Here is a 57,671-nt window from a genome sequence, read left to right as displayed (position 1 = left end):
CACGATTCCGCCTGCCGGGCGCCTTAACGGGGGACGCGCTGAGGTGGGTGCTGCGAGGCCAACTGAGATGCATGACTTGCCGCATCCCCTTCTCTCTCCTCAATCGTAGATCTCGAGCATCTCCACCACGAAGTGCAGCGTCGCATTCGGCGGGATGCTGCCTTCCCTGCCCTGCAGGCCGTAGCCGAGATAGCCGGGGATTTCGAGTTCGATCATGCCGCCTTTGTTCACGTACTGCAGGCCTTCTGTCCAGCCTTTGACGACCTGAAACATGCCAAAAGTGACCGGCTTGCCCGTCACGTAGGAGCTGTCGAAGACCCTGCCATTGAAAAGCCAGCCGTGGTAGTTCACCTCCACGCGGTTCTGGGTGGTGGGCTTGGGGCCGGAGCCTTTGCGCAGGATGCGATATTTGAGTCCGGACTCAGTGGTGGTGAAGGTCTTCGCAGCACTTTTGTCGATCTCTCCCGCTCCGGGAGGGAGCTTCGGAAAAGGCACGTCCTCCGCCCGTGTCACGCCGGAGAGAAAGAGCATCCCGAGCAATACGAAGCCAAGCGGTTGGAGTTTGGACGACGAAGATCGGAAGAGGCTGCAGATGGAGTTCATCCAACAGAAGAGACTTCATGACTTCCGTTCGTCAAGCGTTTAGGGGCGGCCCCGGGGAAAGCACCGTGACAATCGCACACTCGACATTGAGAACGAAGAGCGAATAATAGGGCCTCAATCCGCATGAGCCACTCCATCGAGATCACTCGTTCCAAGGCCACCCCTACCGCAGTGATCCGCAGCCGCGTGCCGCCGCAGGAGCTGTCCCGGTTTGTGCCCGCAGCCTGTGGCGAGGTCTGGTCCTTCATTCAGGCAGCCGGCCTGCCCAAACCCGGACGCCATGTGGCCGTCTATCTCGATGGGCAAGGAAACATCGAGGTAGGTGCCGAGGTGTCCGCGCCCTTTGCAGGCAATGAGCGGGTGCAATGCTCCCAACTTCCCGCGGGGTTGGTGGCCACAGCGGTCCACCTGGGTCCCTATGGCAGCCTGGGAAAAGCCCATGCCGCAATACGCCAGTTTTGCGCTCAGCGAGGGCACATCCCCACGGGTGTTTCGTGGGAGATCTACGGCCATTGGGAGGAAAGCTGGAATGCAGATGCCTCCAAGATCCGCACCGATGTGTTTTATCTGCTGGAAAACAGCACCCCTCAAGCAACGCCACCCGCATGAATACGCCAGCCTGCCAGGCCAAAACCCTGAGTCCGGTCATTCCCGTCGCCGACATGGACCGAAGCATTCGTTTTTACCACGAGGTGCTCGGCTTTCATACGTCCATGCAATCCGCGGACTATTCCATCCTGACCCGGGAGGGAGCGTCCCTGCATCTGACCATGGCGGCGGATGCCTCGGTCCTGGAATTCACCCGCAAGCATCTGTCGTGCTATCTGGAAATCCGTGGCATCGAGGCACTGTGGGCTCACGTGTCCACCTTCAAAGACCGTCATAAGGTCCGAGATCTTTTCGACCGTGAGTACGGCATGCGCGAGTTTCACATCATCGATCCGGACGGCTGCCTCATTTTTGTTGGCGAGCCGATTCAGTAAGATGTAGTTCAAGCGTCCAGATTGTCTCAAGAGAGGATCGCGAACCAATCCCGCTCCCGGGCGCTCCTTACGGGCAATTTGCCTCGTTGCCGCAACTCCTCAAACAGGCAAGGGCAGGCGCAAGGCGCCGCGCCTAGCGAGGCTAAAGGCAAGGGACTCGACCACGCAACTCTGCCAAAGAACATTTTTTCTTAACTCTAAGGAGGCATTCACACAGGCCGTTACCAGCAGTGGTAGCCGTCCCACCACGCGCCATGTCTCTTCGGGTCCAGCCTCCTAGTCCTGAGATTCAAAAAGAACTGCAACTTCACAGAAACCTCATCGTTTAACCCCGCATCGGCCCGGACCACCGGACGATCCCACCATGAAAACGCGCTTCTTCTTTCCCCTTGCCTGCGTTCTGCTCGTCACCGCTCCGCTTCACGCCGACAACGAAGTTTATCGAACCTGGACTGACGCCCAGGGGCGCAAACTGGACGCCACCTTCCGGGGCATCGAAAACGGCAATGTCTTCCTGCAGGTGCGCAATGGCTATGTCTATCGCCTGCCGCTGGACAAGCTCTCGGCAGCGGATCAGGAAGCAGCCCGGACGCTGAAGCCGCAGGGACTCGGCATCCCAGCCGACCCCAATCTCGCTCAGGCAGCGGCGCAAATCGACATGCTGGTGGAAGCCGGGCTGAAGAAGGCCGAGCAAAAGCCCAATCCCCTTGCCTCGGACGAGCAGTTTGTGCGGCGGGTGTTTCTGGACCTCGCCGGACGCATTCCCACACGGGAGGAGGCACTGGAGTTCATCAATGACCCGAGCGTTTCCAAACGTGCCAAGGTGATCGACCGCCTGCTGAAGTCCGAGGGCTACAACAGCCACCTCTTCAACTACTTTGCCGACATGCTGCGCATGGCGGATGTGGCGCAGAAGGCCCGCTTCTACACCTACCAGGACTGGCTGAAAGGGCAGATCGCGGACAACGTGCCGTGGAACAAGATCGTCTACAGCATGATGACCGCGGACGGCAAGCTGCTGGAAAACGGTGCCACCGGCTACCTTCTGCGAGATGCGGGCATGCGTCTGGATAATCTCAGCCTGACGCTGAGCACCTTCATCGGCGCGAATGTCTCCTGCGCCCAGTGTCACGACCATCCCTTCGCGGACTGGACGCAGCACCAGTTCTACGAAATGGCGGCCTTCTTTGGCGCCACAGAAACCTACGGGGCCAAGGGCAATGCCGGCGCTGGCATGCAGGGCATGCGCAAGGTGCTGGCATCCCTGGGCGACAAAAGGCTGCAGCAGCAGGCGAAAAACCTTCTGCGCGTCAACGGCCTGATGGTGGAAGATACGAGCGAGAACGATCTGAAGCTCCCGGATGATTATAAATACCCGGATGCCAAACCCGGCGACCATGTGACGCCGAAGCTGGTGACCTGGAGCGATGACAAATCCAAGAAAGCCTACCAGGGCATCCAGACCACCAAGCACGACGAGCAGCTCCGTACCCAGTTTGCCAAATGGATGACTTCTCCTGAAAATCCGCGCTTTGCCATGACCATCGCCAACCGCATGTGGAAGCACATCTTTGGCATCGGCGTCAAGGAACCGGTCACAGACTTGGATGATCCGAAGGCGAGCGTGAATCCTGAGCTGCTGCATCATCTGGCCAATGAAATGGTGCGGGTGAAGTTTGATCTGAGACAGTTCCTGCGCGTGCTGTGCAACACCCAGACCTACCAACGCGAGGCCACGAGCCATGAACTCGCCGACAACACACCCTACCTCTTCCCCGGCCCGATCCTCCGCCGCATGACCGCGGAGCAGGCGTGGGACTCCTGCGCCACGCTGGTCGTGGGTGCCGATGTGGAGAAGTTCAAAGGCCATCGCGGCACGACGTATGCCAAGGCCATGAACATTGATTTCAGCGGCAATGCATCGCCGGATGTGATCAAGGGACAGATCGAAAACGCGGTGGCCAGCATGCGTCAGTTTGGCGGCGCTGGTGGCAATCCCAAGAACAACGCGAAGAAGAAGCGCATGATGAACCCGAACAGCGAGGAAGACCTCACCGTTTCGCCGCCCGTTCGCAACGGCATGGTGCTGGCACGCGCCTCGGAGCTGCCGCAGCCGGAAAAGGACCAGCATTTCCTCCGCATGTTTGGCCAGAGCGACCGCCAGATCGCCGACAGCGAAAGCGAGGAAGGCAGCATTCCGCAGGTGCTCATGCTCATGAATGGCGAGGCCCAGCGCGTCATCGGTCAGGATGACTCGCTCGTGGTGAAGACAGCAGACGCCATGGACACCCCGGAGAAGAAGGTGGAAAGCCTGTACCTGAGCTTTTTCAGCCGCAAACCCAAGCCCGACGAACTCTCCAATGCCGTCGCAGGACTGAGCAATGGAATGACGATGCGTGACCTGACCTGGGTGCTGTTCAACACCCGCGAATTCATCTTTGTGGAATAAAAACCTTTGCCCCCTTCCCCGTCATGAAACTTCAGAACCAACTCGATCCCATCACCCGCCGTGCCTTTTGTGAGCGCTGGGCCAGTGCCGCCCTGGGAGTGACCGTGCTGCACGGTCTGGGCGGATCCGCATTTGCCGCAGAAACGGCGAAAACCACCGCCGCCCCCTCGGGCCCCGGATTTGGCAAAGCCAAGAACGTCATCTTCCTGCAGATGGTCGGAGGCATGACCCACATCGACACGCTGGACCCGAAAGATGGACCCACCCAGGGGCCGAAGACGCCGATCAAAACAAAGGCGGATTTCCAGCTCGGTGGCACCATGGAAAATCTGGCCAAGCAGGCGGACAAGATCAGCATCATCCGCAGCATGACCTCCAAGACCGGGGTGCATGCCGCCGGCCAGTACGTGATCCGCACGGGCTATGAGCAGCGCGGCACGATCAAGCACCCGAACATCGGCGCGTGGGCCCAGCATTTCCTCGGCTCCAGCCACAAGACCCTGCCCTCCAGCGTGTGCGTGAACCGCCAGCCGCAGAATGGCAACGGCTTCTTCCCCTCCAGTTTCTCCCCGCTGCCCATCCTGGACCCGGATTCGGGCCTGCAATATGCAAAGAGCGAAGCCTCTCCGGAGGTGATGATCAAACGTCTGGTCATGCTTGACCAGCTCGATGCCGGATTCCGCGACCGCTTCAAAACCTCCGAGGTTAAGAGCTACACGCAGTTCTACGACAAGACCATCAGCATCATGTCCAGCACGGACCTGGAGGCCTTTCAGCTGGACGATGAACCTGCTGCCTTGAAGGAAAAGTACGGCAAGGGCAAATTTGGCCAGGGCTGCCTTCTGGCGCGCCGTCTGGTGGAAAAAGGCATCCGCTACATCGAAGTCGCCAAAGGCGGCTGGGACATGCACAACAACATCGACGACGGCCTCGATGAACACGGCGCTGAACTCGATCAGGCGCTCGCCGCGCTGCTGGAGGATCTCAAAGAACGCGGGCTTCTGGAAACCACACTTGTCGTGCTCTGCTCCGAATTCGGCCGTGGTCCGAAGATCAATGGCAACGGAGGCCGTGACCACCACCCGAAAGTGTTCTCCACTCTCCTCGCCGGCGGCGGCGTCAAAGGCGGATTTATCTACGGCGCCAGCGACAAGGAAGGCATGGCAGTGGCTGACAAGCAGGTCAGCCCGCAGGATTTCCTCTCCACCATCGGCTGGAGCCTCGGCCTGCCCATCGACGAAGTCGTCATGTCTCCGAGCAACCGGCCGTTTACGGTCGGAGACAAGGGCAAGGCGGTGATGGATGTGTTTGCGTAGAAAGCTCTTCCAACACCCTCGGGATCATCTCGTGAAGTGCGGTACCCTCTCCAAAATAGAGGGCTTCGTCGCTCTCGCCCTTGTAGAATCCGAGCTTGGGATAGATCTCATCTTCCTCGACTCGCCCACCGAAAGCACTGCCGCTCAAATGAGCCGCAATCGCGAATGTTAATGATGATAGAAGTGCCGTCTTTTCGTCCTGAGCCAACTGTGCCGTACGATTAACTATCAAGCCAACCGTTCTCGAGAGCTCCATGAGAAAGGCGTGTTCGCAACGCTTATAAAAGATTGGATCGAGTTGAGTGTTCATCGCTAAATGAGTCGGGCTACGCCGGACGTTCTTAATTGAGTGCCGGCGGTGGGGATAGCAACAAAGCCTTTGCCCTTTCAACCCTAAGTCCTATCGCAGATGGTTTGGCTGTCATTAGTCCAGTCCCCAAAGGCTATTTTGCACACAGGAAAATATTGGCGGGCTAAATCTAGCAAGCTTTCTCAAGACTCCTTAACCAGGCCAATTCCCCGCAAGCCGCGCAAACAACTGGCGTATTCTGCGACCGCCTGCTTTCATCGCGCCCGACCATGACCTCCCGCCGCCACTTTCTCTCCGCCACCTCAGCCGCATTTGCCTCCTCTTCATTTCACATCTTTGGAGCAGACCCGGCCAAAAAATACCGCACGGCTCTGATCGGCTCCGGGTGGTGGGGCATGAACATCCTGAAGGAGGCTGTGGCTGGCGGTCGCGTCAAAGTCTGCGCGTTGTGCGATGTCCATGAAGACGTCGCTTCCAACGCGGGCGACACCATCAACGGCCTCTCCGGAGACGACCCCAAGCTCTACAAAGACTACCGCGAACTGCTGGAGAAGGAGAAGCCGGAGATCGTCATCATCGCCACACCGGACCACTGGCACGCGTTGCAAACCATCGCCGCCTGCAAAGCTGGATCCCATGTCTACGTCGAAAAACCCACCGGCCACACCATCAACGAAAGCAAGGCCATGGTGAAAGCCGCCCGCGAAGCCGGCGTCGTCGTGCAAGTCGGCCTCCACCGCCGCATCGGCCCCCATCACGTCGAGGCCATGAACTTCCTCAAATCCGGTGCCGTCGGCAAGGTGGGCATGGTGCGTGCCTTTGCCGACAGCCGCGGCGGCCCCGAGCAGGCGAAACCAAACAGCCAAATTCCCGAAGGCATGGACTGGGACCTGTGGTGCGGCCCGGCACCCGTGCGCCCCTTCAACTCCAAGATGCATCCCGGCGGCTGGCGCAATTTCCTCGACTACGCCAACGGCACCATGGCCGACTGGGGCGTGCACTGGCTGGACCAGATCCTCCTCTGGAGCAACGAGAAGGGACCGAAGAAGATCTTCTGCACCGGCGGCCGCCCCATCGCAGGACCTGCAGTGCTGACCGACAAAGAGCAAACCACGGATGCGCCCGACCATCAGGTGGCCACGTTTGAGTTTGAACAGTTCACCGCCGTGTGGGAGCACCGCAAGTTCGCCGAGAACAACAACGAGAAGCACAAGATCGGCTGTTACTTCTATGGCGAGAAAGGCGTGCTGCACATCGGCTGGCGCGATGGCTGGACCTTCTATCCCGCCGACCCCAAAGGCACCCAGCAGCACGGCGACCACAAGCTGCAGGAGCCGGACGGCCACAACATCGCCCTACTCTGGGCCGATTTCATCGACGCCATCGAAAACAAAAAGAAGCCGGTCGCCGACATCGAAAGCGCCCACCGCTCCACCTGCCTGCCGCTTCTCGGCATGCTCAGCTACAAAGCAGGCCGCAGCATCCAGTGGGATCCTGAAAAGGAACTGATCCTTGGCGATGCGGAAGCCAGCAAACTCATGGAGCGCGAATACCGCAAGCCGTGGGTGTATCCGGTTTAATGCCCCCGATATCGCCTCCGTCTCACGCAAATTCCCGCATTCCTTTTGACGTTTGCGGCAGTATGTTCCGTGGCCGCCGCCGACCTGCCTAAAACCGACTAATTCTTCGACGCGTCAGCGCATGCCATGCTGCCGCTGCCCTGCCCAGGGTCCAGGGTTTAAAATATCTTCACTTCACCTTGCGATTTCCGCCAGCTTTCGACATGGCTCTGTGAATCAGGCATCCTTCCTGCTTTGACCAGTCCGCACCAGCCCAGCCATGTCCGAAACACCCCCGCAAAACCTCCGCACCCACGGCTTTCAACTTCTCGAAGACGACCTGCGCTACCTCATGGAAGCCTTTTCCGCAGTGCTGAAGCAACTGGGGGAACCTGAGCTGGCTTCCAGCCTTCCCTGGATTGGCACAGGTGTGCCGCAGCAGACGAACCGTTCGCTTGGCCAGGCCTATTCCATTGCCTTTCAGATGCTCAATGTGGTGGAGGAGCGCGCCGCCTCCCAAATCCGCCGCCTGCGTGAGAAGAAGAGCGGCCCCGAGGCTGAAAAAGGCCTGTGGGCAGACTATTTGAAGCAGCTGCGTGAGCTGGGACTGAAGGAAAGCGACATCCTGGCCGCCATGAAGGACGTGTGCGTGGAGCCGGTACTGACCGCGCACCCCACGGAGGCCAAGCGCGAGACCGTGCGTGAGCTCCATCGTGAGATCTACAGTCTCATGAACCGCCATGAGAACCCGGCCTACACCCCGCGTGAACAGGCCCGGCTGCAAAGCCAGCTGCGCACCCAGTTGGAAAATCTCTGGCGCACCGGTGAGATCCACGTCACGCGCCCGAGCATTGAGGCCGAACTGCAAAACGCCCTCTACTACTTGCGCGATGTGTTTCCCGAAGCTCTCGCCCGCGCGCACACCCACCTGCGCGAAGCCTGGCAGGCCAATGGCTACAACACCGCAGAAATCGATGAGCTGCCTCCCCTGCTCCGCTTTGGCTCCTGGATCGGCGGCGACCGCGATGGCCATCCTTTTGTGACTGCGGATGTGACTCGGCATGCCTTGGTGGCCCTGCGCAAAAACGCCCTGCGTGTACAGCGCCGTGCGCTGGAGTCGCTGGCCTTTCATCTGCCGCTGAGCTCGCTCTTTCAGGTCACCCCGCCGCTGCTCACGGAGCTGATCACCACGCTGACCACGCAGCTAAAAGCCGAGCCGAGCGTGGATCTGGCCTACATCCTGGAGCGCAACAAGGAGGAGCCCTGGCGTGCCGCCGTTTACCTCATGCGGGCCAAGGTGCTGCTGGCCGTGGAAAAGCCTTCCTCGCCCGCTGCGTATGTGCAGCCGCAGGAGCTGCGGGCAGACATCGACACCCTCGCCCAGACTTTGCTCGAAGTCGGAGACAAGGCGGTGGTCGAAGAACAGATCGTTCCGTTCCGCCGGAATCTCAACGCGTTCGGCTTCCACTCCGCAGCTCTCGATGTGCGGCAGAACTCTGCCTTCCACGAGAAAGCGCTCGATCAGCTTCTACGTGCCGCAGGCCTGCTGGAGGGTGGCTCGTTCATCGACTGGAGCATCGAGAAAAAGCGTGCCTTGATTGACCGCGAGCTGACTTCGCCGCGGCCCTTCCTTGCCCCGGGCATCTCCGCGGGTCACGAGGCGGATACCGTCATCGCATGCCATCGCGTGCTGGCGGATCACCGCGCCCAGTTTGGCAACGCCGGACTCGGCTCACTCATTGTTTCGATGACACGCTGCGTGGAGGACCTGCTCGTGGTCTTCCTGCTGGCGCGTGAGGCCGGCCTCATGCAGTGGAGCGAGGAAGGCCTCGTCTGTCCGCTGCCGGTGGTGCCGCTGTTTGAAACCATGGGCGACCTCGAAGCAGGCCCGGGCATTGTGGATGCTTTCCTGTCTCATCCCGTGGTGAAACGCAGCCTCACCGCCCAGACGAGCCAAGGCAGCTCTCCCGTGTTTCAGGTCATGGTCGGCTACTCCGACTCCAACAAAGACTGCGGCATCGTCGCCAGCCAGTGCGCCCTGCATCGTGCGCAGCGGGAGCTGTCCGACACCATTCACAGTCACGGGGCGCGGCCCATCTTCTTCCATGGTCGTGGCGGCACTGTGGGCCGCGGAGCAGGTCCCACGCACTGGTTCATGGAGGCGCTTCCTCACGGCTCGCTCAGCGGCGGCATGCGCATGACGGAGCAGGGAGAAACCATCGCGCAGAAATACGCGCACATTGGTTCCGCAGTGTACAATGCCGAACTCCTCATCGCCTCCACCACGGCGGCGACGGTGCGCCATCGTGGTGCGGAGTCCTGCGCGCATCCGGAACTGGAGGTGCTGTTTGACAAGCTCGCCGCAGACAGCCGCGATGCTTATCGCGCCTTCCTTCACGCCCCGGACTTCATCAAGTTTTACCGTCAGGCCACGCCGATCGATGCCTTGGAAAATTCACGCATCGGCTCGCGTCCCGCACGCCGCACGGGGCAGGCTTCCATCGATGACCTGCGCGCCATCCCATGGGTCTTCTCCTGGACGCAGTCGCGCTTCTATCTCCCCGGCTGGTTCGGGGCCGGCAGCGCTCTCAACAAGCTCAAAAAGGATGACCCGAAGGGGTTCGAGACGCTCGCCACCGCACTGCCAGAGTCCGCGTTTTTGCGCTACGTCCTCACGAACATCGAAAGCTCCCTGGTCAGTGCCAACACGGACCTCATGCGCGCCTACGCAGGTCTGGTTGAGGACACGGTCGTGCGTGACCGCTTCCTCAACATGATCCTGGCCGAATACGAAGCCACGCGCAGCATCATCGACGAGCTCTTCCATGGCACCTTTGCGGATCGCCGCCCACGCCTGGCCTACACGCTGAACATTCGCGAAGAACCGCTGAAGGTGCTGCACCACCAGCAGATCGCCCTCCTGCGCGAGTGGCGCGCGCTGGTGGCCGCGGACAAAACGGAGGCCGCGGACGCGATGGTGACGGACCTGCTGATTTCCATCAACGCGATCGCATCTGGTCTGCGCACCACGGGTTGAGAACGGAGCCACCTCTGCGGCGCGCAGCATCTCTCCTCTCACCACGCCCCATTGAAAACGGGTCTGCATTCCCGCTGCGGCAGACCGGTTCGGGAACACGAGCAGCGTTCCGTCCGTGGATGTGTTTGGCGATGAACGCTTCGGGCCCTATCTCCCTCACTTGTGGGCGGCTCAGTTGTTGTCGCCCTTGAACAGACGCTTGAAGAAGTGGCCGACTTCGAGGCCGGTGTCGCCGGTCCATTCCCAGGCGTGACGGGCGGCGCGGCGCACATCGTCGGCAGCTTTTTCGCCTTTGGAATTGGGCGGATTGCGTGGAGCATTTGGAGGCATGGCGGCCAGGTCTTTTTCCCACTGCTGATTGATCACGGCTCCCGTTTCGGCGGAGATGACGATGAAGCCCACTTCTTCGTTGTTGGTGTCATTGAGCGCCAGGCCCCACTCCGGCGCGCCGGTGGTGACATTGGCGGCGAGCTGATAGGAGACGGTGACGAAGTTGGTCTTCGCCAGCGCGGCGTTTTGCTGGGCGATTTTCAGCACGTCGGACGAGCGGAGCTTGATGCGGTTGAAAACGATGACCTGCGGTGGCACGCGGGTGAGCAGCTTGGCGCCCGCCCCGGCAGGCCGGGGCGCCCAGCCGTTGGTGCCTGCAGTGAGGAGTGCGCAAACGAGTTCGCCCGGACGGAAGGGATCGCGAGCAAATACGGACCACTGCGCGGGATCGGTGGCGATGGCGGTGGCGGGAGACTGCAGCAGCACCACGCCTTCGGCGGTGGCGGCACCATACTCTTGATCGATGATGGTGGCGATCTCCGGATTGGCGTGGCTCAACGTGGCACTGGCAAGCAGGAAGCTGAAAAAGAGGGTGGTTTTCATGACAGGTGGGCGGTGAGGGGTTGGGGTGTGGACTGGTTTTGACAGCGTCAAAATGGAAACGCCGCAGAGATTTTCAAATAATCCCGGCGGCGTTTCAGAATTTTGGAAGTGGGAGCGGCGGTTAGTCGCGGCTGCTCAGCTTGGCCAGGAGGCGCAGAATTTCGAGGTAGAGCCACACCAGCGTGACAAGCAGGCCGAAGGCAGCATACCACTCCATGTGCTTCGGCGCACCGGCGGCACAGCCGTTTTCAATGAAGTCGAAGTCGAGCACCAGATTAAGCGCGGCGAGGATGACGACGAAAGCGGAGAAGCAGATGCCAATCGTGCCGTTGTCAAAGATGCCGGGAACGTGGATGCCAAACATGTTGAGCACCATCACCGCAAGGTAGAAGAGCAACACGCCGATGGTGGCGGCAAAAATACCGAGCTTGAAGTTCTCGCTGGGCTTGATGAGGCCGGTGGAGTAGGCCGCGAGCAGGGCAAACAGGACACCGCATGTGAGCAGAACGGCGGAAAGAACGATGCCACCGTAATGCCGCTCATACAGGGCGGAGACGATGCCAACAACGACGCCTTTGGTCAGAGCATAGACGGGAGCGAGGGCCGGAGCCGTCCCTGGCTTGAAGGAGATGATCAACGCCATGAGGAACGGGACGATCCACCCGAGCGTAAGCGCCGACCCCACCCATGCAGGTGGATTGCCACTCATGGCCAGTTTCCAGCTCCAAGTGGCGGAGGCGACGAGCAACAGCGTGAGGACGCCGGTCTTGAGCACCGTGCCGCTGAGCGTCATGACGCCATCGGCAAGGTTGCCGGTGCGTGAACGATCAAAGACATCATCATTGAGTGTGGGATTCGAGGTACGCATGTGGGTGTAGGTCTGATTCGCCGGAAGACTACAAGAGATACCGGGGAAGAGTCAATGAGAGGCTTTGAGTCAATTCATATTCGATAGGCGTGATGCCCAGCTTCTGAGACTCACGGGGGTGAGAGGTGACTTTCGAGCGCATTTAAAGAGCGGACACTGGAGATTACCGTGTGAGGCGAGGCCTGATTGCCCCCTCCTCACCCCGGATTTCCTAGCGGCCTCGACTTCTTTTGGTGGAAACCAAGTATAAAATCAATATATTCCATCAATATATCCACATTTTTCTTACTCTAGTCGCGTGACAGAGGTCACGAAGCCGCACTGACTCTTTCCTTTCCGGACTTCTGCCTCCTCCTACCTGACCCCGCCCCCTCTTCGCACCGGACATGACTCTCTTTGACGCCTTGCGCATTCTTGAGCTTGAGGCCCCCATCACTCGAGATGGGGTGGACAGGGCTGGGCATGCGATAATGCAGCGGCTGGAGGATCTCGTGCGAGGATCGCCTGCGGATGCAGACCTGAACGCCCGCGCGCAGGCTTATGCGGGCGAAGTCCGCGCAGCGCATGCTTTGCTGCGGGAGCGCCCCGAGCACCTGTACCCTTACCGCATGGTGGCCCCGCCTCCGGAGCTGCAGGTGCCACCCGCTCCGGAGGCGAACACGCTGCATATGGCTGGGCAGGCTCCCGCTCCGGTGCCAGTGGCGTTTCCACCGGAGGTCGCGCAGGCAGGCGGGCTGCCGCTGCCCCACCCGGCCCCGGTTGCGCTGCCAGCCTGGGAGATTGCCTCTCAAGATCGCAGCACCCCGCCGCCTTTACCCGCACCGAGGGCTACAGTGCCCGTTGTCCGGTGTCCGGTTGCGCCCCCCCAGAGTCTTCCAGGCTGGGCGAGGATACTCGTGTGGCCCGTGGTCATCATCGCCTGTGGTGTCGGCATCTGGTACGGCGTCCAGCATTTTCACCCCTCGGGCAATCCCGCGCCCCGTCCGAAGGGTACTCTTTCCTCGAAGCCACCGGAGCCAGCAGTGCAGCCTGTCGGCCCCTCGGACGCAATAGGCCTCCGGGGCATCTCCCCAAGCGACGACCCATCAGGGACTGGTTCCGATGGCGGCACTCCGCGCCGCCTAGTCGTGGAAACGGCCCCAGACGGCAGCATCGTCGCCCACATGCCGGACGGCGCCACCATCCGCCAAACCCCGGGAGGCAACCAACACCTCACCTTTGGTCCGAAGGGCTGTCCCCCCGTTTTCCCCATCGAAGGCCTTCCCCCCTCAGGTGCCGATGCCCAGTTCCTTCGGGAGCATGCCCCAGGCGCGGGTACAGACCCCGCCGCCCGCGCTCGGTTGAAGCGCTTCGCTGACATGGGGTATGCCCAGGCGCAATACCTCCTGGCCGAGATTCTTCTGTCCCCGCCCAGCCCCCCTTCCGATGTGCCGGAGGGCCTCCGTTTGCTGGAAAAAGCCGCCGCTCAGAAGCACCGCGTGGCCCGCTACATGCTGGCATGCACCTACCTGGATGGCATTGGCCGACCCGCCGACCCGAAGAAAGGCGTGAGCATGTTGAAAAGCCTGACAGACGGCCGGACAGACGGCCGCAGCTTTCCCGAGGCAGACCTCCGGCTGGCCGATTGCCACCGAGACGGCATTGGCGTGCCGTGCGACTACGAGTACGCCCTCTCCATTTACGATGACTGGCAGTCCGAGGCCGCCGCGCAATACCGCATCAGCCTCATGTACCAGCATGGCTGCGGTCTGCCCAAGGACGATGCCGAAGCCCTGAAATGGCTGCACATAGCCGTGGTCGACAGCCATCCGCCCGCTCTGTACCAGATGGGACTGCGCTATGCGAAAGGCGAGGGCGTGCCAAAGGACGAGATCAAGGCCGCCGAAGCCTACGAGCAGGCTGCTAAGCTGGGCTACGCCCCCGCCCAGGCAGCGCTGGGCCGTTGCTACCAAAACGCCCGTGGCGTGCCGTTTACCTCAGGCCTGGCCATCCACTACTTTCAGCAGGCCGCCGTGCAGGGCTTTCCCCATGCGCAGGACTACCTGGGCACCGCCTACGCCCGGGGAGACTGCATCTGGAAAGATCCCAAGCAAGCCGCTGGCTGGTACGCCAAAGCGGCAGCCCAGGGCCACGGCCCCGCGCAGATGCATCTGGGCAAGTTCCTGCTGGAGGATCACCCCGGCCTGCCGGCAGATCCCGTGCGTGCCCTGGCATGGTTCATCCGCGCCGAATCCCAAGACGAGGAAGGTGCCGCCGAAATGGTCCGCCAAACGCGCGAGGAGCTTTCCCCGTATGAGATCGCCGAAGCCGAGCGCGCCGAATCCCAGCTGCCCCGCACGACCCCATGGAATCAGTGGCAGCCTGTTTCACGTTAGGCCGTGTGGGAAAAAAGATATTGCGAACCGCAGTGCGCACGCGAGCGCGCTGCGGCTTTTACCCTTGTATCAGGCCCATTATAATAGACCCCTTTTCAATAGTTTATGGTATAAGAAAGCAAGGCCTTGGACGACAGGGATCATAGTGATCCCCTCACGCTCCCGCCTTGCCCAGAGTACCCGAACGAGGGGACCAGGATGGCCCCCCTCCGCCAGAAACTTGATCCGCCTAGCACACCGGCTCAGCCACCCCATGGTGCGCCATCGCGGCTTTGACGAAGCCGTGGAAGAGCGGATGCGGGTTGTTCGGCTTGCTGAGGAACTCGGGATGGAACTGGCAGCCCACGAAGAAGGGATGCGCGGGGAGTTCAATGATCTCGGCCAGATCTCCCTTTGGCGAGGTGCCGGAAATGAGCATGCCCTTGCTTTCCATGAGCTCCTTGTAGTCGGAGTTGAACTCAAAGCGGTGACGATGGCGCTCGGTGATTGTGACGCTGTGGTAGAGCTCGAACGCTTTGCTGCCGGGAACGAGATCCGTGACCCAGGAGCCGAGGCGCATGGTGCCGCCTAGCTGCTTCACTTTCTTCTGCTCCTCCATGAGGCTGATCACGGGATGCGCCGTGGTCTTGTCAAACTCGGTGCTCGTCGCGCCTTTGAGATCGCAGACATTCCGGGCAAACTCAATAACGGCGATCTGCATGCCGAGGCAGATGCCGAAGTAAGGAATGCCTTTCTCGCGAGCGTAACGGGCGGCGGTGATTTTGCCTTCCGTGCCGCGATCACCAAAGCCACCGGGGATGAGGATGCCCTGCAGTCCGGCGAGATAAAGATCCGGTCCGGCTTTTTCGATGCTCTCGGCGTCCACGCGGATGATGTCCACCTTGCAGTCGTTGGCAGCCCCTGCATGAGTGAGGGACTCGTAGATGCTTTTGTAGGCATCCTGCAGTTCGATGTATTTGCCCACCACGCCGATGCGGACGTGGTGTGTGGGATGAATGACACGCTGCACAAAGTTACGCCAGCGGGTGAGATCCGGCTGCGGGGTGGTCAAATTGAGCTGGCGGCAGACGTTGTCGTCCAGGCGCTCTTCGTGGAGCTTCAAGGGCACCTCGTAGATGGTGTGCTTCACATCGCGCACTTCGACAACGGAGTCGATGGGCACGTTGCCAAAGAGGGAGATCTTCTCGCGCACGTCCGAGTCCAGCGGGTGCTCGGTGCGGCAGAGGATGATGTTCGGGGCGATACCGATCTCACGCAGCTTGGCGATGCTCTGCTGCGTGGGCTTGGTCTTGAGTTCCTGCGCGGCCTTGATGTAAGGCACAAGGGTGGCGTGGATGTAAAGCACATTCCCCGCGCCCACTTCATGGCCGAACTGGCGGATGGCCTCCAGGAAGGGCAGTCCTTCGATGTCTCCCACTGTGCCGCCGATTTCGGTGATGATGACGTCTCCGCCCATCTTCGACTCGACCTCGTGCATGCGGGCCTTGATCTCATTGGTGACGTGCGGGATCACCTGCACGGTACGGCCCTGGTATTTGCCGGCGCGTTCCTTGTCCAGCACGCTCTGGTACACCTGGCCGGAGGTGATGTTGTTGAGGCGGGAGAGATTGGTATGGGTAAAGCGCTCGTAGTGGCCGAGATCCAGGTCCGTCTCCGCACCGTCATCCAGCACATAGACTTCCCCGTGCTCGTACGGATTCATGGTACCGGGGTCAATGTTCAGGTACGGGTCAAACTTCTGCATGATGACCTTCAGGCCGCGCAGCTCGAGCAGCGTGCCCAGGGAGGATGCGGCAAGCCCTTTGCCAAGTGAACTGACGACGCCGCCGGTGACAAAAATGTATTTCATGATCCTTCTCGGTTGGAGGTTGTCGGGGTGCAGTTCAAGAAGATTGTTTTTGAAGATGCTTTTCGATAGCATCCGCCTGCTCCGGTGTGTCCACCCCAGGGGAGAGTTCGTCCGTCAGCACCACCCGGATGCGGGTGCCGTTTTCCACGGCGCGCAGCTGCTCCAGAGATTCGGTCTGTTCCAGCCGCGAGGGCGGCCAGGCCACAAACTGGAAGAGGAAGCTGCGCTGAAAGCCGTAGATGCCCAGGTGGCGGTAGCTGCGCGGCCACGCCTCCGGGTTGCGCAGGTAGGGCAGCGGTGAGCGGGAGAAATAAAGCGCGTCTCCGTGCGTGTCGAAGATGACCTTCACCACATTGGGATCGCTGATCTGCGCGGCATCCTGGATGGGCGCGGCGGCGGTGATCATGCGCACGCTGGGGTCGTCGCGCAGGGTGCGGGCCAGTTCGTCGATCAAAGCGGGGGAAATGAGCGGCTCGTCTCCCTGCACATTGATGATGACGCGGTGGTCCGGGAAGGAATTCGCCGCTTCCGCGATGCGGTCCGTGCCGCTCGGGTGATCCGGGGAGGTAAGGACGTATTTGGCCCCGAACGCCGCGGCGGCCTCGGCAATGCGGGCGTCATCGGTGGCGATGATCACATCGTCGATCTGTTTGCACTCCTGGCAGCGCTCCCAGACGTGCTGCACTAGCGGTTTTCCGGCGATGAGGTGGAGCGGCTTGCCTGGGAAGCGGGTGGAACCCCAGCGGGCAGGAATGGCGACGAGCGTACGGGAGGAGGAAGAGTCGGAGGATGCCAAAGTGTGTTGGGAGGCAGGTTCCCCTGAGATGACGCGGAAGCCACTGCGATGCAAGGGGGAATTGCTGACCTCGATTGCGGGGACAAGCGCTTCTTTAGGCGCGTCCTAATCCTCGTCCTCGCTCCTGCTGCGCTGCTTCGAGTGGAAGGCTTTGAGTTTCACGTTGCTCCCGCTTTGCGGCAGCATCGGGCCGGGCGGGCCCTTGTATAAAAACCATCCGCTGGGACTCCCCTGAAAGTCAGGGGAATCCGCGGAAGGTGGGTGCTTACTTGACGTGCTGATTCACCAGCTTGGTCATCTCAAACATGGTCACCTGGCTCTTGCCACCGAAGACGGCCTTCAGAGCCTCGTCGGCGTTGATGTTGGTCTTCTTGGCCTGGTCCTGGAGACCGTTTGCCTTGATGTAGTCCCACAGTTTCTTGGTCAGTTCACCGCGGGAGAGAGGTTCCGAACCCACGACCTTGGCGAGGGCCTCGTCCGGCTGGACGGGCTTGCTGAGGGCGGGATTGGCTTTACGTGCGGGTTTGGAGGTAGGTTGGTCAGACATGGGGGGTAGAGGCTTGCAGCATCCGGGGCCACGGTCAACCACAGTCATGCATTGAAACGATTCTATGCGAGAAATACACCAACATCTGCAATTTCTATAAATGCAAGATAGGCGCCCGACTCACAATTCGCCTTTTCTTTCGGCATCTTCACCCGCCTCCAGCATCCGTATGCTCTTTTCCACCAGCGGCAGCCACAGGCTTACGCGCGTCCCCAGGCCCTCCCGGCTTTCGATGTCGATCTCCCCGCCGTGCTCGCGGATGATGCGGCGGACGATGAGCAGGCCCAGGCCGGTGCCGGTGCTGCGGGTGGTGGAAAAAGGCTGGAAGAGCTTGCCCATCTGCTCGGCATTGATCCCCTTCCCCGTGTCCTCAAAACTCAGGCGCACTTCGAAGTCGGTGAAGGTGCCGTTGATCGTGAGCGTACCTCCTTGAGGCATGGCCTGGCAGGCGTTGCGGATGAGATTGTACACGGCCTGCTTCATCTGCCCTGCGTCCAGCAGCACGGGAGGCAGATCGGCCCGGAGGTCGAGCTTCAGCTTCACCTTGGAGGCCTCGATCTCGGGCTGGAGGAAGCGTACGCATTCGTCCAGCAGCTCGCGCAGCTGCACGCGCTGGAGCTGGGGCTTGGTGGGGCGGATGGCCGCGAGGAACTGGCCGATGATGAAGTCCAGCCGTTTGATCTCCCCGGTGGCCACGTCCAGGTGCTCCTGCAGGCTGGCCCCCTTGGCTCCCATTTTCTTCAGGCGGCGCTCCAGGAGCTGCAGGTGGATGGTGAGGGAATTGAGCGGATTTCCCAGCTCATGCGCCACACCAGCGGCGAGGAGGGTGAAGGCGTTGAGACGCTCGCTCTCCAGCTGCTCCTCGGTGCGCTTCCGCGTCTCGGTGACATCGCGGATGAGCATGACGAAGCCCTGGGAGGCGTCGTCGTCGATGCTGGTGATGTAGAAATTGAGGTAGCGGTTTTCCGGGTAGAAGACCTCGAGGTCGCGGCTGACGATGGTGCCGGGGATGAGCAGCTCGCTCCAGTCCAGCCCACGCACGCCCTGAGCCAGGCGCTGCCCCAGCACCTGATCACGCTCCAGGCCAAAGAAGGTGCAGGCGGCGCGGTTCACGTAGGTGACCTTGTTTTCGGTATCGAGGAGGATGACGCCCTCCTGAAGCGCATCGAAGACCTTTTCCTGAAATTTCTTTTCCCGCGCCAGCTCCAGCACGATGCCCTGGACCTCGCCCGGCTCCAGGCGGTCCATGCGTTTGATAAGCTTGTCGATGAACGCAGATCTCATAGGTTGGCGGGAATGAACGACCTCCTCATTGTCCTTTGCACCTTCCCCGACCTCGGGAAAGCCCGCGAGACTGGCACGGCGCTGGTGGAACTGCAACTCGCCGCCTGCGTGAATCTCATCCCCGCCGTGGAATCCATCTACCGCTGGCAGGGCAAAGTCGAGACCTCAGCCGAGGTCCTGGCCGTGTTTAAGACGACGGCTGGAGCGTGGCCGACATTTGAGGCGCGGCTGAAGCAGCTGCATCCGTATGAGGTGCCGGAGATCGTGGCGCTGAGGCCGGAGCAGGTGAGCGCCGCGTATGCGCGGTGGGTCACGCAATCAGTCCTCTGAAAATGCGGGACCTCTCCGCCACGGCCAAGGTGTGGCGGCAGGCTTTTGATCCCGGTGTTGCGATTAATGTCTGTTTGTTGAAGTCGTAATGAAAAAGGTGTCGGGCTACCCGCGCCTACCCGACATGCGGCCTTCACCTGCGCGTAAGTGTCTCGCGAGCCGCTAGGTCCGCGAGATAAGACTGGGTGGCCGGGTGATCTAGCTTGTGACAGCAAGTCCGATCCTCTGACGGAGCTAGATCACCCGGCCGCCATATCTGCTTTAACAGGCCTGATGACCTGCAAACTCTCCCATCCCAGCGAAAAAACAACATGTAATAGCCGCTGACCTTGAAGCCTTTGGATGACACAGCCCAAACACGGTAGCGGTCCGCACATCCATTGTCGTAGGTGTACAAGACAAGATCTCCGGGCACAAACAACCGGTGAGGCCGCTGAATGATGGCAAAAAAAGGAAAATCACACAGTCGTGGGGTGCGTTGCATCCGTGACTCCGCCATGGCAACCTCATGCTCCCCATACAGCTGCGCCTCCTGCCGCATGCCTTCGGTCCAATAGTAAGCAAAGGTAGCAGCATACTGGTCCAGAGGGGCCAGATAGGTTTTATGCCGCTGGGTCATAACGTGACGGATTCGTTGTTGGATGGTGGTGTCTGCATTCCTAGACTGACACGGTGCGGTGGAATCGCAACTAGCCGCCTGTGAGAATCTGTTTGCCGCTGTGGAATCGATCTACCGCCAGCAGGTCAAGGTGGAGAAGTAGGCTGAGGTGCTAGCGCTGTTAAGACGACGAGCGGAGCGTGGCCGCGATTTGAGGCGCGGCTGGAAGGAGCTGCATCCGTATGAGGTGCCGGAGATCGTGGCACTGAGGCCGGAAGAGGTCAGCGCCGCGTATGCGCGGTGGGTGGGGGGAGTGTGGGGTGAGGCGGAGGCGCTCGACTGATTTTTTACACCGCAGAGATTGGAAAAACGCAGAGATTTTAAATTCTGGACCTCTGCGTTTTCCGATCCCTGCGGTGTAAATTTTCATCCTTTTGCGTGAGCATGAATTCGGTGAATTTCGGTGACGAGCGAATCGGAGTGAAAGTTGAGACAGAGCCCCGAGTTGACGCCAGATGCCTTCAGCAGAGACCGATCTCTCGCAAGTTGGAGGGGGCCTAGCTCCTTCACGCAGTGGCAGACTACCATCAGACTATCCTCAACGATCATTGGCACTTCTTTGCGGCTGAGTATCAGCTGATCACGATAGATCAGATTTGCGGGCAGATTGATCTCCGTGCGGATGCCTTTCAAGCTTAGCGCCTTCACCAGACATGCCTCATAGGCGCTTCGAAGCAGTCCATGGCCCAGTTCATACCGCACCTCCAAACCAGCGGCGAGCACTTCGCGGGAAAGGTCGTCAAAATTCTCCGAATTCAGGATTCCGTTCTGAAAACGAGAAGCAGGTTTCAGCGAAGAAGCCCTGCGAAAAATCCCGTCCCGGAGAATCAGTGTATTGAAGTTCATCAGGAGCCCCAATGGCAGAGAGGAAAGACGCAGATAAGTAAACACCTGAGCCTCATGGACGGGATGAATTTTCTCCACAGCTTTGAGTTCCAGCACCAACTGCCCGGAAATAACCAGGTCCAGGCGATAGCCGCAGTCGAGTTCCTCTCCGTGGTACGAAAGAGGCTGGGGGACCTGGCATTGATGCTCGATCCCGAGAGCATCCAATTCCAGGTGCAATGCATGCTCATAATCCGCCTCATCAAGCCCTGGCCCGAAAGTACGATGAACTGCAATGCCTGCTCCGATGACGCGCTTGGTGAGATCACTGCCAAGATCGGGGTGTGATGAGGAAGGCATAAGAAACCAGAACCTTACACCGCAGAGATAAGAAAAACGCAGAGATTTTCCAATCAGAAATCTCTGCGTTTATCCAATCTCTGCGGTGTAAAATCCGGTCTCCTACGCCTCCATTACCTCACCCAGCGCCCGCTGAATCCGCGCCAGCGTCTTCTCTTTGCCAATCAAATGCGCAATGGTCGTCACACCCGGTCCACGGGATTGACCGCTCAGCGCAAAACGCAGCAGGGGCATCATCGCGCCGGGTTTCACGGCGAGGGCTTTGGCGGCGGCTTCCACGGCATCGTGCACGCTCTGCTCGGTCCACTCGGCGGCTAGGGCGAGCTGCTCGCTGGCGGCTTTGAGGAGGCCGGGGTTTTCGGGCTTGGCTTTGAGCTTGGTGACGACGTCGGCTTCGAAGGGGTAGTCTTCGCGGAAGAAGTAATGCACCCACTCCGGAAACTCAGTGAGCAGGCTCACCTTTTCGCGGACGCTGTGCACGGCGGCGGCGGCCATGGCGTCATCGGTCCAGAAGAGGCCTGCGTCGGTGAGGAAGCGGCGGGCGCTTGCCAGCAGGGCTTCGGGGCTCAGTTCGCGGAGATACTGCGCGTTGAACCACTGCGCTTTCTTGAGGTCAAACTTCGCGTTGCTGCTGTGGATGGCGCTGGCGTCAAAGAGTGCGGTGAGTTGTTCGCGGCTGAGTTTTTCGCTCTCGGCCTTGGGCGTCCAGCCGAGCATGCAGAGGTAGTTGAACACGGCGTCGGGCAGGAAGCCGGCATTCATGTAGCTGTGCTCGATGGCGCTGCCGGCATCGCGCTTGCTCATCTTGGTGCCGTCCGGATTCAGGATCAGCGGGATGTGGGCGTAGGTGGGCGGCGTGGCACCGAAGGCGTTGAAGAGGTCGATGTGCTTCCAGGTGTTGGAGAGGTGGTCCTCGCCACGCAGCACGTGCGTCATGCGCATTTCGATGTCGTCCACCACGTTCACAAAGTGGAAGATGTAGCTGCCGTCCGGGCGGCGGATGGTCATGTCCGGCTCTTCGGTGGGGGCAAAGGTGACATCTCCGCAGACGAGGTCGTGCACGGTGATGGCCGTGCGGCTGAATTTGAAACGCTGCGCGCCATCGGGCTCGGCATAGACGCGGCCTGCGTCTTCCAGCTTCTTGAAGTAGGCGTCGTAGATGTCCTTGCGCTGGCTCTGGAAATACGGGCCGCAGTCGCCACCAGCCTCGGGGCCTTCGTCCCAGTCGAGGCCCAGCCAGCGCAGGCCTTTGATGATGCCTGCGGCAGCTTCGGCGGTGTTGCGTGCGCCGTCGGTGTCTTCCACTCGGAGAATGAAGGTACCGCCTTCCTTGCGGGCCATGAGCCAGTTGAAGAGGGCCGTGCGGGCACCTCCGACGTGGAGGTCACCAGTGGGGGAAGGAGCAAAGCGGACGCGAATGGACATGGGTGGATGAAAAGAAGTAGCGCGGGCAATCTGCCCGCTCTGGGCGGCGGTTGAAAAACGGGTGGTGACAATAGCCGGGATTCGCCAATGCAAATTTCAAATCTCACATTTCCAAAGCGGCGCGGGGCGATTCAGAGACACGCTGGCACTCGGATTCCACACCGCAGAGACTTGAAAAACGCAGAGATTTTCCAGAGGGGATTCAGACCAATGTCTGCGGCGTTCCACTCTCTGCGGTGCAAGATCCGGCGGAGATTGTTTTCCATTCATCGTTTCAAACTTCACCCCTCGCTTCAGATTAAACGCTGCAGAGCTGGGAACGGCGCAGAGATTTCCTTTTTAAAACCTCTGCGTTTTTCAAATCTCTGCGGTGCAAGACACGGATGCTGGGCGAGGTCACAAACACCTGCCGCAGCGGCGCCGTCTGATCTGATCTGCGGTGTTTGCTTTGTGCGGTGTTCCTCTTATGATCAGGGGCATGAAGAAGATCACCCGCATCATCCTCGTTCTTTTTGCACTGGGCGTCCTGCTGGCCGTGGCGGCGCCACTGGGCGGTGTCTGGTGGCTGCGCCAGTATGTGAGCAAGGAGCGGCTGACCCTGGAGACGGAAAAGAACATCAATGCCCGCGTGGAGCTGGAGGATGTAACTCTCTCCCTCTTTTCCTGGCCGCCGAGCCTCCGCCTCTCCGGCCTCAAGATCGGCCCGCGCGATCAATACGTCGGCACCCCCGTGGCTTCGCGGCCGCCGATGCAGCACGCACCGGTGAAGGTGGACATGGCCTATCTGGAACTGGAGCCGGATGGCCTGTGGCAGCGGCAGTTCATGCCAAGGGTGCTGCGCCTCATCGGCGTGGATGTGAATGAAACCATCAGCCCGCGGGAGGGCAGCTCTTTGCAGAAGCTCTTCCAGCCTCCACCGGAGAAGCTGGCGCTGATGCAGCAGCAGGACGATGTGCCGCGTGCCATCCCGCTGCAGTCCCCGCCACCGGTGGCTGCTGTGCCGCCTCCCGGGGAGCCGCCCCCTGCCCTGACCACGCCCCCCGTCTCCGCACCTACCACGCCGCAGCCCACCGCCACGCGCCTGTCCCTGCAGGAAATCGCCATCGAACAGGGCCACTTCCACATTTCCAATCAGGGTGTGGACTCCCAGTTCAATGCGGACATCAGCGACTTCAACTTCGCTTTGACCGACATGGACATCGATCCGGAAAACCTCACGGCTCACAATCACCTGAAGGTCCGCCTGGCAGCCAAAGTCGTGGTGGATGGCGTGGCGCAGATCGGCGGGCAGCCACGCCAGGTGCGCTTTGCAGACATGACGCTGCATGGCGATGGCATGGTGAATCCCGTGGACCCCGCCACACGCCTTTGGTCCCCCGCGGCAGATCTCAATGTCGTCATCGACCGTGGATCCACCATCGGCGGCAACATGACCATCGGCGACGCCGCAGGCACGCATCTGGACTCGCTCAAGAAGAAAGGCATCGACATCAGCGGCATCCGCATCGGCGGCACGCTGGCTCAAAACGTGAACGCCCACATCCTCTACCGCGAGCAGTCCATTTCCTTTCGGGAGGACACGCAGTTCGCACTGCCGGACTACGAGTACACCATCAAGCACAATTCGTGGATGGACTTTGCCAAAGACCAGCAGGGCCTGCTCACCCGGATGTCCTGCGGGGAGGCCTTGAAGCAAAGCCTTGTGCAGGGCATCGCCAGCCATGGTGTGAACCGCACACTCTCACAGCTCATCGTCGAAGGCCTCTCCGACAGCAACGGCCGCCTGACCTTTGACCTCACCGTCACCGGCTCGCTGTCTCATCCAGAAGTGAAGCCAGACGCCATGATCAAGCTGGACAACATTCTGGGCAGCGGCATCGAGGAGAAGGCCAAGGGACTGATCGACACCTTCAAGGGGCTGAAGGGACTTTTCAAATAATCGCGCACTGACAAGGCAGCTTGCTTCTGCATGCAGCACCGCCGGCAAAGCAGCGGAGACGCATTCCCTGTCCCGGTGCAGATGGCTGGGGCAACTCCGGAACCCTCACGTCATCCGGTGCTGCCAGAGCCTGACGTGCCATGTGTCCGCGCTGCATTAATCTTCATTTATCTGCGGGCACCTGCACAACTTCGCCCTTGGCGTCGGTTTCAGAGCAGCATCACCATGAGACTCCTCTTTCTATGCGCGGTCACCAGCGCGGCCGCCACCACACCGGAGCAGAGCGCTTTCTTCGAGTCGCGGATCCGTCCCGTGCTGGTGGAAAAATGCTACTCCTGCCACTCGGCGCAGGCAGAGAAAATCAAAGGAGAACTGCTGCTGGACTCACGCGAAGCCATTCGCAAAGGCGGTGAGAACGGCCCTGCCGTGGTACCGGGAGATGTGGGCAAAAGCCTGCTCATCTCCGCCCTTCGCTCCACCGATGCGGACACTGCCATGCCGCCGAAAAACAAAGGCGGCAGACTGCCGGAGAGCGTGATCTCTGACTTCGAGCAGTGGATTCAAATGGGAGCGCCAGATCCGCGGGAAGGAGCGGTGAAAATCACCAAAGCGTATGATCCCGTGGCGGCGCGGGCGTGGTGGTCCTACCAGCCCCTCACACAGCCGGCGGTGCCGCAGCCCAAAAACGCCGCGTGGCCCAGGACCAGCATTGACCGTTTCATCCTGGCCAGGCTTGAAGAGAAGCAGCTAAGCCCCGCGCCAGATGCGGATGCCGCGACGCTGCTGCGCAGGCTCTCCTTTGACCTCACCGGTCTGCCGCCCGCAACCGCCGCCGCTTCAAATCTTTCCGGCAGCACCTACGAGCAGAAAGTGGATGAACTGCTCGCCTCCCGCGCCTTCGCCGAGCGCTGGGCACGGCATTGGCTGGACGTGGCACGTTTTGCGGAAACCACCGGGCGCGATGTGAATGTGACCATGCCCGAGGCGTGGCGCTACCGCGACTACGTCATCGATGCCATGCATGCCGGCATTCCCTTTGACCAGTTCATTCGCGAGCAGATCGCGGGAGATCTGCTGCCGGACACCGGAGACGCGGACCGTGCGCGCAAGCTCGTCGCCACCGGATTCCTCGCCGTGGGGCCAAAGCCGCTCAACGGGGCGGACCCGCGCCAGTTTGCGGTGGATCTGGCGGACGAGCAGATCGATGCCGTGTCCCAGGCCTTCATGGGAATGACGGTTTCCTGCGCCCGCTGTCATGATCACAAGTTTGACCCCATTTCCCAGCGGGACTACACGGCGCTGGCGGGCATCTTTCTCAGCACCGAGACGCGCTTTGGCACCGTGGGCGGCGTGCAGGGGCGGAATGCGACCAGCCTGATTGATGTGCCAGCCTCGGCGGGCCTGCCAAAGACCTCCCGCCGCATGGACCCGGCCGTCTGGGCTCGCAGCAAGACTGAATATGACAATCTGGTATCCCGCCGGAACGCCGCGCTGGCCGCACGTGCTCCAGGCGGTGCGCAGCAGGGCGGCGCAGCGATGGGCCAGCAGATGTCCAGCTTCGATGTCGTGCGCCTTATCACCCGCGCAAAGCAGGTGGAGACGGAGATCTCCGCTTTCAATCCGGATGGCTCGCCCAAGACGCTGATCATGGGCGTGTTTGACAAGCCGGTGACCGCCCCCGTGCAGCGCCGCCCGGGAAGAAGCGCCAGCTCTGGAGGGCCAGCCACCCGCGGACGCCGGAGCAGCGGCTTTGATGCCATTGCAGACAGCCCGCTGTTCGTGCGCGGCAGCATCGAAAAAGAAAGCGGTGCCGTGCCTCGCGGGCTGCCGGAGTTCCTCGCGCAGCAGCAGGGCGGCGGATTGAAGATCCCGCCGGGCAGCAGCGGCAGGCTGGAGCTGGCAGGGTGGATCGCCTCCGCGCAAAACCCGCTCACCGCCCGCGTGATGGTGAACCGGGTGTGGTACTGGCTGTTTGGCCGCGGACTGGTGGAAAGTGTGGACAACTTTGGCGCCAGCGGTGCCAGGCCCTCCCACCCCGAACTGCTCGATCATCTCGCACAGCAGTTCATTCAGGAAGGGTGGAGTCTGAAAAAGCTCGTCAAGCACATCGTCATGAGCCGCACCTATCAGCAGGCGTCGTCCTCACCCGCCCAGGATGAGCAGGGCCAGTCTGCGGAGCCGGACAATGCGCTGCTTCAGCATGCCAGCATGCGCCGCCTCGATGCGGAGGAGATCCGCGATGCGATGCTGGCGGCCAGCGGCACGCTGGATCGCACGCCGGTGGTGGGTTCGCTCATCGGTCTGGCAGGAGACGGCCCCATCGGCGGGGAGCGCTACCAGGTGCTGCAGGAGGAGGCCATCGTGAAGGCAAACGGGCGCTTCCGCAGCCTGTACCTGCCGGTGGCGCGCAACGTGCAGCCGGAGGTGCTGGCGGTGTTTGACCTGCCAGACCCCAGCAGCGTGACAGGCGCCCGGGAGACCACTCTCGTGCCCCCGCAGGCGCTGTATCTGATGAACAGTGATTTTGCTGCGGAGCAGGCCGGGCTTATGGCCAGGCGCGTGATGGCTGAGGGCAGCTTTGAGCGCCGCTTCTCGCTGGCCTGCCGCCTGACCTACGGCCGCGAGCCGCACGCGGATGAGGCGGAGGCCGCACGCAGGCTGGACCGCAATGACCTTGCCTCCTGGACGAGCATCTGCCGTGCGCTGTTTGCCAGCGCTGACTTTCTCTTTCTCAACTGAACTTTCCCTGAATGAACCGCCGCCACTTTCTGCAACACACCTCGCTCGGCTTTGGCTGGCTGGGGCTCTCCGCGCTGGCTGCCAGTGAAGCCGTGAAGTCGCGCAAACGCGTGATCTTTCTCTGCATGCGCGGCGCGCCATCCCACGTGGACACCTTTGACTACAAACCGAAGCTCAATGCGGACAGCGGCAGGCCAGGCACACGCGCAGGCACGCAATTGCTCGGCTCGCGCTGGGAGTTCTCACGCCACGGTCAGAGCGGCCGCTGGATGTCCTCGCTGTTTCCAGAGCTGGCCAAAAGCGCGGATGACCTCTGCTTTCTGCACGGCATGCAGACGGAGCTGCCGGCGCATCCACAGGCCTACCTGCAGATGCATACGGGCAGCTCTCAGTTTGTGCGCCCCTCCCTCGGAGCCTGGACGCTCTACGGACTGGGCTCGCTGAATGAGAACCTGCCGGGCTTCATCACCCTCACCCCCGCGAGCGGCTTTGGTGGCGCGCAGAATTACGGCAGCGCCTTTCTGCCGGCGCAGTATCAAGGCACGCGCATAGGCGCGGAGAAGCGCCCCATCTCCCAGGCGGAGGTGGCCAATCTGCGGCCCAGGCTGCCTGCCGCCGCGCAGCGTGCGGAGCTAGATCTCGTGCAGACACTGAACCGCGCCAAGCTCGCACGGGAAAAGGACGCGCCTCAGGTGGAGGGCCTCATTGCCTCATATGAACTCGCCTTCAAAATGCAGAGCGAGATGCCCGCCGTGATGGATCTGGCCAAGGAGAGCGCGGCCACGCAGAAGCTCTACGGCATCGGCAATGCGGTGACGGATGACTTTGGCCGTAAATGCCTGCTGGCCCGCCGCATGGTCGAGGCTGGAGTGCGCTTCGTGGAGATCAATCATGGCGACTGGGACCACCATGCCGGCCTGGGTGAAAAGCTGCCCGCAAACTGCGCGGCCGTGGACCTTCCGCTGCGCGGCCTGCTGGTGGATCTCAAGGCCCGTGGCTTGCTCCAGGACACGCTGGTCATCTGGGGCGGAGAGTTTGGCCGCACACCTCATGCGGAGGGCACGGACGGACGCGACCACAATGTGAAAGCCTTCACGCTGTGGATGGCCGGCGGCGGAGTCAAGGCAGGCTTCAGTCATGGTGCCAGCGATGACTACGGCTACGAGGCCGTGGCCGGCAAAGTCCCCATCCATGACTGGCATGCGACGCTTCTGCACCTCCTGGGCATGGACCATGAAAAGCTTACCTACCGGCATGCAGGACGGGACTTTAGACTCACCGATGTGCATGGCAGCGTGGTGAAAGAAATAGTGGCGTGAGCGCTTGGCAAGGCAGTGCGTGCCGCTTAGCATCCGGCCACTATGAGCAATAAAACCTATGGCTGTCTGACCCTCTTTATGCTGCTGCTGCTGATCGGGAGCATCCTGCTGAATGTGGGCCTGTTTGTGACAAAGCTGGACTTTGACGTGAGCACGGACGCCACCTTCACCGCCGCGCGGCCCAAGCGCCACCTGCATGAGGTGGTGGTGGAAAACCCCGCCAAATCCTCCGCGGACAAGATCGTCCACATCGACCTCGAAGGCGTGATCTCCTCCATGTCCGTGAGCGGCATCTTCGCCGAGGCCATGCCAGGCGTGGAGCCCATCAAGCAGGCGCTGGAGCAGGCCGTGAACGACAAGAACGTGAAGGCCATCGTGCTGCGGGTGAACTCCCCCGGCGGCGAGGTCACGGCCTCTGACATCATTTACAATGCGGTGAAAAAAGCCGCGAAAGTGAAGCCCGTGGTCGTTTACATGGACGCCATGGCGGCCTCCGGCGGCTACTACGTGGCCTGCGGCGCCACGAAGATCGTCGCCAGCGAGACAACGCTGACAGCGAGCATCGGCGTGATCATCGAGACGATGAACTACAGCGAGCTGTTCGGCAAAGTAGGCCTCTCCATGACCGCCTTCACCAGCGGCGCCTTCAAGGACTCCCTCAGCGGCGCACGCCCCATGCGCGAGGATGAAAAGGCCTACGTGCAAAATCTGGTCACGCAGATGTACGACCGCTTCCTCGGCATCGTGTCCGAGTCTCGCGGAGTGCCAAAAGAACAGCTCAAAAACGTGGCGGACGGCCGCGTGGTCACCGGCCGTGAGGCCCTCAATGCCAAGCTGGTGGACCAGATCGGCTACGTGGAGGACGCGTATGCGCTGGCCCGCACGCTGGGCAAATCCGCCGATGCAGGCGTGGTGAAGTATCGCCATGAGGTCAGCCTGTTTGACGCCCTCGGCATGGCCTCCGCCAAAGCGGGCGCCGCACCGGCCAAAATGGAGCTGGATGTGAGCAGCGCTCTGATGCCCAAGCTCCTGCCCGGCGTGCCTTACTACCTGCCACCCAGCTTTGCGCATTGATTGATCATGGTGGACGCATCCTCATTCGGCGTGCTGCATGACCTGGCAATCTTTGCCAGCATCGTCACGGCACTGTCTCTGGTGGCCTATCGCATGATGCGGGAGCTGCGCCCGGAAGTTTCGTGGAATCGGGAAGGTGCCGTCATGTCCAGCCCCTACGGCGCGCCGGACCTGGTGGCGCTGGCCGGACTGGGCCTGTTCTACATCCTCGTGTTCATGCAGCCCGCGGACACCACCGCAGCCGCCGCTGCTGGTGAAGGCAAAGTGAACGATGCCACCCTGGTGGCGGGCATGCTTTTCCATCTCATCGTCTGCGCGGGCGTGCTGCTCTACCTGTTTCGCCTGCGTGGCATGAACCCTGGAGAGCTGTTTGGCCTGCAAAACATCCACTGGCGCACCTTGGCCGTGACGGTGGCAGTGTTTACCGTCGTCATCCTGGTCTGTGTGAATCTGGTGGCCTCGCTCTCCTCCTCGTGGCTGCAGAGCTTCTGGCCCCACATGGAGCCGCAGGAGACCGTGAAGGCCTTTCAGCAGTCCGGCGGCTACGGCCTCAAGCTGCTCGTCGTGCTGCTCGCCGTGGTCATCGCGCCGCTGGCGGAGGAGACGCTGTTTCGTGGCTTCGTCTATGGCGTGCTGAAACGCTACACGGACGCACCCTTTGCCGCCCTGGCTTCATCACTGATGTTTGCCATCATCCACATGCACATCGGCAGCCTCATGCCCCTGTGGATGCTCGCCGTGCTGCTCTGCCTGGCCTACGAGATCACCGGCTGCCTGCTCGTCCCCATGATCCTCCACGCCATCTTCAATGGCGTGAGCATCGTGATGATGCTGTTTGGGGAGGGTTGAGGCTGGATGCTATGGAGCACCGCGAAATAAGACTGACGCACATGGAGTTCGAAGTAGTGGCGGAGACGCGAGGGACAGTGGGTCGCAGCGGATGATCGTTAGCTGTGTGCTCGGTTCTAGTTATAGCGGATGCCTCATTGAATGAATGCTCGGTGTGGTTCACTCGGATGCTGCATTGGCTGAATACTCGGTGTGGTTCACTCGGATGCTTGCTCTGGAAGGCCAACGGCCTTCCGTAACTAAGCCCAGGGTTGGAACAACCCTGGGTTCAACGCACCATCCGTCGTTCCCATTCCGTGCAACACCAACGGTGTTGCGTCCATGGCCCGCATGATCCAAAACTTGCGCCATGCCACAATCTCTGGCCCGAGTTCTAATTCACACCGTGTTCTCCACCAAAGGGCGTGAACCAGCCTTCCATGACCCGGCGTTTCGTTCCGAGGCACATGCGTATCCGGGCGGATGCGCAAAGACTCTGGACTGCCTGCCGGTCCATGTCGGTGGCGTCGCGGATCACGTGCATCTGCTGACCACATTGTCTCGCACCCTTTCCATCGCGGAGTGCGTGAAGGAGATCAAACGCGTTTCATCCAATTGGATTCAAAAACGCGGCGGCATCTTCGGCCAGTTTCATTGGCAGGCTGGATACGGATGTTTTTCGGTGTCTGAATCGAATCTGGAAGCCGTGTCGCGTTACATTCTGCGGCAGGAAGAGCACCACCGAAAGATCACGTTCCAAGACGAATATCGCGAACTGCTGCGCCGCCATGGCCAGGCCTGGGATGAGAGGTATGTCTGGGATTAAAAGATCCGATGCGTAGGGCGGCCAAGGACAGAACCACGTTGTGGTTCGCCCTTCATATGAGGGGACGCTATGGCGAAAACCCAGGGTTGTTCCAACCCTGGGCTTAGCTAAAAAAGGCCGTTGGCCTTCCTGGCCATCTCCTCGACATCCAGCCTACATCACCATCCCGCCATCCACCGCCAGCACCTGGCCGGTGACGTACTTCGCAGCGGGGCTGGCGAGGTAGAGGGCGGCTTCGGCGATGTCTTCGGCGGCGCCGAGGGAGTTGAGCGGGATCTTTTTGAGGATCTCAGCCTTCAGCGTGTCATTGAGCACATGCGTCATGTCCGTGGCGATGAAGCCGGGGCAGATGACGTTCGCAGTCACTCCACGGCCAGCGAACTCACGGGCGAGCGATTTGGTGAAGCCGATGAGGCCGGCCTTGCTGGCGGCGTAGTTGGCCTGTCCCGCATTGCCGATGAGTCCGATGACGGAGCTGATATTGATGATGCGTGCGCCCTTTTGCTTCAAAATGCTGCGCTGAAAGGCCTTCACCATGTTGAAGGCGCCTTTCAGATTAGTATCCAGCACCACATCCCAGTCTTCTTCGCTCATGCGCAGGAGCAGGCCGTCCTTGGTCACACCGGCGTTGTTCACCAGGATGTCCACGTGGTCAAAATCGGCGAGGATCTGCTTGCCCACCTCGGCGCAGGCGGCGCCGTCAGCCACGTCCAGCGCGTAGGCCTTGGCGGCATCCGGGTATTTGGCATTGATGGCGTCCGCGGCGCTCTGCGCATTGGCCTGTGTACGGCTGACGACGGCCACTTTCGCGCCCTCGGCGGCGAAGGTTTCAGCGATGGCTTTGCCGATGCCACGTCCGGCTCCGGTGACGACTGCGATCTGGTCTTGAAGTTTACCCATGCACCCACCCATGAACGGCATGCACCGGCGTGCAAGAAGAAGGTGCAACCCGTCCGGAGCGCGCCATGATCCCCCACCCATTGCCGATGAGTGACGACGCGCCGCCTGCCGACAACCCCACCCCCTCCGCCCCACGGAAGAAACTCGTCTCGCTCGGCGGGCTGTGCGAGGTCGTGGCCACGCTTTCCCTGGCCGGCACCTGGCTCGGCAGCCTGGGGCGCTACCACTGGGTGTGCGATCTCATGTCCCACTTCCGGCTGCAATATGTCATCGCATGCGCCCTCGCCTTCCTTTTTGCGCTGCTCCGCCGCCGCACCTGGCTGGCATTGCTCGCGCTGTTTTCCCTGCTGTGGAATGTGCACATCATCCACGCCTATCACCAGACCGCCAGTCCCCTGCCCTCCCCCGCTGCAGAGAAACCGCTGCGAGTGATGACCTTCAATGTGCTGACCGAGAACAAAAACCACGTCGCCGCCATTGATCACGTGCTCAAGGCAGATGCGGACGTCGTCTGTCTGCTGGAAGTCGATGATACCTGGCAGCACAGTCTGGAACCGCTGCGCGTGAAATACCCGCATCGGGCGGAGGAGCTGACCGACGGGCACTTTGGCATCGCCTGCTACACCCGGCTGCCGCTGAAGAGTCTCGAAGCCCGGCGCTTTTCCCAGTGGCGCCTGCCCACCCTCATCCTCAATCTCGATCACCTCGGACGCCCCCTCACCTTCATCGGCACCCATCCCATCCCGCCGATGAACAATACGCGGGCGCAGGAATGGCGGGACCATTTGTCCGCCATCGCCACCCTCGTTTCCGGCCTGCAGGGCGAAGTCATCGTCGCGGGAGATCTCAATGCCACCCCCTGGTGCGAAGGCATGCTCCTGCTGCGCGAAAAAAGCGGCCTCGATTTCCATTCCGTGGATCCCGTCTGGCCTCCCACCTGGGGCCTGAACCTGCCCATGATGATCCCCATCGACCACGTCCTCACCAAAGGCGGCCTCATCATCCAAAAGCGCACCATCGGCCCCGACGCTGGATCAGATCACCGATCGGTGCTGGTGGAGATTGTGCGGTGAAGTCAGAAAGCGATAGCCTAGACCAGTTCTCGAAAAGATTGTCATTTTGACCGGCGAGCGCAGCGGCCCCAGTGGCAAGGCGGGAGCGCCGCCTGCTATTTGAAAATAACAGGCAAGCGACCAACGCAGCCAATGGGGCCGCTCCGCCGCCCGGGCATCTAGCATGAGCCGGTTGGAGGGCCGGTAACTTCTGCAAATTCCACCGTATCAACACCTGGGGTGCCAACTCACAGCCATACCGGAAGGAGAAACTTCCTCAAAAACCTCAAATACCTCGGGGGGGGTGTACCCGCGGAGCAGCGGTGGCGAAAGGGGCGGACGGAGTGAGTTCGCCAAGTTCGACAAATTCACCGGGTATGTCTCCCGCACGTGGCGGGTCTGACATGGAGAGTTCACCCATTTCGCCAAGTTCACCAAGTTCACCCATTTCGCCAAGTGATCCAACTTCGACAAATTCACCGGGTATGGGTCTCTCTCCGTCAGCCAAACGTAGATGGAAGAACGCCATACCACAATAGACCGAACACCTGAAACCAAGGCAGGCTTTCAGCCAAGTTTCTGTTCCTGGCCTTTCCCTCCTTGATTGAGCATCTGGCAGATGATCACAGACACGAAACAACCTTTGGTGCATTCCAAGTGAAGGAAGAGGAAAGAAAGATCATCCCATGGCATACTTCATCACCTCATAGACAGTACAGCCCGGGTGCGAGCGCGCTGCCAACCTAGCCCCTGACTGGCCATGCTCGAACACACCCGTGAAGCATCCGACAGGACGGAAGAGCCCGAGATGAACTGCGGATATACCCTCCCGAGGTATTTGAGGCTTTTGAGGAAGCTACCCGCAGCAGCCAAATCGCGAGAGAGACATACCCGGTGAATTTGTCGAACTTGGCGAACTTTCCCACCTCCAACTCCGAGAGAGTGAGACCTGGTGAAATTGGCGAACTTGGCGAACTTGGCGAAATGGGTGAAGTGTCCCACCGCCGCCACCTTCCCGAGAGAGACATACCCGGTGAATTTGTCGAACTTGGCGAACTTTCTTGCCCGAGCTGCCACCGCGTTAGAGACACACCCGGTGAATTTGTCGAACTTGGCGAACTTTCCCCATTCTCGCCCCCCGCTTCGTCACCCTACTTCCGCAGTGTCAGCTTGGGATCGGTGAGGAGTTTGTTCTGGTAGGTGCCGGCCATGTTGAGACTCGTGTTGATCCACACGGGGATGCCCTCCTTGTTCGCCGCGGCCACCAGCTCCTCCACCAGCTTGTTCTCGGCATCGCGCCAGGGCTTGTGACTTTGCAGCATGAGCAGGTGCGAAGACATGCGCTTCTTCTCCTCCTCCGTCAGCGGGATGGAGTGCGTGTAGCTCACCACAAAAATCCCGTCCGAGATCCGCTCCGCCGGCTTGGTCCGGTAATGCGCGATGAGCTCGGCCGCATGATCAAACCCCGCCTCGAATTTGCCATCCTCATTCGGCACAAACCACGACGCCGATTCCAGCGAAACCGCCGTCATCGTCACCGCCTGGTATTTGCCGAGGAAGCTCATCGTCATCGTCGGCACCTCTTCGGCTCGCAGTGCGGGCAGATGAAACACGAAGCCGACCAGAAGGATGAGCAGGATGGAGTGGGGCTTCATGAGGGTGGTGGCAGGCATGGATTAACCTCTCACTCCAAAACAACAGGGGCATATCCCAAGGCAGGAACCTTGAGGCGTTTCATTTCGGTGCGAAACTTTTGAGACACGATGCACCATCGATAGGCGATTTTATCCCCATTGCCAAGACGTGCTCGCGTCATCGCGATATCAAAGGGCTGAAGGGCTTCCATCTCAGCGCGCCGGTAGCGCAGAACGGGCGGATCACATTTGCCATCATCCACATGACGGGATTCGAAACGATCCCACTTCTTGTCGAAGGCAACGACTTCACCCTGACCATTCTGAATTGGGTTCAGCATGTCCGGCAGAATCACGTGACTTTTCAAAGCCCAAAGCGGCCTCTTAACCTTGCCTCCACCCACAAAGGTGACCGGAGTCAGATTCAATCCGGCGAGGTTCGCCGCCAGCAAACTCGTTCTGAGAGGCTCCGCCACTGCAATTCCTTGAAATGGCGACATGATACCCAGTTGGACCGCAGTGTACTGTTTCTTGTCGAGTTCCGCCACATAGTGCTCGCGTGCCCATTGCTCATCGTCGGGGTTTGCATGGCTCGCTATTTGTCTGGAGCCAGAAAACAGCAAAAACTCGGCCGAATTTATTTCCGAAGGCGTCCATTCCACCTTGCGGCTCACTCCAAAGTACTTCTGACGATCAGCCACGGGTATGACCCTGTGCGGGCTCGGCTTAAGCTGATACTTCGCCTCAATAGCCGCATAGAGCATGGCAAGACGCGGGTCATTTTCATCAAGATCGACATCTATCGCACGCCCGGAAGTGCCGCTCCCCTTGACGGGCAAGCCCACGAGACTTCCCAGCTCTTCAACCATGGATCGCGATGGCAGTTCGACTCCAATCGAATTTGGCACCAACTCCCCGCCATCCTCATAATAAATACACAGTGTGAAAGAGTGTCGGATGGAAGGCATTTGAATGGAAAATGGTGAAGCAAGGCCGCAACTTTCTGACAGATAGCTACGAAAATTGGATGCTCGTTGGCTGTGTGATGGATGGCCTTGAGTCTTCAAAACACATCCCGCTCATTTCACGTAACCAGAAAAGAAACAGAATGGTCAGACCGATCAGGATCGACCATATCACGACGATGATCACTGCAGCAATGATGTGTCCCCGGGGAATCTCTTTCTTGGGTGGGTTGGCCGGTGGTTCTGACATGCGCTTCTTGTTTGCCCCGCCTCACGCCAGCAGCGCCTTCACCGGCTCGTGATGCTCCACGCCGGTGAGGCGTTGGTCGAGGCCTTGGAATTTGATACCGAACCTGAGGCAGTCAATGGCGACCTTGGCAACGGAGGCTGACAGCACTTTCCTTCAATGACCGGGCCTTTGCTCTGTGTGTCCTTCCGAGCCAATTAACACTCGACAACCCACAAACCACTCAGTTAGCCTGATGCAATGATCCCTGCATGTTTCCGGCTTGTACTCATCGGCTTGATCTTCCTAGGATGCATCCAACCGTCGGCCAAGGCTGAGCCGAAATCGAAAGCGCAAGAGGCACCTGCGCTGCTGACGCGCGAGTTCAAAGTCCCTCTCGATTTTCTAGTCTCCACCGTCGGTGAAAAGGACAAGCAAAACCCCTTTGAGCGCAAGACTGCCAAGGAAGTGCTGGAGGCCTGGGGGTTGCCCTTTCCAGCAGGAGCCTCGGCCTCGTTAAACTTGGCGAACGGCCTGCTGATCGTGCGCAATACGCAGGAAAACATGGAACTGGTCAGCGCCCTGCTGAATGAGGCAACGCAGAAAGCACCGCGCAGCATCACCTTCCAGGTCATGGTCCTTGAAGGTCCCGGAAAGGTGATCCGTGAAGCCAATGCCGCCGCGGCCAGCAAGAGCAGCGCCGTCAAAGAGCTGCAAGCCCTGCTCTCCCAGGCAGAACAGGCGAGGTCCGGCATTAAAGTCATCGGAGATACCTGGCTGGAGGCCCATTCAGGCACCCGATCAGTTACGGAAACCGCCCGTGAGCACATTTATTCCAGCCAGGTGCGGCTTGATGATAAAAGCCGCTCTTCTCTAGAACTTGAAATGCGGCAGATCGGACTGCGGCTGGAACTGGAGCCCATCCTTGGTGCTGACAGTCGTTTGATAGACCTTACCACCAGGCTGGAGTTCTTTCCTGCGCAGCCGAACCCACGTCAGCTGCATCTGTCCGACCCCATGAGCGGCAACGCAGTCGAGTTTCCTGTGTCGGATGCGGTCAATGTGAACTTCACCACCGCCTTCTTGATGATGGGCGGAGACACCAAAATCCTTGGCATCGCCAGGCCTGCTGGCAAAATGAATGCCGCAGGCGAGGATGTGCTCTGGATCGCATTCCTGACCGGGCATGTGGCCCCTGTTCCAGTCGTGAACATGTCCCCTCTGTCTCCCGAGCCTTCGCCGCAGGCCACGAGCACCAAGCCATCGAAACAATTGATACCCATTACATGTGGTGTGGGAATGTTTGATTTAACGCGCCCTCTCACCTCCATCTTCACCCTTCACACCGTTCAGGCTCCGGCACCGTTCATCCGCGCTCTCGCTGCAAAAGCAGCCTCCACCAGTGATCATGCCGCAGTGTGGAAGGAAATCGAAACCGCTGCTGCACGCGGTGAAGCTGCCTTCATCGACAGCCACCTGCTCGAAAGCCAGTCCGGCGTGAAAGCGGAGATCAGTGCTTCACGCGAATGGAGCTACCCAGCCAGCTTCAAGACGGACACCAGGGGGCGGCCCGAGATTACTTTTGAAATGCGCCCGGCAGGCTCGCGCCTCTCCTTGGAGCCGGTCATCCGCCATGACGCACTCAGCATCGGTGTGACCCTTGATTATGAACTGCACACCGCACCGCCACATTCGCACCGCGAGGTCTTTCTTGATCCCGGTTCCCGGCAGAAGTTCGAGATGCCTCTGGTGGACTTCCATACTGCCCATGTGCAGACGTGCCTCACCCTGGCTCACGGTGGCACGCGGCTGCTCACATTCTGGCAACCCGCAAGCCACGACGGCGCGGACGTCCTCTGGGCGACTTTCCTGCATGGCGAGGTGCTGCGCCAGACAGCACCAGAAAAAACCACGCCCGCCACGGAGATCAAAAGCACAGCACCGCCTGACGAGAATGAATGGATCAGCCAGGTTTTCAGTGTCCCCTCGGATATTGCTTCGGGCAGCAAAACGGCGCCCCAGCTGTTGGAGGAGGCCGGCATCCCCCTGCCCCGGGGTGCTAAAGCCTATTTTAACTCCGCCGCGAACAAGCTCATTGTGCGCACCCAGCGCAAGCACATGGACTTGGTGGAGGCTTTCGTGGACCCAAACCCTCCCCCATACCCCCAGACGGTGGTTTTCACCACTCACGTTATCCAGGCACCGGGCCCCGTCATTCGTCGGGCAATGGGTCAAATCGCCGGGCACTGCGACCACCGGCCGGAGATGAATCAACTCCTCGCCTCGGCTGAGATCAAACATCTGGCAACCTCGCGCATCGAAACAAAACGAGGCGTAAACGCCACCTCCGAAGAAGTCATCGAGCACATCGCTTTGGCGGCACTCGAATCTGACGAAAAAGGGGGGCTCACGATCAAACGGGACATGCGCAAGGTGGGTTTTCTGATGTCCTTGGAACCGATGGTACTGACGGATGGCTCCACCATCGCCGCGACGCTGGCTCCCGAATTTCACACGGCGGACCCGCAGGAAAACTTGGAACAGATAACGGACACTCAGGGACGCAAGCTGGAGTTCCCGCTCACCCACTACCATGCGGCCAAAATCTCCACGTCCATCATGATGCCCAGCGGCACCGCTCGTCTGATCGGTGTATGGAAGCCTACTGGCAAACCCGAATTCGAAGCCAGTGACATTTTGCAGGCTGCCTTCATCACGGCGGACTACCTGCGCTAGCTGATATGAGAATAACACCGGCTTCGGATCTGCAAGCGCCAGCCGGGCAGATGTTTCATCGCCCCGCCTCACGCCAGCAGCGCCTTCACCGGTTCGTGGTGCTCCACTCCCGTGAGGCGCTGATCGAGGCCTTGGAATTTGAAGCTGAACTTGCGGTGATCGATGCCCATGAGGTGCAGGATCGTGGCGTTGAGGTCGTTGATGTGGACGGGGTCTTTGGCGACGTTGTAGCTGAAGTCGTCCGTCTCGCCGTATTCGATGCCGCCTTTGATGCCGCCGCCGGCCATCCACATGGTGAAGCAGCGCGGGTGGTGGTCGCGGCCGTAGTTTTCCTTGGTCAGCGTTCCCTGGGAATACACGGTGCGGCCGAATTCACCGCCCCAGACGACGAGGGTGTCCTGCAGCAGGCCGCGTTGTTTCAGGTCCATGATGAGGGCGGCGCAGGCGCGCTCGCTGTCCTCCACCTGGCCGCGCAAGAGCTTGGGCAGGTTGTTGTGCTGGTCCCAGCCGCGATGCAGGATCTGCACCACACGCGTGCCGCGCTCGATCAGGCGGCGGGCCATGATGGCGCTGTGGGTGAAGCTGCCGCTGCGGCTCACGTCCGGGCCATACATCTCCAGCGTGGCCTTGCTTTCTTTGCTCAGGTCCGTGAGCTCCGGCACGCTGGTCTGCATGCGGAAAGCCATTTCGTATTGCGCGATGCGGGTCTGGATTTCGGGATCGCCAATGCGGCTGTGATTGATGGTGTTGAGCTTGTTGAGCGCATCCAGCATCGTTCGGCGGTCGCTGGAGTCCACCCCCGGAGGATTCTTCACATACAGAACGGGATCGCCCTGGCCGCGCAGCGCCACTCCGGAATACTTGGTGGGCAGAAAGCCGCTGCTCCACATGCGGGTGAAAAGCGCCTGTGCCTGGCTGGCGGCGGGAAAGGTGGGCGTGAAGACCACGAAGGACGGCAGGTCATTGCTCTCGCTGCCCAGACCGTAGCTGAGCCATGAGCCGATGCTCGGCTTGCCCGGCACCTCGCTGCCCGTCATGACAAAGGTGCAGGCCGGGTCGTGATTGATCGCCGTGGTGCTCACGCTTTTGATCACCGCGATCTCATCCACGATCTTCGCCGTGTGCGGCAGCAGCTCGCTCACGTAGCGACCGCACTGCCCATGCGGGGTGAATTTGAACATGCTCGGCGCCACCGGAAACCTCGCCTGCCCGCTCGTCATGGTGGTGATGCGCTGGCCATTGCGAATGCTGTCCGGCAGGTCCTTGTCGTAATGCTGATGCAGCTGCGGCTTGTGGTCCCACAGATCGAGCTGCGAAGGCGCACCGTTCATGTGCAGGTAGATCAGCCGCTTGGCCTTCGGCGCAAAATGCGGCAGCCCCGTCAGCGACGGCTGCACCAGCGAGGAGGAAGAGGAAGCACCGTTGGCAAACCGCTCCCCCAGCATGCTCGCCAGCGCCACGCCGCCCATGCGCAACCCCGTCTGCCCAAAGAACTGGCGGCGGGTCTGCTGGCGGTGATATTCAAGAAAGGGGTCCATGATGGGAAAGTAACGCTTCGAGGAGGCGCGGGCTTGCGGGGCAGTAGAAATTGCACCGCTGAGATTTGAGAAACGCAGAGGTTTTCCAGAGTTCATTCAAAAAAATCTCTGCGGCGTTCCAGCCTCTGCGGTGTAAAATTCCGGCTCATTTCCGCCCAAAGTCAGCGCACACCAAACTACCAGACTTTACACCGCAGAGATTTGAAAAACGCAGAGGTTCCCGGAACAGACTCAAAAAAATCTCTGCGGCGTTCCAGCCTCTGCGGTGTAAAATTCCGGCTCATTTCCGCCCAAAGTCAGCCCACACCAAACTACCAGACTCTACACCGCAGAGATAGGAACGCCGCAGAGGTTTTCCAGAGTTCATTCAAAACAATTCTCTGCGTTTTTCCAGCCTCTGCGGTGTTGCTTCTCGAAACCTCAGCGCGATTTCGGCGGCGGTGCAGCCGCACCATAGGGAAATGGGGCGGGATTGCGCAACTTCTCCGTCAAGCTCTTCATCTCTGCTTTGGTCAGAATCGTGGGATCCCTCACCTTCCCGGCACAGGACAGGATGTTCTTTGCAAAGTACAGCCTCATCCACAAAGCCTGACCGCCAGCCAAAGGCATGAGCGTTTGGGAACTGCCTAGCTGGTGATGCTGGATTTGAAACCATTCGCCAGCCCTCAGCAGCAGCTCATCCGTCGGAGCCCTATAATGGACAGAGTCCGCATGAAATGAATAGGAACCCGCAGGGGTGATGACGGAGACCCAGGCATTTGTGGCTCTGGCCAGCAGCACGGGGCCATCCTTCCCCTCACTGGTGTAGCGTATCTCATCGGCCTCCATCATCACAAACGGGGACCCACGCAGAACCAGCCGCCGGTATGGTGTGGAGGGCTTCTGACGCCACTCATCGGGCAAGATCCAGGTCACGGGGTCCACCCAGGCAAGAGTCGAGGCGAGGCCGTCCACCGCAGCGGAAGCGCCCTTGCCCACCATCGTGCCTGGTCGCGGTGCATTGCGGCCGCCGTTTGCGGAAGAAAGCTCTGCATCCGCGATCCACATGGCAGCAGGGATGGGCTGGTTCTCCCGCACCTTGAGTTTAGGAGGGCTCTTGGCGGCCCACTCTTTGAGCGGCTTTTCAGACAGCCGGAAGTAGCGCTCATCCCGATGCGTGACCGCATTGTGCGTGCCATCCACCGCCATCGCCGACCAGATGCCGACGCAAGGCGTGAGCCATGGAGTGGCGAGCAGGCAGGCTGCTGACACAAACAGAAAACGGCGGAGGTTTTCTCGCTGCATGAAAGCGCAGCATGCCGTTTTTGATTCGCACACGCAAGCCTGCATTCGTCGCCGCCGCGCAGGCCGTTGCATGGTGCGCCACGCATCACTCAAACGTCATCGGTCCCTCATCGCCCATCGATTGCACGGTGCGCTTCACGAAGTTCAGCCGCATCACCGGGCCGTTCTTTTCTGTCGTGCCAAAGAAGAACTGCGTGCCGCTTTTCAATGTGCAGGCGGTTTCCAAGATCACCTCCTGCGAGGGGCCGCGGTAATGGATGAAGCCCGCGCTGGCTGAGTAACTGCCCGCAGCCGTGATGATGGTGATGACGGCATCCCGCGCCTTGACGAGCCGCACGGGCCCATTCTTGCCCTCACGCACAAAGCGGATCTCGCGTGCCTGCAGGACGACGTAAGGAGACTCGCACAGCACCAGCTGCCGCCGGGATTTTCCGACTCCACGATCCGTGGCATCACCCGCGATCCAGGTCAGCGGATCGATCATCGCCAAAGTATCAGACACACCTTCCGTGACTGCCACCACGCCGCGCCCGAGCACGGCGCCGGAGCGCGGCGCACTCTGTCCGCCGCGCGCAGCGGACACCTCTTCATCGCTGATGAGCAGGCTTTTCGGAATGCTCCGCACGCGCTCCACCTTGAATTTCGGGCCCGGTTTCGCAGCCCACTCCTTGAGCTGCTGCGTGGGCACGCCTGGTGCAGCGCGCTGCGTCGCTCCAGAAGTCACGCCATCCAGAGCCGCAGACGCCATGACACCGGCGCACGGAGTCAGCCACGGAATGGAGAGCAGACACACGGCGGAGACGAACAGAAAGCGGTGCAGGTTTTCGCGTTTCATGGAATGAGGCTGCCGTTTTTGGTTTGCTTATGCAAGCCTGCATTGGCCTGATCACCCGCACGCGGCGCTCTGGGAGGCGCTCATTTTACACCGCAGAGATTGGAAAAACGCAGAGGTTTTCAGAAACGATTCAACTCAAGTCTCTGCGTTTTTCCAGCCTCTGCGGTGCAAGTTTCCTGCTTCACCGGTAGAGCTTCTTCTCCACCACCGGCCCGTTCACCAGCACCTTGCGTTTGGCGAAGTCGAGAATCATGAGGGCATCCGGCTTCGCGCCTTTGATGTGCTGCTCGCCGGACTGCACGGTGGGATCTCCTTCGAGGACGATTTCCGTGGAATTGCTGCGGAAGTGAATGCGCTGCGCGATGCCGAAAAACGTGCCGTCCTTGGTGATGACGGTGACCTTGCTGCGGTTGCTGGCGCGGGCGAGCCTGGGCCAGGGCTGCTTGTCCTGCTTCACATAGACGAGGTCCTCCCCCTGCAGCAGCACGAAGGGAAATTCATTGAGCGCGAGCTGGCGGCGCGTGTCATCGATGGAGCCGAGCGTGCCGTCCGTGCTCGATCCCGCCGCGATGGCCAGCAGATAAGTGACCATGCCCATGAGATCGCCCGCCTTCCCGGTGATGCCGGAACCGGGGCGCCTGGCCTTCGGCGAGCCTTTGGGCAGCTCTGCATCTGTAATGAAGAGGCTGCGGGAGACGAGCCTGTTCCCCTGCACTTCCAGCATGGGGCCGGGCAGCGCAGCCCACTGCTTCAAATCTGGAAACGGCAGGTGGTCCAGCGGGCCGGAGGTCAGCGGATCGGACACACTGCGCATGGCCCTGTGAGCCAGCGAGCCCTCATGCATTTTGCAGGAGGTGAGAGCGAGGAGAGAAAGGCATAAAACCGGCAGCAAAGACCGGGGGGATTTCCAAATCATGACCTCCCTAGGCTGTCGTTACCGCCCGCGTGCGCAAGTTTGATTTCACCGAGCGCCGTGGGATGCCGAATCTCAGGTCTTGAGGCGGATAAAAACAGGCGGCTTTACGCCTCGCTAAGCTGTCTGCCGATTTGGATGCGCGAGAGATGGCGCCGTTACATTCACAGCGGCTTTTTCCACTTCACCACACGCGTCCAACCGTGCTACCAAGGCGTATAGGACACGAGCCTATTCAAATCTTTGAAACACCTAATCCAACCCCACTCATCTCTTTCTTTCACCACGCTGCTGCAGCTGGCCGCCATCCTGGGCAGCAGGCTGGACGTGGAGCGCGCTCGTCTGGCCACGGAGCATGCCCTGCAGCAGCAGGAGCCGTCCGGAGATCCGCTGGAGCTGCTGTGCACGGCGGCGGCAGATGCGGGCATGCAGGTGTCTCCGGTGCGGCTGCCGCTGCGGGAGGTGGTGTGGCATGCGCGGGAGGACTCTCCGGTGGTGCTGTGGAGCCACACGGAGGGCCGCTGGCGGGTGATCACGAGCGCGGGGTGGTTCCGCCTGCGGATGGCGGAGGGCGAGCACCCGGACCATCGCGTCACGCTTTCCCGCCAGGCGCTGGCGCGACTGCTAGGACACGAAAGTGTGGAGGCAGTGGTGGAGGCCGGGATCGTGCATGCGAGCCGGCCTGCGCAGGACATGAGTGCCGCGGCGGATGCGGAGCATACCCACGGGCCTGCAGCGGCGGATTCCGCAGGGCATGGGAACGGACATGGCGACGGCCACGGGCATGGCCATGGCGGATTGAGTCCGGCGCGGCGGTTCATCGGCCTGCTGCTGGCAGAGCGGCAGGAGGTGCGCACGCTGCTGCTGTTTTCCGTTTTTTCCGCGCTGCTCTACCTCGCGGTGCCGCTGGCGGTGGATGCGATCGTGAGCAATCTGGCCTTCGGCGGGCAGTCGCAGCCGTATGTGCAGGCGCTGGTGGTGGTGTCCCTGGCGCTGTTTGGCTGCCTGGGGCTGCAGGCGGTGGTCACGGCGTTTCAGTATTATGTGTCTGACGTGATCCAGCGGCGCATTTTTGTGCGTGCGGCGGCGGACCTGGCGCATCGCCTGCCCCGCGTGAAGGCGCAGGTGCATGATGAGGTGCACGCGCCGGAGATGGTGAACCGCTTTCTGGATGTGGTGACGGCGCAGAAGTCCACCGCCATGCTGCTGCTGGACGGGGTGAACCTCGTCTTTGGCGGACTCATCGGCATGCTGCTGCTGTCCTTGTACCATCCAATGCTGCTGCTGTTTGCGGCGGTGCTGCTGGGACTTATCCTGCTGAGCCTTTGGCTGCTGGGACGCGGTGCGGTGGCCACCAGCATCGAGGAGTCGCGCTTGAAGTATGATCTGGTGAACTGGTTTGAGGAGGTGGCACACTTTCCGTTTCTCTTCAAAGGACCGGGCGGCAGCCGCATGGCGCACGAGCGTGCCAATGAGCTGAGCACAGGCTATGTGATGGCGCGCAGCCGGCACTTCCGGGTGCTGATGCGGCAGATCGCGGGCCTGCTGACGCTGCAGGTGGTGGCCTCGGCGGCGCTGCTGGTGGTGGGCGGGTATCTGGTGATCAGCCAGCAGATCACGCTGGGCCAGCTGGTGGCCAGCGAGATCATCATGAGTGGCATCGTGACCTCCCTCTCAAAGCTGGGGAAACAGCTGGAGGCCTGGTACGACGCCATGGCGGCCATGGACAAGCTGGGCCACATCTTTGACCTGGAGACGGAGCGCGAGGGCGGTGAAAAGCCCGCGCTGCATGGCGGCGGAGCGGAGGTGGTGGCCGGGGGCATGTCCTTTGCGCACCACGCGGGAGCGGTTCTCTTTGAGGATCGCAGCTTCAGCATCCCTCCCGGGGCGCGTGCGGCAGTGGTGGGCCCGCATGGCGCGGGGGCCAGCTCGCTGCTGGACATCCTCTTCGGCCTGCGCAAGCCGGGCGGCGGCTATGTGATGGTGGACGGTGTGGACCTGCGGACCTGGGATCTGGAGGCGCTGCGGGAGAGCACGCAGCTGCTGCGCCGGGACGAGATCATGGACGGCACGGTGGTGGAAAACCTGCGCCTGGGCCGGTGTGACATCGGCATGGACGAGATCCGCGCCGCGCTGAAGCAGACGGGCCTGCTGGAGGAGCTGCTGGCGCGTCCGGAGGGGCTGGGCCTGCGGCTCAAAATCGGCGGTGCGCCGCTCTCTGGAAACCAGCGCATGCGCCTGCTGCTGGCACGCGCCCTGGCGCAGCGCCCGCGCCTGCTGCTGATCGATGAACTGCTGGACCACATGGACGACGCCTCCTTTGCGCAGCTCTCCGAGGCCATCATGGGCAAGGGACAGCCCTGGACCGTGGTGGTGGCCACGCGGGATGCCCGCGTGCGCGCCCGCTGCAGCCACGTCATCGAGCTGGCCCCCTGCCACCTGAGCGAGAGCAGCATCCCCCTGCCCCATGCCATTTGATGCAGTCCATGCGGCACGATGCCATGCCAAACCAGACACTGAAGACGCACACGACTGACCTGACCGATCTGAGACCATGAACGCCCCTTCCCCTGCCACCCTTCCCTATTTCACCCCGCCTGCGGCGCGGCTGCCGGCGCTCAGCCTGGCCAGCCCGGCGCGGTTCATCCGCATCTTCAGCCGTGTGCTGGTGGCGGGCTTCTTTATTGCGGTGCTGGCGCTGCTGTTTCTGCCATGGCGTCAGTTTGTGTCTGGCACGGGGCGGGTCATCGCCTTCAATCCGCTGGAGCGCCGGGTGAATGTGGAGGCGCAGGTCTCCGGCCGTGTGCGCAACCTGCACGTGACCGAGGGGCAGCGCGTGAAGAAGGGGGAGCTGATCATCGAGATCCAGGACAACGACCCGAACCTGATCAACAACCTCAAGGCGCAGCGGGAGGCGATCGAGAGCCGGCGTGACTTTGCACAGGGGCGCGTGGAGTCGCTGACGGCGCAGATCACGCAGCAGGAGCTGTCCAAGACGCAGGCCATCGATGGCGCGGAGCAGCGTGTGGCCGGGGCCAAAATAGCGGCGGAGACGGCGCAGCTGAACTTCGCACGCACGCAGGATCTTTTTAACAAGCAGCTGGAGTCCCAGCGCAACATGGAGCTGGCCAAACTGCAGCGGGATGCCACCAGCGCGGACCTGAAGTCCGCCGAGGCGGCGCTGAAACGCACGGGCAATGACATGGACGCGCTGATCGCGAGCATCCATGCCTCCAAGGGCAGTGCGCTGGCCGAGGTGGCCACGGCGGAGCGCGACCTCTCGGTGATCGATGTGCAGATCAATCAAAACCTCCGCCAGGTGGTGGAGGTGCCGCGGGACGGCATCGTGCTGCAGGTGGCGGTGACGGACGGCACCTACCTGCGGCCCGGCTCGCTCATCTGCGTGATCATTCCTGAAAGCGACAGCCGCAATGTCGAGGTGTGGGTGGACGGCAATGACATGCCACTGGTGCATGCGCGCAAAGAGGAGAATGGCGTGGTCACGCCCGGCAGCCCCGTGCGCCTGGCCTTTGAGGGCTGGCCCGCCGTGCAGACCATCGGCTGGCCGCAGCTGGCCATCGGCACCTTTGCCGGAGAGGTGGTGTTTGTAGACGCCAGCGACGATGGCCACGGGCGCTTCCGCGTGCTCATCGGCCCTGCGGAGGATGTGGTGGACCGCGGAGACGGCAAAGGCCCCGTAAAAGTAGGCTGGCCGGACCACGAGCGCTGGCTGCGCCAGGGCACGCGCGCAAATGCGTGGATTCTCCTCAACGAGGTGCCGCTGTGGTTTGAGCTCTGGCGGCAGATCAACGGCTTCCCTCCGGTGTACTCGGACGCGGACGGCAAGCTGGACCCTACCAAGAAATAACATCCTGACATGACACTGAAGACGATGATGAAGACCCGGAAAAACACTCCGCCCATGCCCATGGCAAAACCCTCACCCCTGCGCCACTGCCGCGCCGCCATGGTGGCGCTGGCGCTGCCCTTCACCGGACTGGAGGCCGCGCCGGAGGAAAAGGTGCGCCCGCTGCTGCTGCCGGAGGTGCTCAAAAGCGTGCAGACGCAGTACCCGCCCTATCTCGCGGCGCTGATCGAGCAGGACATCGCCAACGGACGTGTGCGCCAGGCACAGGGTTCCTTTGACCTCAATCTAAACGCAGGCAGCTCCTTTGCGCCGGCGGGTTACTATGACGGGCAGACAGGCTACGCCGTGCTGGAGCAACCGCTGACCAACTGGGGCGGCAGCGTGTACGGCGGCTACCGCCTTAGCAGCGGCTTTCTGCCAAACTACAACAAGGAACGCACCAGCGTGGACGGGGAGGGTCTGCTGGGCTTCCGTATCCCGCTGCTGCGGGACGGCACCATCGACCGTCGTCGGGCCGCGCTGTGGCAGGCGCGGATCGACAAGGAGCTGGCGGACCCTTTTATCCAGCGGCAGTATCTGGACTTTGTACGGGCGGCTAGCATTTCCTACTATGGCTGGGTGGCGGCGGGTCAGCGGCTCGCACTTTCAGAGTCGCTGCTGCGCGTGGCACGGGATCGCGACTCCGCCATCGCCGAGCAGGTGAAGAAGGGCGCCTCCGCCCCCATCGTGCAGGTGGACAATCAGCGTCTGGTGGTGAGCCGCGAGATCGCCGTGGTGCAGGCGAGCCGCCGCTTTCAGGCCGCCACCATCGAGCTATCGCTTTTCTACCGGGACGTCGTCACGGCTGACCCCATCCTGGCCAAGCGCTCGCGCGTGCCCGCCGCTTTTCCGGTGCACGACCGCCCGAGCGAGTCCCAGCTCACGATCGACATCGCCCAGGCTCGGATTTTTCGGCCCGAGATCCGGCGCATCGAGCTGACGCTGGAGAAGACGGGGATCGACCTCAAGCTGGCGAAGAACAACCTGCTGCCCAGCGTGGAGGTGGGCGTGCAGGCCGCACAGGGGCTCAATGGCCGGACCCCGCGCGACATCGAGCGCACGGAGGTGGAGGCCAAGATCGAGTTCAAGCTGCCGCTGCAGCGCCGCGAGGCCAAGGGCCGCGTGGACGTGGCGCAGGCGCAGATCGACCGCCTGGAGCAGGAGATGCGCTTTGCCCGGGAGAGGATCACTGCAGATGTGCGTGACTCCCACAGCGCCCTGCATGCCGCGCACGAGGTGCTGCAGATGACCCGGCGAAACGTGGACCTTGCGCAGCAGCTCGCAAACGCCGAGGCCGAGCGTCTCAAACAGGGCGCCACCGACCTGCTCGCGCTGCAGATCCGCGAACAGGCCAGCTTTGACGCCAAGGTCCTCGAAGTGGAGGCTCAGGCCGAATACTTCCGCGCTCTGGCCAACTACCGCGCCGCCATCGTGGCGAAGAATTAGCACGTCATGGCACCGCTATTCCGCATTGCCAATATCGTCACGCATGGACTTCGTGCGCCGCCACATCATGAAAAGCCCCAGCACCGCCATCGCCGCTGAAATGAACTGGTAGCCACTGAGACCGAGCCAGATCCTGGGCGTGTCGCGCATAAATTCATGCACAAAACGGAACACGCCATAGGCGGCGAGGTAGAGGAAAAACAGCCGGTCGCGCAGCAGCCCGCGCCGCTGCAGCAGCAGAATGACCACGAGGACGAGCACCTGAAATGCGCCCTCCACAAACGGCGCAGGCCAGCGCGCCACGCCCTGCACATCCCGCGCGGCAAAGACACCCGCCACCGGCCGGCCGAGGCAGCAGCCGTTCACATAGCAGCCCACGCGCCCCAGCAGAATGCCCACGGGCACGATGACCGCAAAGGCGTCTCCGGTGGAGCTGCGGTGGCCCACGAGGTGCTTCACCCACTCCACACCGGCGTACGCGCCCAGCAGACCGCCCAGCACGGACTTGCCCGTGGCCCAGCGCAGCCAGCGGTCCGGCTGCTGCCACTCCAGCCAGCCTTCCGCCAGCAGGTAGGCCACCTTCGCCCCCGCGAAGCCGCCTATGAGCGCCCCGAGGTAGATGAGCAGCATGTCGCTGCGCCCCTGCGCACGCCGATACCAGAAGATAGCACCGACTAAGATGCCGAGCATCATGCACAGGGCGTAAACCGGACTGCCGGGTAGAAACTGATGCTGGGGAGAGGGCTCCGAGTTCACAGCGGGGTGCGAGTGTCCGCAAAGCCGGAGTAGTAACGGCAGAAGGAATCGAGCTGGCCGTCCGGCCGAATGACATGCGTGCAGCAGCGGTCGATGCGGTCCTCGTCCCAGGTCCACGCATCCATGAAGGGCTTCACCATCAGGCGAAAGGCCATGCTGCGCGTCTGCTCCATGGTTTTCAGCAGTTCGCCCAGCGGTTCGTTTTCACAGCCGCACTGCGCCAGGTCCGCGAGCGTGTAGTGGATCTTGTCCTGAAGAAACCCCTGGAGCTTGCTGAAGTCCAGGAAGTCGCTGACATGAAATACCTGATCCTCGCGCCGGATGAGGTAGCCAATGGTGGCGCAGTTCGGATCTCCACACGGCAGCGGAGTGAAGTCTTCATAGCGAAGCTGCCCCTCCGACTGCTCCACGGCGGCCATCAGAATGTCCGCCGTATTAAGCCGCTGCTTCACTGATGGCGTCTGATTGCGCCCGCTGAGAAACTCCGGCTGAAAGGTGATGCCGTGGATGTTGGCATCATCCAGGCCAAAGCGGATCGTCTGCCAGAGATGCGGCAGGTTTTCATGCGTCACCGTCATCGCCAGCGTCACAGGGATGTTCGCTGCTGCCAGATTGGCCAGCGCCTTTTGCTTCACCTCGCGCAGATCCGCACCGCGCAGCGCGTGGTGCCCTGCCTCCTGCAATCCATCGAACTGAAGATACACCTGAAGGCCGCCCTTGCGGAAGATCTCGCCCAGTTCCTGACACAGCGCCGGCTCTTTGGCAAAGCGCACGCCGTTGGAGTTGATCAGCAGGAAGTCGATTTTCTCATGCGCCTTCGCCCAGCGGCAAAGTTCCGTGAGCTGCGGGTGCAGCGTCGGCTCACCGCCGGAGAGCTGCAAAATCTCGATCTTCCCTTTGCGTGCGATCACGCCATCTACGCGCGCCTGGATGTCCGCCATGGGGATCGCATCCACCTTGGAGCCGATGCCCACGGGCGAATCTGCGTAGCAGGTAGGGCATGCGAGATTGCAGGAGTTCACGATCTCAATCAGCGCCAAACACGTGGAAAGCGTCTCGATGGGATTCGCACCACGCCCTGCCGCGTTGCGCCCCAGAGTGCCCGCTGTTTTCCCTTCCGCCGTGCAGCACGCACCGCCCGAGCAGCAGCGGTTTTCCTCTTTCCCCTGCGCCAGCCAGTAAAACCGCGCATCACTGGCGATGCACGCGCTGAACTCCCCATGCGCGATGCAGCGCCGATTCATATACACCTTACCATCCCGCTGCTCGACAGTCGCCGGGCATGGCCGGTGGCACTTCGGGCAGCGGGAGGTGGTGCGTTTGAGGAGGGTGGTGGTCATTAATGATGCCCGACGTTATTCATGACAATGACACAGCCGACAAAAAAGCAGACCAGCATCAGCGCCCAGCCGCCTAGAAGAAGCGCCGCAATCAGACAGCCCGAGTGGCTCCTGCCAAGCTTCACGGAAGAATAGATGTGCAGTATCAGAATGACCCCCAAGATCACCCACCCAAAGGCCAAGATGAAATTGTTTTGCCCCATGTTATTGCCGAGAGGGACAACCAATCCGGGCGCGATCATCGTCGCCAAAATCCACGCGACCCACCATCCACCCCTCGCAGGCGGTTTAGACGGAACAGGAGGAGGCACCGAGGGTGGGAGCTGAGGGGAATCAGACATGGCCGCATTCAATCACCCTCCCTGACTTCTGGCAAGATGAGTTGCAGCAGCTTCGTTCTCATGCGCCCAACCCCGCTTAGCCACGCTCATGATCCGCCGCCTTTTCCTCTCGCTGCTCGCCCTGCCCTGCCTCCTCAGCGCTGCTGATGCGCCGCCGAACATCGTCATGATCATTTCGGACGATCATTTGTACAGCGACTACGGTTTCATGGGGAACAAGGTCGTGCAGACGCCGAACCTGGACCGGCTGGCTGCGGAGAGCCGCACCTTCACGCGCGGTTACGTGCCGTGCAGCCTGTGCTGCCCCAGCCTCGCCACGATGATCACCGGCCTGTATCCGCACCAGCACAAGGTGACGAGCAATGACCCGCCCATCCCCGCCGGCATGAAGGGCAAGGATTTTCATAGCAGCCCGCAGTTTGATGCGGGTCGCGAAGTGGTGAGCAAGCACCTCGAAGAAGCTGGCACGCTGCCCACCATGTTGAAACAAAAAGGCTACCTCAGCCTGCAGACCGGCAAGTGGTGGCAGAAGAGCTACGAGCGCGGCGGCTTCACCCATGGCATGACCCACGGCGGCCGCCATGGCGATGCGGGCCTGGACATCGGCCGCAAGACCATGCAGCCCATCTATGACTTCATCAGCGAAGCCAAAAAGCAGCAGAAGCCCTTCATGGTCTGGTATGCGCCCATGATGCCGCACGATCCGCACACGCCGCCGCAGCGCCTGCTGGAAAAGTACAAGGACAAAACCCCCAGCCTGCCCGTGGCCAAATACTGGGCCATGGTGGAATGGTTTGACGAAACCTGCGGCGAGCTGATCAAGCACATCGATGACAACGGCATGAAGGAGAACACCATCTTCGTCTATCTCAGCGACAACGGCTGGATCACCAACCCCAAGACCGGCCGGTATGCCGAGAAGTCGAAGCAGAGCCAATACGACGGCGGCCTGCGCACCCCCATCATGATCCGCTGGCCCGGCCACGTGCAGCCAAAAATGACCGACGATCTCGCTCAGTCCATCGACCTCGTCCCCACGCTGCTCAAGGCCGTCGGCATCGAGCCCACCAAGACCTTCCCCGGCATCAACCTTCTGGACGATACCACCGTGACTTCCCGCAAAACCCTCTACGGCGAATGCTTCACGCACAACTTCGTGGATCTCAACGTCCCCGCCTCCAGCCTGAAGTGGCGTTGGATCGTGGATGGCTTTGATAAACTCATCGTGCCTCAAAAGGCAAACCAGCCCGACGACGTGGTGGAACTCTACGACCTGAAAGCGGACCCCACCGAAGAGAAGAACCTCGCCGCCGAAAACGCCGACAAAGTGAAGGCACTGAGCGCCAAGCTGGATGCGTGGTGGAAGCCGTGAGGCAACGGCCCGGCGCAGCGTAATTCGTACACTCCGTGTGCGGCACGCTCGTCCCGGAGCCATGCGAACCACACATGGCCCACACCCAAACGCCGCACTCGGAGAGTGCGGACCACGCCACGCTGGGATACTCAATCGCCTGACACCAAAACTCAGCTCTGGGCATCGACAGACAGGAGTGTCTGTCGTACTGTTGCACTATGCCCACCCGTCTTTATCCTCACAGCGCCCTTCGGCGTGTCGATTCAGACACCGACGTCCTGCGCGCCTTCGAAGACCACGAGTTTGACCGCGATTATCCGGCGGATGTTTACCAGCAGTCCGCCTGCCACTGGACTCCGGTGGATGTGGGTCAGCTCGCTGCGAAATGGCTCGTCCAGAAACCCGGCACCCGCGTGCTGGACATCGGCTGCGGTCCTGGAAAATTCTGTGCCATCGGTGCAGCAACCACCCAGGGCCACTTCACCGGCGTCGAGCAGCGCCTCAGGCTCGTCAAAGCCGCGCGCAACATGCTGGCGCGCCACCGCATCCCCCGTGTCGAGATCATTCACGGCAACATCACCTCGGTGTCGTTTGCCGCCTTCGACGCGTTCTACCTCTTCAATCCCTTTGAGGAAAACATCCTGCCCATGCTGCGCATCGACCACGATGTGGAGATGAAATCCCAGCTCTACGACGACTACACCCTCCACGTGCAGACCCAGCTCGAGCACAAGCCCCTCGGCACCCGCATCGTCACCTACTACGGCAGCTGCGCCGAAGTCCCGGAATGCTACACCTGCGAGCAAACCGCCCATGAAGGCATGCTCAAGCTCTGGATCAAAACGCACACCGTCAGTGAAGACGACAGCGAAAACGAGCCTGCAGACGATGCAGCGCCAAATCCCTGCCGTTTCCCCCATTTGATCTAGCAAGACTCCGGGCTCTCACAGCAAGCAAGCCCCCAAAGAAGAATCATTCCTTGGTCGAGAAACCTGCGATCAGAAGCGCCCGGGCCCTCCACCGCTCCATGGGCCAATGCCTCCCTCCCTTTTCACCCTCTTGCCGTCCGGCCTAACACGTGCTAGGAGGCATCTCATCACCCTCTAAACCCTTTCCCTGTCTATGATCGGCTGGCTGGTTGCCCTCCTTCTTTTCGCGATAGCATTTTTCAACTTCACGCTCTTGAAGGGCTGGCTGCACGTGCATCCGCTGGACATGGAATACTCGCAGGCCTGGCTGCAGAAACACCGCCATACCACAAGGCTCACCGCCTTGGTCACCTCCGGCTCCGGCCTCATGTGCGTGCTGGATGCGCTGGAGATTGTGAAGCTGTTTGCTGCAGCACCTTGAGAGTGGCGCATCCTTTCAGGAACTCGCTCGGGCCGCAGGTTGGGTGTGTTTGGCGTCGAGAGTGATTCATGTCTCATCGCGACCTCCGACAAACCGCCCGACTGCGAGGACGTTCGTGCGTCACATTGGCTGCGGCACGCTCGCAGACGGGCGTGCTGGCGCCACGCCCATCCTACGATCCTGCATGCCCCCCTGTTTTCCACAGATAGTGGTTTAAAGCCACAAACAGCCTCAATCCAAAAACCGAAACTCCGGCGTGGACCAAAGGGTCTGAATGAACCGCGCCCACAGGTCCCGCACATCTTCCGCAGTCGCGTTGCCGGAAAGGCTGGACTCAAGGAACTCGCGCACCTGCTTTTTCTCATTCGCCGTGGGCTTGCGCTGGAGTGAGTCCTGGAATGCGTTGTCAATGCGCGGGTCCGTCTCCGTTGCGGACTTCAGCACGCGATCCGCCGCAAAGCGTGCCTGCTCGATCACCTTGGGCGAATTCATGAGGAACAGCGCCTGCGTGGCCACGGTGCTGGTGGTGCGCTGGGCGATGGGCTGGTTGATGTCCGCGAAATCGAAGACTTCAAAAAGAGGGTGGCGCACGTTGCGGAAGGCGGCGGTATACAGGCTGCGGCGGGTGTCGAGAAACTGGTAGCCGTACTCGATGTTCTGAATCTTCTGGTCATTGGCATCCACCGTTTTGACGTCGCTGACTCCCGGCCCGCCGAACGTGCGGTCCAGGGTGCCCGCAGCGCTGAGCATGGCATCGCGCAGGCATTCGGCATCGAGGCGCTTGCGGTTCATGTGGCTGAGCAGGCGGTTGTCTGGGTCCTGGGCGAGCGGAGCCGCGCTGGAGCTCATGCGGTAGGCGCGGCTCATGACCATCTGCTTGACGAGATGCTTCAAACTCCAGCCGTCTTCGATGAACTTCAGCGCCAGATGATCGAGCAGCTCCGGATGGCTGGGCGCTTCTCCCGTGGAGCCGAAGTTGTCCGTGGTACGCACGATGCCCGCGCCAAACACCCAGTGCCACACACGGTTGACCATGATGCGGGCGGTGAGCGGATTCTCCGGAGAGGTGATCCACTGCGCCAGCTGCAGTCGGCCGCTGGCGTCTGCCGGCATGGTGGGTGCATTCCCCTTCAGCGCGGCCTGGATGAAACCACGCGGCACGCTGGGGCCGAGATTGCGCGTGCTGCCGCGGATGTGGATCTTCGCATCCTCCGGCGCGGTGTCATCCGCCACGGACATGGCCTCAGGCCGGTCAGGCTGGTCCTTTTGCAGCGCTTTGAGCTCCTTCTCGAGTTCAGCGAGCTCGCGCTTGAGCTTGATCGCCGTGGGAGATTCCTTTTTGGCTGCGGGCTCGGCAGGCACGGCCTCATCCGCCGGGAGAAACTGCACCGCATCCACCGTAACATACCCCTGAGAGCTGGCATTGGAGATGAGCACAAAGCCCTGACCGTTCGCTTCAAAGCGGTAGGTGCCCAACGACGCAAACTGCAGCCCTCTGAGACGGTCCGTGACCATTTTGATGGTCTTCAGGTCTTCGCCATCCGCATGCAGAATGGTCACGGTGGCGCTCTCGGCGCGGTTCGGTCCGGCATTGAAGGCCACGCGGACTTCGTAGCGTCCGGTCTTCGGAATCTTCGGCGTGAAGGTCACGGTCTTCTCGCCTTTGCCCTCATTGTTGTCACTGAGGTAGCCCGCACCGATGTAGGGCGCATAGCTGGTGGACGGCTTCCACATGCCCACCTTCTGCGCCGCGCTGTCATCCACCACGATGCCCGGCAGATCGCTCAGGGCGATGTTCTTGCGCGCCCTGAGATCCGCGCTGCCGGCATCCCGCAGGCTGTCCTTGAGCTGGGCGATCTGATCTTTGAGCTCGTTCACCTGCTTCTCGTGCTTTTGCAGTTCGGTCTCCGCCGCGCCATCCAGCGGCAGCGGGGTGTCGATCCAATGGGCCACGTTGTCGGTGTAGTTTCTCAGCGTCTTGGTGCTGCGCATGATGCCCGCCAGAGCGTAGTAATCACGCGCGGAGATGGGGTCAAACTTGTGGTCGTGGCAGCGTGCGCAGCCGATGGTCAGGCCCAGGAAGGCGCGGCCCATGGTGTCGAGCTGCTCGTCCACGATGTCCATGCGCAGCATGCCTTTGTCCTGCTCCTCGTAGTTGGTGGGCCCCAGAGCGAGAAAGCCGGTGGCGGTGACCTGTCGGCGGCGCGCGGCGGAATCCGTGGCGGGCATGATGTCTCCCGCCAGATGCTCGGTGATCATGCGGTCCAGCGGCACATTGTCGCGAATGGATTCGATGACGTAATCACGAAACCTCCACGCATCCTTGAACGGCAGCGAACGCCCGCCACCGGACGACTCCGCAAAGCGCGTGATGTCCAGCCAGTGGGAGGCAAAGCGCTCGGCAAAAGCGCTGGAGGCGAGGAGTTCGTCCACCTTTTTCTCGTAGCTCTGGCCGCTCAGAGAATCCTGTGCCGTGCTCGCTGGCGGCAGTCCGGTAAGATCAAAAGCAAGACGTCGCAGCAGCGTGGCCGGGCTGGCATCCGGCGCGGGAGCGAGCTTGTTCTCCTCCAGCTTGGCAAGAATGTAACGGTCGATGTCATTCGCAGGCCACGCGGTGTTTTTTACGGCGGGCACGGGAGAGGCTTTGGGCGGCTGAAACGACCAGAAGCTGGCATCAGCACGGGCAGACTTGCTTTTGCTACCGGTGCCGGCCACTTCCTCGCGCGGATCGGGCGCCCCTTCATCGATCCACTGCTTGATGTCCGCGATCTCGCTGTCCTTGAGCTTGCGCTTCGGCGGCATTTTCAGATCGCGGTCCGTATAACAAACGGCCTGCCAGAGCTTGCTCTCCGCACTCTTCCCCGGCACCACCGCAGGGCCGCTGTCTCCGCCTGCCTGCCACCCGGCGCGAGAGTCCAGGCGCAGCCCGCCCTTCTGCTTGTCCGGGCCGTGGCAGTCGATGCAATTGGCGATGAGAAGCGGGCGAATGCGCTGCTCAAAATGCGCCATGTCCACAGCTCCGGCGGCGGTGGTCAGGGAGGCGATGGCAAAGGCAAAGGCAGGGGCGCGACGGGTCATCAGGGGTTCGGAGCAAACGAGACGCGTTTGCAGCGTCTTTCAGTCGGTCAACCGCCAGCTCACTTCACATTCATGAGACCTTCCCGTTGATAAACGGGATTTCGCTTGAAGGGCAGCACCCCGGTGAAGGCCTCCGAGACAGAACTGAAGCTTGCTAGGTCGCGTTGTGTGGCACCATGCCAGAATTCCACGGATTTTTTTGGCGGCAGCGTGATTTCATATTCGATTTTCAACAGTTTGGCCGAGGGCCAGGAAACCTTGGGTTCGGCGGCGGCACCCTCTTGATAGTATGCCAGCGCCGTCGCCGGCCGTGTCGGCCCGGAGAACTCCACAATCAGTGAACCGCCGAGCGCCGCGCCCGCCACAGGCGCCGCTGCCGGCTGCACCGCACGTCCGCCGGCATCATACAGCGCCTTCACCGGTTCGGCGAAAGTGCTGACATAAGCCAGATGCGCGACCACCGGCTGGTCCGTTTGATTGATGACATGGTCGATGATATGGGGCAGAGACTGATCCCCCAAGCGCATGATGACCCGCATCACAGTGACTCGTTTGTCCAGCGACGAACCATTAACCATGGTCAAAAATGTCATCTTTTCTAGAGACGCCCAAGACAGACCGCTAAAAATAAACATGCCGGGGCTGCTGAATGGCAGCGGTGCTCCATCAATCCACAACTGATGCGCCGAAGACGTGGTGGTGTCATTGGAGAAACTGCCGCCAACATCGATCTCCCACTGCGCGCCAAACTCGTCGGGGATACGGCGTGAGTTGGGATGGCGTTGAGTGGAGTCGTGCTCACTTGTCAGGCCAAAATTAACACCACGTCGCCGCACGGACTCCA

44 protein-coding genes and 1 pseudogene (1 of these 45 only partly in view) are annotated in these 57,671 nt (G+C 61.1%); 23 read left to right on the top strand and 22 right to left on the bottom strand.

From position 1 onward, the window contains the following. Window positions 1-99: 99 nt before the first annotated feature. Window positions 100-531 (bottom strand): FKBP-type peptidyl-prolyl cis-trans isomerase, encoded by a 432-nt coding sequence (locus ACILSR_RS12390; RefSeq protein WP_395750090.1) that lies wholly within the window; start codon window positions 529-531, stop codon window positions 100-102. 195 nt (window positions 532-726) lie between these two features. On the opposite strand from ACILSR_RS12390, the gene ACILSR_RS12385 reads away from it, so the two are divergent. From ACILSR_RS12385 to ACILSR_RS12360, 6 genes are all read left to right on the top strand, one after another. Beyond that, complete coding sequence (locus ACILSR_RS12385) at window positions 727-1,212, top strand: GyrI-like domain-containing protein (RefSeq protein ID WP_395750089.1); 486 nt, start codon at window positions 727-729, stop codon at window positions 1,210-1,212. After that, window positions 1,209-1,586, top strand: a complete 378-nt coding sequence (locus ACILSR_RS12380) for a bleomycin resistance protein (RefSeq protein ID WP_395750088.1) — start codon at window positions 1,209-1,211, stop codon at window positions 1,584-1,586. The genes ACILSR_RS12385 and ACILSR_RS12380 overlap by 4 nt, the downstream gene beginning before the upstream one ends. Window positions 1,587-1,950: 364 nt before the next feature. Continuing rightward, window positions 1,951-4,035 carry a DUF1549 domain-containing protein gene (locus ACILSR_RS12375; RefSeq protein ID WP_395750087.1) on the top strand — a complete coding sequence of 695 codons (2,085 nt, stop codon included), beginning with the start codon at window positions 1,951-1,953 and terminating at the stop codon, window positions 4,033-4,035. Between the two features lie 23 nt (window positions 4,036-4,058). After that, window positions 4,059-5,351, top strand: coding sequence for a DUF1501 domain-containing protein (locus ACILSR_RS12370; protein ID WP_395750086.1), 1,293 nt, complete (start codon window positions 4,059-4,061; stop codon window positions 5,349-5,351). 579 nt (window positions 5,352-5,930) lie between these two features. Then, window positions 5,931-7,241 (top strand): Gfo/Idh/MocA family protein, encoded by a 1,311-nt coding sequence (locus tag ACILSR_RS12365; RefSeq protein WP_395750085.1) that lies wholly within the window; start codon window positions 5,931-5,933, stop codon window positions 7,239-7,241. A 259-nt stretch (window positions 7,242-7,500) separates the two neighbouring features. Next, window positions 7,501-10,257: a phosphoenolpyruvate carboxylase gene (locus ACILSR_RS12360; RefSeq protein WP_395750084.1), complete on the top strand. Its 2,757-nt coding sequence runs from the start codon at window positions 7,501-7,503 to the stop codon at window positions 10,255-10,257. Between the two features lie 171 nt (window positions 10,258-10,428). Here ACILSR_RS12360 and ACILSR_RS12355 read toward each other — a convergent pair whose 3' ends face one another. Both ACILSR_RS12355 and ACILSR_RS12350 read right to left on the bottom strand, forming a co-directional pair. Continuing rightward, complete coding sequence (locus ACILSR_RS12355; protein ID WP_395750083.1) at window positions 10,429-11,130, bottom strand: hypothetical protein; 702 nt, start codon at window positions 11,128-11,130, stop codon at window positions 10,429-10,431. 121 nt (window positions 11,131-11,251) lie between these two features. After that, window positions 11,252-11,998 (bottom strand): Bax inhibitor-1/YccA family protein, encoded by a 747-nt coding sequence (locus ACILSR_RS12350; RefSeq protein WP_395750082.1) that lies wholly within the window; start codon window positions 11,996-11,998, stop codon window positions 11,252-11,254. Between the two features lie 386 nt (window positions 11,999-12,384). Between ACILSR_RS12350 and ACILSR_RS12345 the strand changes: the two genes are divergently transcribed. Next, the gene (locus tag ACILSR_RS12345) at window positions 12,385-14,373 is read left to right on the top strand and encodes a hypothetical protein (protein ID WP_395750081.1); all 1,989 of its coding nucleotides are present in this window, start codon (window positions 12,385-12,387) and stop codon (window positions 14,371-14,373) included. Window positions 14,374-14,602: 229 nt separating this feature from the next. Here the strand turns inward: ACILSR_RS12345 and ACILSR_RS12340 are convergent, their stop codons facing one another. From ACILSR_RS12340 to ACILSR_RS12325, 4 genes are all read right to left on the bottom strand, one after another. Then, a complete protein-coding gene (locus tag ACILSR_RS12340; protein ID WP_395750080.1) occupies window positions 14,603-16,222 on the bottom strand; it encodes a CTP synthase in 1,620 nt (539 codons plus the stop codon). A 34-nt stretch (window positions 16,223-16,256) separates the two neighbouring features. Next, window positions 16,257-17,018: a 3-deoxy-manno-octulosonate cytidylyltransferase gene (gene kdsB, locus ACILSR_RS12335; protein WP_395750079.1), complete on the bottom strand. Its 762-nt coding sequence runs from the start codon at window positions 17,016-17,018 to the stop codon at window positions 16,257-16,259. Window positions 17,019-17,283: 265 nt separating this feature from the next. Continuing rightward, the gene (locus tag ACILSR_RS12330; protein ID WP_395750078.1) at window positions 17,284-17,565 is read right to left on the bottom strand and encodes an SWIB/MDM2 domain-containing protein; all 282 of its coding nucleotides are present in this window, start codon (window positions 17,563-17,565) and stop codon (window positions 17,284-17,286) included. 120 nt (window positions 17,566-17,685) lie between these two features. Then, a complete protein-coding gene (locus tag ACILSR_RS12325) occupies window positions 17,686-18,849 on the bottom strand; it encodes a nitrogen regulation protein NR(II) (RefSeq protein ID WP_395750077.1) in 1,164 nt (387 codons plus the stop codon). 12 nt (window positions 18,850-18,861) lie between these two features. Between ACILSR_RS12325 and cutA (ACILSR_RS12320) the strand changes: the two genes are divergently transcribed. Then, window positions 18,862-19,179 (top strand): divalent-cation tolerance protein CutA, encoded by a 318-nt coding sequence (gene cutA, locus ACILSR_RS12320; RefSeq protein ID WP_395750076.1) that lies wholly within the window; start codon window positions 18,862-18,864, stop codon window positions 19,177-19,179. Between the two features lie 677 nt (window positions 19,180-19,856). Beyond that, window positions 19,857-20,120 (top strand): annotated as a pseudogene (gene cutA / locus ACILSR_RS12315) (divalent-cation tolerance protein CutA). Window positions 20,121-20,203: 83 nt separating this feature from the next. Here cutA (ACILSR_RS12315) and ACILSR_RS12310 read toward each other — a convergent pair. Together ACILSR_RS12310 and ACILSR_RS12305 are read right to left on the bottom strand one after the other, a co-directional pair. After that, on the bottom strand, window positions 20,204-21,022 hold the full coding sequence (locus tag ACILSR_RS12310) for a GxxExxY protein (RefSeq protein WP_395750075.1): 819 nt from the start codon (window positions 21,020-21,022) through the stop codon (window positions 20,204-20,206). 102 nt (window positions 21,023-21,124) lie between these two features. Beyond that, entirely contained in the window at window positions 21,125-22,447 is a 1,323-nt protein-coding gene (locus ACILSR_RS12305; RefSeq protein ID WP_395750074.1) for a glutamate--tRNA ligase, read from the bottom strand. 478 nt (window positions 22,448-22,925) lie between these two features. Between ACILSR_RS12305 and ACILSR_RS12300 the strand changes: the two genes are divergently transcribed. From ACILSR_RS12300 to ACILSR_RS12275, 6 genes are all read left to right on the top strand, one after another. Next, window positions 22,926-24,386, top strand: coding sequence for a hypothetical protein (locus tag ACILSR_RS12300; protein WP_395750073.1), 1,461 nt, complete (start codon window positions 22,926-22,928; stop codon window positions 24,384-24,386). A gap of 225 nt (window positions 24,387-24,611) precedes the next feature. Further along, window positions 24,612-27,125, top strand: coding sequence for a PSD1 and planctomycete cytochrome C domain-containing protein (locus tag ACILSR_RS12295; RefSeq protein WP_395750072.1), 2,514 nt, complete (start codon window positions 24,612-24,614; stop codon window positions 27,123-27,125). Between the two features lie 11 nt (window positions 27,126-27,136). Then, a complete protein-coding gene (locus ACILSR_RS12290) occupies window positions 27,137-28,444 on the top strand; it encodes a DUF1501 domain-containing protein (RefSeq protein WP_395750071.1) in 1,308 nt (435 codons plus the stop codon). 42 nt (window positions 28,445-28,486) lie between these two features. Then, a complete protein-coding gene (gene sppA, locus ACILSR_RS12285; RefSeq protein WP_395750070.1) occupies window positions 28,487-29,518 on the top strand; it encodes a signal peptide peptidase SppA in 1,032 nt (343 codons plus the stop codon). A 6-nt stretch (window positions 29,519-29,524) separates the two neighbouring features. Further along, window positions 29,525-30,367 (top strand): lysostaphin resistance A-like protein, encoded by an 843-nt coding sequence (locus ACILSR_RS12280; protein ID WP_395750069.1) that lies wholly within the window; start codon window positions 29,525-29,527, stop codon window positions 30,365-30,367. A gap of 349 nt (window positions 30,368-30,716) precedes the next feature. Next, window positions 30,717-31,172 carry a transposase gene (locus ACILSR_RS12275; RefSeq protein ID WP_395750068.1) on the top strand — a complete coding sequence of 152 codons (456 nt, stop codon included), beginning with the start codon at window positions 30,717-30,719 and terminating at the stop codon, window positions 31,170-31,172. A gap of 153 nt (window positions 31,173-31,325) precedes the next feature. Here the strand turns inward: ACILSR_RS12275 and fabG are convergent, their stop codons facing one another. After that, window positions 31,326-32,072 (bottom strand): 3-oxoacyl-[acyl-carrier-protein] reductase, encoded by a 747-nt coding sequence (fabG, locus tag ACILSR_RS12270; RefSeq protein WP_395750067.1) that lies wholly within the window; start codon window positions 32,070-32,072, stop codon window positions 31,326-31,328. Window positions 32,073-32,158: 86 nt separating this feature from the next. On the opposite strand from fabG, the gene ACILSR_RS12265 reads away from it, so the two are divergent. After that, window positions 32,159-33,145 (top strand): endonuclease/exonuclease/phosphatase family protein, encoded by a 987-nt coding sequence (locus ACILSR_RS12265; RefSeq protein ID WP_395750066.1) that lies wholly within the window; start codon window positions 32,159-32,161, stop codon window positions 33,143-33,145. Between the two features lie 1,130 nt (window positions 33,146-34,275). Here ACILSR_RS12265 and ACILSR_RS12260 read toward each other — a convergent pair. The 3 genes from ACILSR_RS12260 to ACILSR_RS12250 form a co-directional block, all read right to left on the bottom strand. Further along, complete coding sequence (locus ACILSR_RS12260) at window positions 34,276-34,797, bottom strand: hypothetical protein (RefSeq protein ID WP_395750065.1); 522 nt, start codon at window positions 34,795-34,797, stop codon at window positions 34,276-34,278. A gap of 11 nt (window positions 34,798-34,808) precedes the next feature. Beyond that, window positions 34,809-35,726 carry a hypothetical protein gene (locus tag ACILSR_RS12255; RefSeq protein ID WP_395750064.1) on the bottom strand — a complete coding sequence of 306 codons (918 nt, stop codon included), beginning with the start codon at window positions 35,724-35,726 and terminating at the stop codon, window positions 34,809-34,811. Window positions 35,727-35,994: 268 nt separating this feature from the next. Then, window positions 35,995-36,120, bottom strand: a complete 126-nt coding sequence (locus tag ACILSR_RS12250) for a hypothetical protein (protein WP_395750063.1) — start codon at window positions 36,118-36,120, stop codon at window positions 35,995-35,997. A 90-nt stretch (window positions 36,121-36,210) separates the two neighbouring features. Here ACILSR_RS12250 and ACILSR_RS12245 point away from each other — a divergent pair, with 90 nt between their 5' ends. Next, window positions 36,211-38,685, top strand: a complete 2,475-nt coding sequence (locus tag ACILSR_RS12245; protein ID WP_395750062.1) for a hypothetical protein — start codon at window positions 36,211-36,213, stop codon at window positions 38,683-38,685. A 68-nt stretch (window positions 38,686-38,753) separates the two neighbouring features. Here ACILSR_RS12245 and ACILSR_RS12240 read toward each other — a convergent pair whose 3' ends face one another. From ACILSR_RS12240 to ACILSR_RS12225, 4 genes are all read right to left on the bottom strand, one after another. Beyond that, on the bottom strand, window positions 38,754-40,223 hold the full coding sequence (locus tag ACILSR_RS12240) for a DUF1501 domain-containing protein (protein WP_395750061.1): 1,470 nt from the start codon (window positions 40,221-40,223) through the stop codon (window positions 38,754-38,756). Between the two features lie 420 nt (window positions 40,224-40,643). After that, complete coding sequence (locus ACILSR_RS12235; RefSeq protein WP_395750060.1) at window positions 40,644-41,507, bottom strand: hypothetical protein; 864 nt, start codon at window positions 41,505-41,507, stop codon at window positions 40,644-40,646. 85 nt (window positions 41,508-41,592) lie between these two features. Continuing rightward, on the bottom strand, window positions 41,593-42,342 hold the full coding sequence (locus ACILSR_RS12230) for a hypothetical protein (protein ID WP_395750059.1): 750 nt from the start codon (window positions 42,340-42,342) through the stop codon (window positions 41,593-41,595). 181 nt (window positions 42,343-42,523) lie between these two features. Continuing rightward, window positions 42,524-43,156 carry a hypothetical protein gene (locus tag ACILSR_RS12225; protein ID WP_395750058.1) on the bottom strand — a complete coding sequence of 211 codons (633 nt, stop codon included), beginning with the start codon at window positions 43,154-43,156 and terminating at the stop codon, window positions 42,524-42,526. A gap of 342 nt (window positions 43,157-43,498) precedes the next feature. Between ACILSR_RS12225 and ACILSR_RS12220 the strand changes: the two genes are divergently transcribed. The 3 genes from ACILSR_RS12220 to ACILSR_RS12210 all read left to right on the top strand — a co-directional run bounded on the left by ACILSR_RS12220 (window position 43,499) and on the right by ACILSR_RS12210 (window position 48,608). After that, window positions 43,499-45,733, top strand: a complete 2,235-nt coding sequence (locus ACILSR_RS12220) for a peptidase domain-containing ABC transporter (protein WP_395750057.1) — start codon at window positions 43,499-43,501, stop codon at window positions 45,731-45,733. A gap of 76 nt (window positions 45,734-45,809) precedes the next feature. Next, window positions 45,810-47,123 carry an HlyD family secretion protein gene (locus tag ACILSR_RS12215; protein WP_395750056.1) on the top strand — a complete coding sequence of 438 codons (1,314 nt, stop codon included), beginning with the start codon at window positions 45,810-45,812 and terminating at the stop codon, window positions 47,121-47,123. 9 nt (window positions 47,124-47,132) lie between these two features. Continuing rightward, window positions 47,133-48,608, top strand: coding sequence for a TolC family protein (locus ACILSR_RS12210; RefSeq protein ID WP_395750055.1), 1,476 nt, complete (start codon window positions 47,133-47,135; stop codon window positions 48,606-48,608). A 15-nt stretch (window positions 48,609-48,623) separates the two neighbouring features. Here the strand turns inward: ACILSR_RS12210 and ACILSR_RS12205 are convergent, their stop codons facing one another. The 3 genes from ACILSR_RS12205 to ACILSR_RS12195 are packed head-to-tail and all read right to left on the bottom strand — an operon-like array spanning window position 48,624 to window position 51,045. Further along, window positions 48,624-49,364 carry a prolipoprotein diacylglyceryl transferase gene (locus tag ACILSR_RS12205; protein WP_395750054.1) on the bottom strand — a complete coding sequence of 247 codons (741 nt, stop codon included), beginning with the start codon at window positions 49,362-49,364 and terminating at the stop codon, window positions 48,624-48,626. After that, entirely contained in the window at window positions 49,361-50,704 is a 1,344-nt protein-coding gene (locus ACILSR_RS12200) for a radical SAM protein (protein WP_395750053.1), read from the bottom strand. Before ACILSR_RS12200 ends, ACILSR_RS12205 begins: the two co-directional genes overlap by 4 nt. Beyond that, window positions 50,704-51,045, bottom strand: coding sequence for a hypothetical protein (locus ACILSR_RS12195; RefSeq protein ID WP_395750052.1), 342 nt, complete (start codon window positions 51,043-51,045; stop codon window positions 50,704-50,706). Before ACILSR_RS12195 ends, ACILSR_RS12200 begins: the two co-directional genes overlap by 1 nt. An 88-nt stretch (window positions 51,046-51,133) precedes the next feature. Here ACILSR_RS12195 and ACILSR_RS12190 point away from each other — a divergent pair, with 88 nt between their 5' ends. The 3 genes from ACILSR_RS12190 (at window position 51,134) to ACILSR_RS12180 (ending at window position 53,749) form a co-directional block, all read left to right on the top strand. Continuing rightward, window positions 51,134-52,417 carry a sulfatase gene (locus tag ACILSR_RS12190; RefSeq protein WP_395750051.1) on the top strand — a complete coding sequence of 428 codons (1,284 nt, stop codon included), beginning with the start codon at window positions 51,134-51,136 and terminating at the stop codon, window positions 52,415-52,417. Window positions 52,418-52,617: 200 nt separating this feature from the next. Beyond that, window positions 52,618-53,328 (top strand): class I SAM-dependent methyltransferase, encoded by a 711-nt coding sequence (locus ACILSR_RS12185; protein WP_395750050.1) that lies wholly within the window; start codon window positions 52,618-52,620, stop codon window positions 53,326-53,328. Window positions 53,329-53,521: 193 nt separating this feature from the next. Further along, window positions 53,522-53,749: a hypothetical protein gene (locus ACILSR_RS12180; protein ID WP_395750049.1), complete on the top strand. Its 228-nt coding sequence runs from the start codon at window positions 53,522-53,524 to the stop codon at window positions 53,747-53,749. Window positions 53,750-53,980: 231 nt separating this feature from the next. On the opposite strand, the gene ACILSR_RS12175 is transcribed toward ACILSR_RS12180, so the two are convergent. Continuing rightward, complete coding sequence (locus ACILSR_RS12175) at window positions 53,981-56,827, bottom strand: DUF1553 domain-containing protein (RefSeq protein ID WP_395750048.1); 2,847 nt, start codon at window positions 56,825-56,827, stop codon at window positions 53,981-53,983. 59 nt (window positions 56,828-56,886) lie between these two features. Beyond that, window positions 56,887-57,671, bottom strand: partial view of a hypothetical protein gene (locus tag ACILSR_RS12170; RefSeq protein WP_395750047.1) — the 3' end only. 2,950 nt of this gene lie beyond the right edge of the window; 785 of the gene's 3,735 nt are visible here — the last part of the coding sequence; its start codon lies beyond the right edge, outside the window — the gene reads right to left on this strand; it ends in the stop codon at window positions 56,887-56,889.

Source organism: Prosthecobacter sp. (assembly GCF_044222565.1).
Classification (GTDB): Bacteria; Verrucomicrobiota; Verrucomicrobiia; order Verrucomicrobiales; family Verrucomicrobiaceae; genus Prosthecobacter.
The sequence above is the reverse complement of the archived record's forward strand: the minus strand, read 5'-3'. Positions and strand labels throughout refer to the sequence as shown.

Coding starts and splice junctions, on each gene's coding strand:
- ACILSR_RS12310 (WP_395750075.1), bottom strand. CDS start 21,022: ATGCCTTCCTCATCACACCCCGATCTTGGCAGTGATCTCACCAAGCGC.
- ACILSR_RS12385 (WP_395750089.1), top strand. CDS start 727: ATGAGCCACTCCATCGAGATCACTCGTTCCAAGGCCACCCCTACCGCA.
- fabG (WP_395750067.1), bottom strand. CDS start 32,072: ATGGGTAAACTTCAAGACCAGATCGCAGTCGTCACCGGAGCCGGACGT.
- ACILSR_RS12210 (WP_395750055.1), top strand. CDS start 47,133: ATGACACTGAAGACGATGATGAAGACCCGGAAAAACACTCCGCCCATG.
- ACILSR_RS12260 (WP_395750065.1), bottom strand. CDS start 34,797: ATGCCTGCCACCACCCTCATGAAGCCCCACTCCATCCTGCTCATCCTT.
- ACILSR_RS12255 (WP_395750064.1), bottom strand. CDS start 35,726: ATGCCTTCCATCCGACACTCTTTCACACTGTGTATTTATTATGAGGAT.
- ACILSR_RS12180 (WP_395750049.1), top strand. CDS start 53,522: ATGATCGGCTGGCTGGTTGCCCTCCTTCTTTTCGCGATAGCATTTTTC.
- ACILSR_RS12265 (WP_395750066.1), top strand. CDS start 32,159: ATGAGTGACGACGCGCCGCCTGCCGACAACCCCACCCCCTCCGCCCCA.
- ACILSR_RS12235 (WP_395750060.1), bottom strand. CDS start 41,507: ATGCAGCGAGAAAACCTCCGCCGTTTTCTGTTTGTGTCAGCAGCCTGC.
- ACILSR_RS12230 (WP_395750059.1), bottom strand. CDS start 42,342: ATGAAACGCGAAAACCTGCACCGCTTTCTGTTCGTCTCCGCCGTGTGT.
- ACILSR_RS12200 (WP_395750053.1), bottom strand. CDS start 50,704: ATGACCACCACCCTCCTCAAACGCACCACCTCCCGCTGCCCGAAGTGC.
- ACILSR_RS12245 (WP_395750062.1), top strand. CDS start 36,211: ATGATCCCTGCATGTTTCCGGCTTGTACTCATCGGCTTGATCTTCCTA.
- ACILSR_RS12390 (WP_395750090.1), bottom strand. CDS start 531: ATGCTCTTTCTCTCCGGCGTGACACGGGCGGAGGACGTGCCTTTTCCG.
- ACILSR_RS12240 (WP_395750061.1), bottom strand. CDS start 40,223: ATGGACCCCTTTCTTGAATATCACCGCCAGCAGACCCGCCGCCAGTTC.
- ACILSR_RS12215 (WP_395750056.1), top strand. CDS start 45,810: ATGAACGCCCCTTCCCCTGCCACCCTTCCCTATTTCACCCCGCCTGCG.
- ACILSR_RS12175 (WP_395750048.1), bottom strand. CDS start 56,827: ATGACCCGTCGCGCCCCTGCCTTTGCCTTTGCCATCGCCTCCCTGACC.
- ACILSR_RS12225 (WP_395750058.1), bottom strand. CDS start 43,156: ATGCGCAGTGTGTCCGATCCGCTGACCTCCGGCCCGCTGGACCACCTG.
- cutA (WP_395750076.1), top strand. CDS start 18,862: ATGAACGACCTCCTCATTGTCCTTTGCACCTTCCCCGACCTCGGGAAA.
- ACILSR_RS12185 (WP_395750050.1), top strand. CDS start 52,618: ATGCCCACCCGTCTTTATCCTCACAGCGCCCTTCGGCGTGTCGATTCA.
- ACILSR_RS12360 (WP_395750084.1), top strand. CDS start 7,501: ATGTCCGAAACACCCCCGCAAAACCTCCGCACCCACGGCTTTCAACTT.
- ACILSR_RS12325 (WP_395750077.1), bottom strand. CDS start 18,849: ATGAGATCTGCGTTCATCGACAAGCTTATCAAACGCATGGACCGCCTG.
- ACILSR_RS12290 (WP_395750071.1), top strand. CDS start 27,137: ATGAACCGCCGCCACTTTCTGCAACACACCTCGCTCGGCTTTGGCTGG.
- ACILSR_RS12370 (WP_395750086.1), top strand. CDS start 4,059: ATGAAACTTCAGAACCAACTCGATCCCATCACCCGCCGTGCCTTTTGT.
- ACILSR_RS12195 (WP_395750052.1), bottom strand. CDS start 51,045: ATGTCTGATTCCCCTCAGCTCCCACCCTCGGTGCCTCCTCCTGTTCCG.
- ACILSR_RS12305 (WP_395750074.1), bottom strand. CDS start 22,447: ATGTCCATTCGCGTCCGCTTTGCTCCTTCCCCCACTGGTGACCTCCAC.
- ACILSR_RS12295 (WP_395750072.1), top strand. CDS start 24,612: ATGAGACTCCTCTTTCTATGCGCGGTCACCAGCGCGGCCGCCACCACA.
- ACILSR_RS12330 (WP_395750078.1), bottom strand. CDS start 17,565: ATGTCTGACCAACCTACCTCCAAACCCGCACGTAAAGCCAATCCCGCC.
- ACILSR_RS12300 (WP_395750073.1), top strand. CDS start 22,926: ATGAAGAAGATCACCCGCATCATCCTCGTTCTTTTTGCACTGGGCGTC.
- ACILSR_RS12350 (WP_395750082.1), bottom strand. CDS start 11,998: ATGCGTACCTCGAATCCCACACTCAATGATGATGTCTTTGATCGTTCA.
- ACILSR_RS12365 (WP_395750085.1), top strand. CDS start 5,931: ATGACCTCCCGCCGCCACTTTCTCTCCGCCACCTCAGCCGCATTTGCC.
- ACILSR_RS12190 (WP_395750051.1), top strand. CDS start 51,134: ATGATCCGCCGCCTTTTCCTCTCGCTGCTCGCCCTGCCCTGCCTCCTC.
- ACILSR_RS12345 (WP_395750081.1), top strand. CDS start 12,385: ATGACTCTCTTTGACGCCTTGCGCATTCTTGAGCTTGAGGCCCCCATC.
- ACILSR_RS12375 (WP_395750087.1), top strand. CDS start 1,951: ATGAAAACGCGCTTCTTCTTTCCCCTTGCCTGCGTTCTGCTCGTCACC.
- ACILSR_RS12380 (WP_395750088.1), top strand. CDS start 1,209: ATGAATACGCCAGCCTGCCAGGCCAAAACCCTGAGTCCGGTCATTCCC.
- ACILSR_RS12280 (WP_395750069.1), top strand. CDS start 29,525: ATGGTGGACGCATCCTCATTCGGCGTGCTGCATGACCTGGCAATCTTT.
- ACILSR_RS12355 (WP_395750083.1), bottom strand. CDS start 11,130: ATGAAAACCACCCTCTTTTTCAGCTTCCTGCTTGCCAGTGCCACGTTG.
- sppA (WP_395750070.1), top strand. CDS start 28,487: ATGAGCAATAAAACCTATGGCTGTCTGACCCTCTTTATGCTGCTGCTG.
- ACILSR_RS12275 (WP_395750068.1), top strand. CDS start 30,717: ATGCCACAATCTCTGGCCCGAGTTCTAATTCACACCGTGTTCTCCACC.
- ACILSR_RS12340 (WP_395750080.1), bottom strand. CDS start 16,222: ATGAAATACATTTTTGTCACCGGCGGCGTCGTCAGTTCACTTGGCAAA.